At 62.5% G+C, this 57,671-nt stretch carries 54 protein-coding genes and 4 tRNA genes (2 of these 58 cut by a window edge); 13 read left to right on the top strand and 45 right to left on the bottom strand.

Annotation, left to right across the window (positions count from 1 at the left end; all coding sequences use genetic code 11):
• The 22 genes from nuoN to HNO79_RS05555 all read right to left on the bottom strand — a co-directional run.
• On the bottom strand, positions 1-1,123 hold the 5' portion of the coding sequence (nuoN, locus tag HNO79_RS05660; protein WP_010512949.1) for an NADH-quinone oxidoreductase subunit NuoN. 302 nt of this gene lie to the left of the window's left edge; the window shows 1,123 of its 1,425 coding nt (coding positions 1-1,123); its start codon is at positions 1,121-1,123; its stop codon lies beyond the left edge, outside the window.
• A 26-nt stretch (positions 1,124-1,149) separates the two neighbouring features.
• A complete protein-coding gene (gene nuoL, locus HNO79_RS05655) occupies positions 1,150-3,087 on the bottom strand; it encodes an NADH-quinone oxidoreductase subunit L (protein ID WP_010512948.1) in 1,938 nt (645 codons plus the stop codon).
• A gap of 5 nt (positions 3,088-3,092) precedes the next feature.
• Positions 3,093-3,416: an NADH-quinone oxidoreductase subunit NuoK gene (nuoK, locus tag HNO79_RS05650; protein WP_010506353.1), complete on the bottom strand. Its 324-nt coding sequence runs from the start codon at positions 3,414-3,416 to the stop codon at positions 3,093-3,095.
• Positions 3,409-4,182 (bottom strand): NADH-quinone oxidoreductase subunit J, encoded by a 774-nt coding sequence (locus HNO79_RS05645; protein ID WP_048856890.1) that lies wholly within the window; start codon positions 4,180-4,182, stop codon positions 3,409-3,411. The genes nuoK and HNO79_RS05645 overlap by 8 nt, the downstream gene beginning before the upstream one ends.
• Positions 4,183-4,260: 78 nt before the next feature.
• On the bottom strand, positions 4,261-4,749 hold the full coding sequence (gene nuoI / locus HNO79_RS05640; RefSeq protein ID WP_010512946.1) for an NADH-quinone oxidoreductase subunit NuoI: 489 nt from the start codon (positions 4,747-4,749) through the stop codon (positions 4,261-4,263).
• Positions 4,749-5,771 carry an NADH-quinone oxidoreductase subunit NuoH gene (nuoH, locus tag HNO79_RS05635; protein WP_010512945.1) on the bottom strand — a complete coding sequence of 341 codons (1,023 nt, stop codon included), beginning with the start codon at positions 5,769-5,771 and terminating at the stop codon, positions 4,749-4,751. Before nuoH ends, nuoI begins: the two co-directional genes overlap by 1 nt.
• 5 nt (positions 5,772-5,776) lie before the next feature.
• On the bottom strand, positions 5,777-7,843 hold the full coding sequence (gene nuoG / locus HNO79_RS05630; protein WP_214164981.1) for an NADH-quinone oxidoreductase subunit NuoG: 2,067 nt from the start codon (positions 7,841-7,843) through the stop codon (positions 5,777-5,779).
• Between the two features lie 5 nt (positions 7,844-7,848).
• On the bottom strand, positions 7,849-9,174 hold the full coding sequence (gene nuoF, locus HNO79_RS05625; protein ID WP_214164982.1) for an NADH-quinone oxidoreductase subunit NuoF: 1,326 nt from the start codon (positions 9,172-9,174) through the stop codon (positions 7,849-7,851).
• 5 nt (positions 9,175-9,179) lie between these two features.
• On the bottom strand, positions 9,180-9,830 hold the full coding sequence (locus HNO79_RS05620; RefSeq protein ID WP_029329215.1) for a complex I 24 kDa subunit family protein: 651 nt from the start codon (positions 9,828-9,830) through the stop codon (positions 9,180-9,182).
• A gap of 5 nt (positions 9,831-9,835) precedes the next feature.
• Positions 9,836-11,092, bottom strand: a complete 1,257-nt coding sequence (locus HNO79_RS05615; RefSeq protein WP_010512940.1) for an NADH-quinone oxidoreductase subunit D — start codon at positions 11,090-11,092, stop codon at positions 9,836-9,838.
• Between the two features lie 7 nt (positions 11,093-11,099).
• Positions 11,100-11,774, bottom strand: a complete 675-nt coding sequence (locus HNO79_RS05610) for an NADH-quinone oxidoreductase subunit C (RefSeq protein WP_010512939.1) — start codon at positions 11,772-11,774, stop codon at positions 11,100-11,102.
• Complete coding sequence (locus HNO79_RS05605) at positions 11,767-12,348, bottom strand: NuoB/complex I 20 kDa subunit family protein (RefSeq protein WP_010512938.1); 582 nt, start codon at positions 12,346-12,348, stop codon at positions 11,767-11,769. The genes HNO79_RS05610 and HNO79_RS05605 overlap by 8 nt, the downstream gene beginning before the upstream one ends.
• Before the next feature lie 23 nt (positions 12,349-12,371).
• Entirely contained in the window at positions 12,372-12,737 is a 366-nt protein-coding gene (locus tag HNO79_RS05600; protein ID WP_010506373.1) for an NADH-quinone oxidoreductase subunit A, read from the bottom strand.
• 286 nt (positions 12,738-13,023) lie between these two features.
• Positions 13,024-13,100, bottom strand: a tRNA-Asp gene (locus HNO79_RS05595).
• Positions 13,101-13,132: 32 nt separating this feature from the next.
• A tRNA-Val gene (locus HNO79_RS05590) sits at positions 13,133-13,207 on the bottom strand.
• A gap of 86 nt (positions 13,208-13,293) precedes the next feature.
• The gene (locus HNO79_RS05585) at positions 13,294-13,581 is read right to left on the bottom strand and encodes an HU family DNA-binding protein (RefSeq protein ID WP_007399823.1); all 288 of its coding nucleotides are present in this window, start codon (positions 13,579-13,581) and stop codon (positions 13,294-13,296) included.
• Between the two features lie 173 nt (positions 13,582-13,754).
• On the bottom strand, positions 13,755-16,244 hold the full coding sequence (gene lon, locus HNO79_RS05580; RefSeq protein ID WP_010512937.1) for an endopeptidase La: 2,490 nt from the start codon (positions 16,242-16,244) through the stop codon (positions 13,755-13,757).
• Positions 16,245-16,407: 163 nt separating this feature from the next.
• Positions 16,408-17,667 (bottom strand): ATP-dependent Clp protease ATP-binding subunit ClpX, encoded by a 1,260-nt coding sequence (gene clpX, locus HNO79_RS05575; RefSeq protein ID WP_010512935.1) that lies wholly within the window; start codon positions 17,665-17,667, stop codon positions 16,408-16,410.
• Between the two features lie 131 nt (positions 17,668-17,798).
• The gene (locus tag HNO79_RS05570) at positions 17,799-18,434 is read right to left on the bottom strand and encodes an ATP-dependent Clp protease proteolytic subunit (RefSeq protein ID WP_010512934.1); all 636 of its coding nucleotides are present in this window, start codon (positions 18,432-18,434) and stop codon (positions 17,799-17,801) included.
• 264 nt (positions 18,435-18,698) lie between these two features.
• Positions 18,699-20,036 carry a trigger factor gene (gene tig, locus HNO79_RS05565; RefSeq protein WP_010512933.1) on the bottom strand — a complete coding sequence of 446 codons (1,338 nt, stop codon included), beginning with the start codon at positions 20,034-20,036 and terminating at the stop codon, positions 18,699-18,701.
• Between the two features lie 95 nt (positions 20,037-20,131).
• Positions 20,132-20,216: transfer RNA gene (locus HNO79_RS05560), tRNA-Leu, on the bottom strand.
• 80 nt (positions 20,217-20,296) lie between these two features.
• Positions 20,297-21,757: an NAD(P)H-hydrate dehydratase gene (locus tag HNO79_RS05555; RefSeq protein WP_244987433.1), complete on the bottom strand. Its 1,461-nt coding sequence runs from the start codon at positions 21,755-21,757 to the stop codon at positions 20,297-20,299.
• A gap of 141 nt (positions 21,758-21,898) precedes the next feature.
• On the opposite strand from HNO79_RS05555, the gene HNO79_RS05550 reads away from it, so the two are divergent.
• The 3 genes from HNO79_RS05550 (at position 21,899) to HNO79_RS05540 (ending at position 25,444) form a co-directional block, all read left to right on the top strand.
• Positions 21,899-22,351 (top strand): CopD family protein, encoded by a 453-nt coding sequence (locus HNO79_RS05550; RefSeq protein WP_010512931.1) that lies wholly within the window; start codon positions 21,899-21,901, stop codon positions 22,349-22,351.
• Between the two features lie 211 nt (positions 22,352-22,562).
• Positions 22,563-24,140, top strand: a complete 1,578-nt coding sequence (locus HNO79_RS05545; RefSeq protein ID WP_010512930.1) for a DEAD/DEAH box helicase — start codon at positions 22,563-22,565, stop codon at positions 24,138-24,140.
• A 29-nt stretch (positions 24,141-24,169) separates the two neighbouring features.
• Positions 24,170-25,444, top strand: a complete 1,275-nt coding sequence (locus HNO79_RS05540) for a class I SAM-dependent RNA methyltransferase (RefSeq protein ID WP_214164983.1) — start codon at positions 24,170-24,172, stop codon at positions 25,442-25,444.
• A 99-nt stretch (positions 25,445-25,543) separates the two neighbouring features.
• On the opposite strand, the gene HNO79_RS05535 is transcribed toward HNO79_RS05540, so the two are convergent.
• The 9 genes from HNO79_RS05535 to HNO79_RS05495 form a co-directional block, all read right to left on the bottom strand.
• A complete protein-coding gene (locus tag HNO79_RS05535; RefSeq protein WP_010512928.1) occupies positions 25,544-25,921 on the bottom strand; it encodes a HesB/IscA family protein in 378 nt (125 codons plus the stop codon).
• Between the two features lie 21 nt (positions 25,922-25,942).
• Positions 25,943-26,404 (bottom strand): SUF system Fe-S cluster assembly protein, encoded by a 462-nt coding sequence (locus HNO79_RS05530; RefSeq protein ID WP_010512927.1) that lies wholly within the window; start codon positions 26,402-26,404, stop codon positions 25,943-25,945.
• A 7-nt stretch (positions 26,405-26,411) separates the two neighbouring features.
• Entirely contained in the window at positions 26,412-26,840 is a 429-nt protein-coding gene (gene sufU, locus HNO79_RS05525; protein ID WP_048855722.1) for a Fe-S cluster assembly sulfur transfer protein SufU, read from the bottom strand.
• A gap of 14 nt (positions 26,841-26,854) precedes the next feature.
• A complete protein-coding gene (locus HNO79_RS05520) occupies positions 26,855-28,105 on the bottom strand; it encodes an aminotransferase class V-fold PLP-dependent enzyme (protein ID WP_214164984.1) in 1,251 nt (416 codons plus the stop codon).
• Positions 28,105-29,379 (bottom strand): Fe-S cluster assembly protein SufD, encoded by a 1,275-nt coding sequence (sufD, locus tag HNO79_RS05515; RefSeq protein ID WP_214164985.1) that lies wholly within the window; start codon positions 29,377-29,379, stop codon positions 28,105-28,107. Before sufD ends, HNO79_RS05520 begins: the two co-directional genes overlap by 1 nt.
• The gene (sufC, locus tag HNO79_RS05510; protein WP_010512922.1) at positions 29,376-30,149 is read right to left on the bottom strand and encodes a Fe-S cluster assembly ATPase SufC; all 774 of its coding nucleotides are present in this window, start codon (positions 30,147-30,149) and stop codon (positions 29,376-29,378) included. The genes sufD and sufC overlap by 4 nt, the downstream gene beginning before the upstream one ends.
• Before the next feature lie 15 nt (positions 30,150-30,164).
• Positions 30,165-31,655 carry a Fe-S cluster assembly protein SufB gene (gene sufB / locus HNO79_RS05505; RefSeq protein WP_048855719.1) on the bottom strand — a complete coding sequence of 497 codons (1,491 nt, stop codon included), beginning with the start codon at positions 31,653-31,655 and terminating at the stop codon, positions 30,165-30,167.
• Between the two features lie 19 nt (positions 31,656-31,674).
• Positions 31,675-32,136 (bottom strand): SUF system Fe-S cluster assembly regulator, encoded by a 462-nt coding sequence (locus HNO79_RS05500; RefSeq protein WP_010512920.1) that lies wholly within the window; start codon positions 32,134-32,136, stop codon positions 31,675-31,677.
• A gap of 122 nt (positions 32,137-32,258) precedes the next feature.
• Entirely contained in the window at positions 32,259-33,554 is a 1,296-nt protein-coding gene (locus HNO79_RS05495; RefSeq protein ID WP_010512919.1) for a DUF445 domain-containing protein, read from the bottom strand.
• Between the two features lie 153 nt (positions 33,555-33,707).
• On the opposite strand from HNO79_RS05495, the gene HNO79_RS05490 reads away from it, so the two are divergent.
• Together HNO79_RS05490 and HNO79_RS05485 are read left to right on the top strand one after the other, a co-directional pair.
• On the top strand, positions 33,708-36,512 hold the full coding sequence (locus HNO79_RS05490) for a phosphoenolpyruvate carboxylase (RefSeq protein WP_010512918.1): 2,805 nt from the start codon (positions 33,708-33,710) through the stop codon (positions 36,510-36,512).
• The gene (locus HNO79_RS05485) at positions 36,493-37,365 is read left to right on the top strand and encodes an MBL fold metallo-hydrolase (protein ID WP_214164986.1); all 873 of its coding nucleotides are present in this window, start codon (positions 36,493-36,495) and stop codon (positions 37,363-37,365) included. The genes HNO79_RS05490 and HNO79_RS05485 overlap by 20 nt, the downstream gene beginning before the upstream one ends.
• Positions 37,366-37,837: 472 nt before the next feature.
• On the opposite strand, the gene fusA is transcribed toward HNO79_RS05485, so the two are convergent.
• The 4 genes from fusA to HNO79_RS05465 all read right to left on the bottom strand — a co-directional run bounded on the left by fusA (position 37,838) and on the right by HNO79_RS05465 (position 42,829).
• A complete protein-coding gene (gene fusA, locus HNO79_RS05480) occupies positions 37,838-39,925 on the bottom strand; it encodes an elongation factor G (protein ID WP_010512915.1) in 2,088 nt (695 codons plus the stop codon).
• 215 nt (positions 39,926-40,140) lie between these two features.
• A complete protein-coding gene (gene rpmB / locus HNO79_RS05475; protein WP_010512914.1) occupies positions 40,141-40,440 on the bottom strand; it encodes a 50S ribosomal protein L28 in 300 nt (99 codons plus the stop codon).
• 181 nt (positions 40,441-40,621) lie between these two features.
• Positions 40,622-40,888, bottom strand: a complete 267-nt coding sequence (locus HNO79_RS05470) for a hypothetical protein (RefSeq protein WP_010512913.1) — start codon at positions 40,886-40,888, stop codon at positions 40,622-40,624.
• Between the two features lie 99 nt (positions 40,889-40,987).
• On the bottom strand, positions 40,988-42,829 hold the full coding sequence (locus HNO79_RS05465; protein ID WP_275954645.1) for an ABCB family ABC transporter ATP-binding protein/permease: 1,842 nt from the start codon (positions 42,827-42,829) through the stop codon (positions 40,988-40,990).
• Between the two features lie 111 nt (positions 42,830-42,940).
• Between HNO79_RS05465 and HNO79_RS05460 the strand changes: the two genes are divergently transcribed.
• From HNO79_RS05460 to HNO79_RS05450, 3 genes are read left to right on the top strand one after another with little or no spacing between them, the layout of a single operon-like run.
• Complete coding sequence (locus HNO79_RS05460; RefSeq protein WP_029329211.1) at positions 42,941-43,792, top strand: NUDIX hydrolase; 852 nt, start codon at positions 42,941-42,943, stop codon at positions 43,790-43,792.
• Positions 43,793-43,818: 26 nt separating this feature from the next.
• Positions 43,819-45,900 (top strand): S9 family peptidase, encoded by a 2,082-nt coding sequence (locus HNO79_RS05455; RefSeq protein WP_214164988.1) that lies wholly within the window; start codon positions 43,819-43,821, stop codon positions 45,898-45,900.
• A 40-nt stretch (positions 45,901-45,940) separates the two neighbouring features.
• On the top strand, positions 45,941-47,095 hold the full coding sequence (locus HNO79_RS05450; protein ID WP_048855714.1) for an AI-2E family transporter: 1,155 nt from the start codon (positions 45,941-45,943) through the stop codon (positions 47,093-47,095).
• Positions 47,096-47,188: 93 nt separating this feature from the next.
• Here the strand turns inward: HNO79_RS05450 and HNO79_RS05445 are convergent.
• From HNO79_RS05445 to HNO79_RS05415, 7 genes are all read right to left on the bottom strand, one after another.
• Positions 47,189-47,262: transfer RNA gene (locus tag HNO79_RS05445), tRNA-Pro, on the bottom strand.
• An 85-nt stretch (positions 47,263-47,347) separates the two neighbouring features.
• Entirely contained in the window at positions 47,348-48,130 is a 783-nt protein-coding gene (locus HNO79_RS05440) for a MerR family transcriptional regulator (RefSeq protein ID WP_214164989.1), read from the bottom strand.
• Positions 48,127-48,450, bottom strand: a complete 324-nt coding sequence (locus tag HNO79_RS05435; RefSeq protein ID WP_010512906.1) for an integration host factor subunit alpha — start codon at positions 48,448-48,450, stop codon at positions 48,127-48,129. Before HNO79_RS05435 ends, HNO79_RS05440 begins: the two co-directional genes overlap by 4 nt.
• A gap of 99 nt (positions 48,451-48,549) precedes the next feature.
• Positions 48,550-49,521 (bottom strand): beta-ketoacyl-ACP synthase III, encoded by a 972-nt coding sequence (locus HNO79_RS05430; RefSeq protein WP_214164990.1) that lies wholly within the window; start codon positions 49,519-49,521, stop codon positions 48,550-48,552.
• An 81-nt stretch (positions 49,522-49,602) separates the two neighbouring features.
• A complete protein-coding gene (gene plsX / locus HNO79_RS05425) occupies positions 49,603-50,694 on the bottom strand; it encodes a phosphate acyltransferase PlsX (protein ID WP_214164991.1) in 1,092 nt (363 codons plus the stop codon).
• Positions 50,695-50,860: 166 nt separating this feature from the next.
• Complete coding sequence (gene rpmF, locus HNO79_RS05420; RefSeq protein WP_010506434.1) at positions 50,861-51,064, bottom strand: 50S ribosomal protein L32; 204 nt, start codon at positions 51,062-51,064, stop codon at positions 50,861-50,863.
• 173 nt (positions 51,065-51,237) lie between these two features.
• Complete coding sequence (locus HNO79_RS05415; protein WP_048855712.1) at positions 51,238-51,768, bottom strand: YceD family protein; 531 nt, start codon at positions 51,766-51,768, stop codon at positions 51,238-51,240.
• Between the two features lie 189 nt (positions 51,769-51,957).
• Here HNO79_RS05415 and HNO79_RS05410 point away from each other — a divergent pair, with 189 nt between their 5' ends.
• Positions 51,958-52,527 carry an outer membrane protein assembly factor BamE gene (locus HNO79_RS05410; protein ID WP_029329209.1) on the top strand — a complete coding sequence of 190 codons (570 nt, stop codon included), beginning with the start codon at positions 51,958-51,960 and terminating at the stop codon, positions 52,525-52,527.
• A gap of 26 nt (positions 52,528-52,553) precedes the next feature.
• Here the strand turns inward: HNO79_RS05410 and HNO79_RS05405 are convergent, their stop codons facing one another.
• Both HNO79_RS05405 and rpsU read right to left on the bottom strand, forming a co-directional pair.
• Entirely contained in the window at positions 52,554-53,951 is a 1,398-nt protein-coding gene (locus HNO79_RS05405) for a sensor histidine kinase (protein WP_010512901.1), read from the bottom strand.
• Between the two features lie 92 nt (positions 53,952-54,043).
• A complete protein-coding gene (gene rpsU / locus HNO79_RS05400; protein WP_010506446.1) occupies positions 54,044-54,247 on the bottom strand; it encodes a 30S ribosomal protein S21 in 204 nt (67 codons plus the stop codon).
• A 239-nt stretch (positions 54,248-54,486) separates the two neighbouring features.
• Here rpsU and def point away from each other — a divergent pair, with 239 nt between their 5' ends.
• Genes def through HNO79_RS05380 form a run of 4 tightly spaced genes read left to right on the top strand, consistent with a single transcriptional unit; the run spans position 54,487 to position 56,933 of the window.
• Positions 54,487-55,017: a peptide deformylase gene (gene def / locus HNO79_RS05395; protein ID WP_214164992.1), complete on the top strand. Its 531-nt coding sequence runs from the start codon at positions 54,487-54,489 to the stop codon at positions 55,015-55,017.
• Positions 55,014-55,637: a COQ9 family protein gene (locus tag HNO79_RS05390; RefSeq protein ID WP_214164993.1), complete on the top strand. Its 624-nt coding sequence runs from the start codon at positions 55,014-55,016 to the stop codon at positions 55,635-55,637. Before def ends, HNO79_RS05390 begins: the two co-directional genes overlap by 4 nt.
• Before the next feature lie 16 nt (positions 55,638-55,653).
• Positions 55,654-56,199 carry a MarR family winged helix-turn-helix transcriptional regulator gene (locus HNO79_RS05385; protein ID WP_244987432.1) on the top strand — a complete coding sequence of 182 codons (546 nt, stop codon included), beginning with the start codon at positions 55,654-55,656 and terminating at the stop codon, positions 56,197-56,199.
• Positions 56,196-56,933, top strand: a complete 738-nt coding sequence (locus HNO79_RS05380) for a response regulator (protein ID WP_010512896.1) — start codon at positions 56,196-56,198, stop codon at positions 56,931-56,933. Before HNO79_RS05385 ends, HNO79_RS05380 begins: the two co-directional genes overlap by 4 nt.
• Before the next feature lie 180 nt (positions 56,934-57,113).
• On the opposite strand, the gene leuB is transcribed toward HNO79_RS05380, so the two are convergent.
• On the bottom strand, positions 57,114-57,671 hold the 3' end of the coding sequence (gene leuB / locus HNO79_RS05375) for a 3-isopropylmalate dehydrogenase (protein ID WP_048855709.1). It continues 561 nt past the right edge of the window; the window shows 558 of its 1,119 coding nt (coding positions 562-1,119); its start codon lies beyond the right edge, outside the window; its stop codon occupies positions 57,114-57,116.

The raw sequence follows: 57,671 nt of genomic DNA, 5'->3' as shown, positions 1-57,671 counted from the left end.
TGGAGAACATGAACACCGCCATGGCCAGCGCCATGCCCGGGTCGGTACGGCCCAGGCCGGACAGGTCGCTGATCTGGCTGACCGCCCGCCCCCTGCGGCGCATGGCGACAATACCCGCGAACGCGCCAACATTCATGAACAGGTAGGTCACCAGATAGACCAGCGTGCCACGCGTGCCCTCCGCCGTGCCCGCCGCCATGCCGATCATGGCGTAGCCCATATGCCCGATGGAGGAATACGCCATCAGCCGCTTGATGTTTCCCTGCGGAATGGCCGCAAGCGAGCCGAACACCATGGAGGCGGCGGACACGACCTCGATCAGCAGCTGCCACTGGGGCGTCATGCTGCCAAAGGGCCCGGCCATGACACGCAGCAGCACGGCAAAGGCCGCGATCTTGGGCGCACCGGCCATATACGCGGTGACCGACGTGGGCGCGCCCTGGTACACATCGGGCGTCCACATATGGAACGGCACCATGGACAGCTTGAAACACAGCCCCACCAGCACGAACACGATCCCCACCATAAGCCCCGCCGGCAGCACCGCGCTGCCGCGCACCGCCTGTTGCAGGCCCGCATATTCCATCGTCCCGGCAAAACCGTACGCCAGCGAGATGCCATACAGCAGCAGCCCCGACGCCAGCGACCCTAGCACGAAATACTTCAGCCCTGCCTCTGCCGCCGTCACCCGGTCGCGTGCGAAGGCGCACAGGATATAGATGGACAGCGAGGACAGTTCCAGCCCGACAAACAGCGTCATGAGGTTGCCCGAGGACGCCATGATCATCGTGCCCAGCGTGGAAAACAGGATCAGGACCGGAAATTCGAACTTGTCGATTTCCATTTCCCGCGCATATCCCACGCTCAGCACAACCGACAGCGCAGCCCCCGTCAGGCTCAGTACCTTCATGAAACGGGCAAAGCCGTCATTGATGAAGATATGGCTGTAGCCGGTGCCATCGGGCGAAAACACGACAAGGATGCCGGTAACCACCAGGGCCAGCAGCGTCATCATCGCACAGGAGAAGAAGGCCTGCCCGCGCCGTTGCATCACCCCGGCAAGCAGGATGACCAGCCCCGACAGGGCCAGCACGATTTCAGGCAGCGCAAGTGTCCAGTTCATTGGTATTGGCCCTGACGTCCCTGGGGTTAGCGGAAGAACAGCATGGTGGTCAGCAGTACCACCAGCCCGATCAGCATGGAAAAGGCATAGACGGCCATGGACCCGGTCTGGATGCGCACGGCCTGCCCCGCGCTGCCTGCGGTCAGGCGGGCCAGCCCTTCGGGTATGCCCTCGACCACGTCCTCATCCACGCCCTTCCACAACAGGCGCGCAATCGCGCGATAGGGACGGATGATGGCCACGTCATACAGTTCGTCGAAATACCATTTGTTCAGCAGGAACAGGTAAAGCGGACGCAGGCTGCGTGCGAGGGCCGCTGGAATGCCGGGGCTTGCGATATAGCAGACATAGGCCACGACAATGCCGAATACGGCGGCGAATGTCGGCACCAGCGCGATGAAGCCGGGCGTCTGTTCAAGGCGTTCAATCACGTCATGGCCGGGAATGGCGGCAATCGCCCCATTCCAGAACGCGGCCTGATGGCTACCGATATAGAATGGCGCCAGCACCACGCCCGCAACCACCGCGCCAACCGACAGCAGCCCCACCGGCACCAGCATGGATGCCGGGCTTTCATGCGCGCCGTCATGCAGGTGCGCATCCCGTGGCGTGCCGTGGAACACAAGGAAGATCAGGCGCCAGCTATACAGCGCGGTCAGGAATGCGGTCACACACCCCATGACCCAGCCATAATGGGCCATGCCGCTGTCCGACATCCATGCGGCCTCAAGGATCGCATCCTTCGACCAGTACCCGGCGAACGGAAAGATACCCGCCAGCGCAAGGCTGCCAATCCACATGGCAGCATAGGTGAAGGGGATCTTCCGCCACAGCCCGCCCATGCGGAACATGTCCTGTTCATCATGCACGGCATGGATCACGCAGCCCGCACCAAGGAACAGAAGCGCCTTGAAGAACGCATGCGTGGTCAGGTGGAACATTGACGCCTGATACGCCCCCACGCCAACGGCCACGAACATGTAGCCAAGCTGCGAACAGGTGGAATAGGCAATGGTGCGCTTGATGTCAGGCTGGACCAGCCCCACGGTTGCGGCAAAGAAGCTTGTGGTGCCGCCCACCAGCACGATCAGGTCGCGCGTGACGGGTGCAAGGCTGACCAGCGGCGACATGCGCACCATAAGGAAGATGCCCGCCGTCACCATGGTCGCCGCGTGGATCAGGGCGGAGACCGGGGTCGGCCCCTCCATCGCATCGGGCAGCCATGTATGCAGGAACAGCTGCGCCGACTTGCCCATGGCCCCGATGAACAGCAGCGTCGCGATAACTTCAAACAGCGGATGCGTGCCAAACAGCACGAACGTATCATTCACATGGTAGGGGATGGCGGCGAAAATATCGTCATACGACACGCTGCCCAGCCGGATGAAGACCAGCGAGATACCGACAAGGAAGAACAGGTCCGCCACGCGGTTGACCACGAACGCCTTGATGGCGGCGGCACAGGCCGATGGCCGGTCATACCAGTAGCCAATCAGCAGGTAACTCGCCAGGCCCACCCCTTCCCAGCCGAAGAACAGCTGCAGCAGGTTGTCCGATGTCACCAGCATGAGCATGGCGAACGTGAACAGCGACAGGTATGAAAAGAAGCGGTACACCGGCCGCGCCTCATGTGCCATGTAGCCCACGCTGTACACATGCACCAGCAGGGACACCACCGTGACCATGGCCACCACGCTGACCGACAGCATGTCCATGCGCAGCTGCCAGTCGGCCCGGAAGCCGGCGGCATGGATCCAGTCGGCCACGGGCACGACAAACGTGCCCACGTCGCCCATCTCGAACCCCAGCACGCCAATGGCCGACAGTGCTGCGCAGGTCATGAGTGCAATGGTGGTGAACCGCGCCGCGTTATCACCCATGAGGTGCCCGAAACAGCCCGCCACCAGGAAGCCGATCAGGGGCGCAAACACCGCCACTTCAAAAAGGAAGGATGCCGTCTGCATTTCCCTTACCCCTTCATCATCGTGATATCATCGACTTCGATCGAGCCGCGATTACGGAAATAGACCGTGACAATGGCCAGCCCGATGGCGGATTCCGCCGCCGCGATGGTCAGTACGAACAGCGTCATCACCTGCCCCGACAGGTCACCGGTGGCAGCTGAAAACGCCACGAAATTGATGTTGGCCGACAGCAGGATCAGTTCGATCGACATCAGGATGATGATGACGTTCTTTCGGTTCACGAAAATACCGAACACGCCCAGCACCAGCAGGATCGCGCCAATGCTCAGGTATGGCGCAAGGCCAATGCCCTCAATCGCGCTATGCATCGTCCTGTCCTTTCGTACCTGCCGCGGGGGGAATGATCACCAGCGCGGTCTGTGTTTCTTCTTCCACTTCCTGTTCACGCCACGCTTCGGTGCCATAGCTGCCGGGCACCGACGCCACGTCATATGACGTGTGCGGGCGCAGGAAACCGCCCTGCGCCGCCACCCCCGCGCCCAGCGGAACCTGCAGCATTTCCAGACTGTCGGCCGGCGTGCGGTCGTGCTGTCGGTCGATGTCCTGCCGGCGTCCGGTGGGCCGGTCACGCAGCGTCAGCACGATCGCGCCGATCATGGCCACCAGCAGCACCAGCGCGCAGGACTGGAACAGGAAGATGTAATGAGTGTACAGCACGTCCCCCAGTGCCGCGGTATTGGTGCGCTCGGGCGAGGACGGAACAAGGTGTCTGATCTGGCCTATGTTGGAGGCCACCCGCCAGTGGGTGAACGCCATGATCAGTTCAACCAGCAGCACGCCGCCAACCACGCCGCCAATGGGCGCATAGCGCTGCACGCCCTCACGCATCTGCGCGAAATTGACATCCAGCATCATGACCACGAACAGGAACAGCACCGCGACGGCGCCGACATAGACAATCACCAGCGTCATGGCGAGGAATTCGGCCCCCGCGATCAGGAACAGCCCCGCCGCGTTGAAGAACGCAAGGATCAGGAACAGCACCGAATGCACGGGGTTGCGCGCGCACACCACCATGGTGGCGGACAGGACCAGCACCGCCGCAAAGACGTAAAAGACAATCTGGGTCATCATGGGTGAGCTTCCTGCCGCATGGATGTTTCCTCCTGCTGGCATGGCGGGGGCGACCTGCGCCGCATCCGCCGTGCGGTGTCAGCGGTACGGGGCATCAAGCTCAAGCCTGCGTGCGAGAACGCTTTCCCATCGGTCGCCATTGGCCAGGAGCTTGTCCTTGTTGTACATAAGTTCTTCGCGCGTTTCGGTCGCGAACTCATAATTCGGGCCTTCGACAATCGCATCGACCGGGCAGGCTTCCTCGCACAGGCCGCAATAGATGCACTTGGTCATGTCAATGTCGTAACGCGTGGTCCGGCGCGAGCCGTCATCACGCGGTTCGGCCTCGATGGTGATGGCTTCGGCGGGACATGTCGCCTCGCACAGCTTGCACGCAATGCAGCGCTCCTCCCCGTTGGGGTAACGGCGCAGTGCGTGTTCGCCACGGAAACGCGGTGACAGCACGCCCTTTTCATAAGGGTAATTGATCGTGGCCTTCGGCTTGAAAAACGCCTTCAGTGTCACGCTCATGCCCGTCACCAGTTCGGACAGAAGCATGGACCGGGCGGCTTTGCTTAAGGTACCCATCAGCCTGCTCCTCCGGGCAGAAGGCCCGTTACCATCAGGAATCCCGCGCTCAGCACCATCCACGCCAGCGAGAACGGCAGGAATACCTTCCACCCCAGCCGCATGAGCTGGTCATAGCGATAGCGGGGAAATGTCGCGCGCACCCAGATGAACACGAACAGGCAGAACAGGATCTTCGCGATCAGCCACAGCGGCCCCGGTATCCACGTAAAGGGCGCGATCCCCAGCGGCGGCAGCCATCCCCCCAGGAACAGGATGCTGACCATGCCCGACATAAGGAACATGTTCGCGTATTCCCCCAGGAAGAACAGGCCGAACGCCAGTGCGGAATATTCGACGAAGAAGCCTGCCACCAGTTCGCTTTCGCCTTCCGGCAGGTCAAATGGCGCGCGGTTGGTCTCGGCCAGGGCCGAGATGAAAAACACGATGAACATCGGGAACATGGGCAGGCAGAACCACACATTGCGCTGCGCCAGCACGATGTCATTGAGATTGAGGCTACCCACCGCCAGCAGGACCGACACGATCACCAGCCCGATGGACACTTCATACGACACCATCTGCGCGGCAGAGCGCAGGCCGCCAAGGAAGGCGTATTTTGAGTTGGACGCCCAACCCGCGATCAGGATGCCGTAAACACCCAGCGAGGAAATCGCGAGCAGGTACAGCACGCCCACATTGATGTTGGCGATGGCCAGCCCGTTACCCGTCGGGATTACCGCCCACGCCACCATGGCCAGCGAAAACGTCAGGAATGGCGCGAACAGGAACAGCATCCTGTTCGCACCCGACGGGATCACCGTTTCCTTCGTCAGCATCTTGATCGCGTCGGCAAAGGCCTGCAGCACGCCGAACGGACCGTTCACGTTCGGCCCCTTGCGCAACTGCATGGCGGCCATCACCTTGCGTTCGGCCAGTGTCAGGTACGCAACCCCCAGCAGCAGCGGCACCAGCACCGCCAGCGTTTCCAGCACGATCAGCAGAAGCTGGCCAGGCGTGGTGTGAAAGAAGAAATCTGCCATCTTGCCTACTCCGCCGCCTCGATTGCGGGATGCACGTAAATCCCCGAACAGGTTTCCATGGTGGGACTGGCGCGACACACGGCATGGGTCAGGTAATAATCGGCAATGACCGGGCGGAACGGGTCGCTGGACACGGACACCGGCCCCGCCTGTGGCGCGGTGGTGTCCGTCGTGCCGTGGCGCACCCACGCCGGTTGCCCGAATACGGGATTGGCCCGCGCCATGCGTGCACGCAGGGCCTCCAGCGTGTCATAGGGCAGCTTGCGTCCCGCCACTTCGGAAAACGCCCGCAGGATGCGCCAGTCTTCCCGCGCGTCACCGGGCGGCATGATGGCACGGAAGGCTTCCTGCACCCGCCCTTCGGTATTGGTGTAGGTCCCCGGCTTTTCGGCATACAGCGTACCGGGCAGGATCACATCCGCCCGCGCGGCCCCCGCATCGCCATGATGTCCCTGATAGATGACAAATGTTTCCGGGCCGATACGGTCGGTCGCGAATTCATCTGCGCCCAGCAGCCACAGCACATCCACCCCGCCATCCAGCATGCCGGCCACGTCACGCCCCCCGGTTCCGGGGACAAGGCCAAGGTCCAGTCCCGCAACCCGGCTGGCGGCCGTATGCAGGACATTGAAGCCGTGCCAGCCGGCGGTGATCGCCCCCACCTGCACCGCCAGGTCCCAGCATGCCTTTGCAATTGCCTGTCCATCGGGGCGGGTCAGTGCGCCGTGACCGACAATGACCATGGGGTTTTTCGCGTTTTTCAGCACATCGGCAAACGGCAGTTCACCTGCGGCCAGCTTCGCCAGCGTGTCCGGCCCCTCGCCCAGGACCGTGGCAGCATAGGTCGGGTCGGCATTGGGCGCGCCGATCATGGCGATGGGAAAGCCACCCCGTCCGGCGGCAAGGAAGCGCTTGCGGATGCGGGCATTCAGCACCGGGGCTTCCTGCCGCGGAATGGTGCCCACGATCAGCAGCGCATCCGCATCCTCAATGCCGGTAATGCCGCTGTTGAACGTATAGAAGTCACGGCGCGACGTATCGTATTTCGCCCCGTCCTGACGGCAGTCGATATTGCTGGACCCCAGTGTTTCCATAAGGTCCTTCAGCGCCATCATGCTTTCGGCATCGCACATGTCGCCCGCGATCGCGCCAATGCGCTCCCCCGGTACGTTTTTCAGCCGCGTGGCGATGGTGGAAAAGGCATCCTGCCAGCTTGCGGGCTGGAGCCTGCCGTCCACCCGCACCCATGGCCGGTCAAGGCGACGGCGGCGAAAGCCATCGACCACGAACCGGCCCTTGTCCGACAGCCATTCCTCGTTCACCTCGTCATTGATGCGCGGCACGATGCGCAGCACCGCCGCCCCACGGGCATGCATGACGATATTGGTTCCCACCGCGTCACAGACATCGATCGAGTCCGTGCGCCTGAGTTCCCATGCCCGGGCGGTAAAGGCGTAAGGCTGCGATGTCAGGGCGCCCACGGGGCATATGTCGATCAGGTTGCCCGAAAGTTCGGATGTCAGGGCCTTTTCAACATAATTGGTGATTTCCAGGTTTTCACCACGCGAAACCCCGCCCAGTTCGGGCACGCCCGCGATTTCGGTCGAAAACCGGATGCAGCGCGTGCACTGGATGCAGCGCGTCATGACCGTCTTGACCAGCGGGCCGAGATACTTGTCGGTCACCGCCCGCTTGTTTTCACGGTAGCGGGAATGGTCCGCGCCATAGCCGAAAGCCTGATCCTGCAGGTCGCATTCACCGCCCTGGTCACAGATGGGACAGTCCAGCGGATGATTGATCAGCAGGAATTCCATCACCGCGCGGCGGGCGCGGCGCACGACTTCGGTATCGGTGAAGATATGCATCCCCTCCCCGATGGGGAAGCCGCATGACGCTACCGGCTTGCGCCCGCCCGATACCTCGACCAGGCACATCCGGCAGTTCCCCGCCACCGACAGGCGTTCATGATAACAGAAACGCGGGATTTCCTTGCCCGCCGCCTCGCACGCCTGAAGGGCGGAGGAACCTGCGGGCACTTCGACCGGAAGACCGTCAACGGTTACTTTTACCACTGTTCCTACTCCGCAGCTTCAACCAGGCCCGCAGGCACCTGCACGGGCCGCGTGCCGCCATGGGCGGCCTTGTAGGCATGGATGCGTTCTTCCATGACCGGACGGAACCGGCGGATCAGCCCCTGTATCGGCCATGCCGCCGCATCACCCAGTGCGCAGATGGTGTGTCCCTCCACCTGCCGGGTGACCTGTTCGAGCATGTCGATTTCCTCGATCTCGGCGCGACCTTCGACCATGCGTTCCATGATGCGCATCATCCATCCCGTGCCCTCGCGGCACGGCGTGCACTGGCCACAGCTTTCATGTTTGAAGAATTTCGAGAACCGGGCGATCGCCGCGATGATGTCGGTGGATTTGTCCATCACGATCATGCAGCCGGTGCCAAGGCCGGAGCCTTCGGCGCGCAGGCTGTCGTAATCCATCAGAACGGTGTCGCACACATCGCGCGGCAGCATGGGCACCGAACAGCCACCGGGGATGACCGCCAGCAGGTTGTCCCACCCGCCCCGCACACCGCCGCCATGCTTTTCGATCAGATCCTTCATGGGGACGCCCAGCTCTTCTTCAAACACGCACGGCGTGTTGACGTGGCCCGATATGGCCATAAGCTTGGTGCCTGCGTTGTTGGGCCGCCCCAGCCCCGAAAACCATGCGGCCCCCCGCCGCAGGATGGTGGCGGAAACGGCAATGCTTTCGACATTGTTGACCGTGGTGGGGCAGCCATACAGACCCATCGCCGCCGGGAAAGGCGGCTTCATGCGCGGCTGGCCCTTCTTGCCCTCCAGGCTTTCCAGCAGGGCGGTTTCCTCGCCGCATATGTAGGCACCGGCACCGCGATGGATGTAGAAGTCGAAATCCCAGCCCGACCCGCAGGCGTTCTTTCCGATCAGACCGGCTTCATACGCCTCGTCAATGGCGTGCTGAAGGTGCATGGCCTCGTTATAGAACTCACCACGGATGTAGATGTAGGCCGCATGCGCGCCCATGGCGAAGGATGCGATCAGCGCGCTTTCCACCAGCTTGTGCGGGTCGTGACGCAGGATTTCGCGGTCCTTGCAGGTGCCCGGTTCCGACTCATCGCCATTGATGACGAGGTAATGCGGCCGGCCGTCATTCTTCTTGGGCATGAACGACCATTTGACCCCGGTGGGGAAACCGGCCCCCCCGCGCCCACGCAGGCCGGATGCCTTCATCTCGGCAATGATGGCGTCCGGCCCGCGCGCCAGTATGTCGGCCGTACCGTTCCAGTCGCCACGGGCACGGGCACCAGCCAGCCGCCAGTCATCCTGGCCATACAGGTTGGTGAAGATGCGGTCCTTGTCCTGCAGCATGATCCTTACCCCTGCCCCTGCGGCTTGTGCGTCGCGTCATCCACCAGCACCCTGCGCCCACCGGCGGGGGCGGAGTTCAGACGATCGATGGTGGGGCCGGGCGTGGGGCGTTCACCACGTTTCAGCGCCTCGATCAGTTCTTCGGTGCGCGGGCCATCCAGATCCTCGTAATAATCATCATCAACCTGCAGGATCGGGGCGTTGGCGCAGGCGCCAAGGCATTCGACCTCCGTCAGGGTGAACAGGCCGTCGGCGCTGGTCTCCCCAAACGCCCGGATGCCCGTTGCCGCCTTGCACGCCGCCGTCACGTCATCCGACCCGCGCAGCCAGCACGACGTGGTGGTGCAGACCTGCAGGTGGTACCGGCCGATCGGCTTCGTATTGAACATGAGGTAGAAGGTCGCGACCTCGTAAACACGGATCGGGGCCATTTCCAGCCGCGCGGCCACCACATCCATGGCCACGCGGGGGATCCATGCGCTGCCGGTCTGGCGGCCCATCTGCTTCTGCACGACATACAGCAGCGGCAGCACGCCGCTTGCCTTGCGTTCAGGCGGATACTTGGCAAGGATGGTCGCGATCTGCTGTTCGCTCTCGGAATCAAATTCGAACCGGGTCGGTTCCGCGCCTTCGGGCGCGCTGGGCTGGACGGACATGTCGGTCACCTGTCAATCTCACCAAATACCAGGTCGAGCGACCCGATAATGGCCACGGCATCCGCCAGCATGTGCCGGCGCGACATCTCGTCGATTGCCTGGAGATGGGAAAAACCCGTGGGCCGGATCTTGCAGCGATACGGCCGGTTGCTGCCATCGGCCACCAGATACACGCCGAACTCGCCCTTGGGGGTTTCGGTCACGGTGTAGGTGGCGCCCGGCGGGACGTGATAGCCTTCGGTAAACAGCTTGAAGTGATGGATCAGTGCTTCCATCGACCGCTTCATTTCGCGGCGCGGCGGCGGCGTGATCTTGTGGTCACGCACCTTCACCGGGCCGGGGCGGATCTGTTCAAGGCACTGGTTGATGATGCGCACGCTTTCGCGCATCTCCGCCACGCGGATCAGGTAACGGTCGTAACAGTCGCCCTGACGGCCCACGGGCACGTTGAACTCGACCTTGTCGTAATTGTCATAGGGTTGGCTGCGACGCAGGTCCCACGGCACGCCCGAGGCACGCAGGCACGGACCGCTGAAGCCCCAGGCCAGGGCCTGTTCGGTGGTGAAGACGCCAATGCCCACCGTGCGCTGTTTCCAGATGCGGTTGCTGGTCAGCAGCGATTCAAGGTCGTCAATCCATTTGGGGAAGGTACGCGCCCAGTCGGCAATGCGCTCCTCCAGCCCGGCAGGCAGGTCACGCGCCACGCCGCCGGGGCGGACGTAATTGGCATGGAACCGCGCGCCGGATGCGGCTTCATAAAACTCGATCAGCTTTTCGCGTTCCTCATATCCCCACAACGCGGGCGTCAGCGCGCCGCAGTCCAGCCCGAAGGAGGTCAGATTGAGGATATGATTCAGGATACGCGTGATCTCGGCAAACATGACCCGTATCCACTTGGCGCGTTCCGGGGCCTCGATATTCAGCAGCTTTTCTACTGCCAGCGCGAAGGCCTGCTCCTCGCACATCGGCGAGACGTAATCGAGGCGATCGAAATACGGCAGCGCCTTGGGATACGTCTTGTATTCGATCAGCTTTTCCGTGCCGCGATGCAGCAGGCCGACATGCGGAATGGCCCGGGCGACGACCTCGCCCTCCATTTCCAGCACCAGCCGCAGCACGCCGTGGGCGGACGGATGCTGTGGCCCGAAATTCAGCGCGTGGGAATCAATTTCCACCACATGGCGCTTCACCTCTCCATCCGTATCTTCGGGCAGAAGGCTGTCGGGGATATCCGTATCACTACGAAGGGTTACGTCGCTCATCTGTCGCCTATCCCTGTCGTTTCATGTCCTGGCGGTCGGCATGCGCCTTTTCGTCACCCGGCAGGGTCAGGATGCCTTCCCATGGGGATTCGAAATCGAAATTGCGGAAATCCTGCACCAGATCGACCGGCTCATAGACCACCTGCCGCCGGTCCTCGTCGTAGCGAAGCTCGACATAACCGGTCAGCGGGAAATCCTTGCGCAGCGGATGCCCTTCAAAACCGTAATCTGTCAGGATGCGTCGCAGGTCCGGCTGATCGGTAAACAGCACGCCGAACAGGTCGTAGCATTCGCGTTCCCACCATGTGGCCGCAGGCCACAGCTGGTGGACGGACGGCACGGGAGATGTTTCATCCGTCGTCACGATCACGCGGATGCGGTGGTTATGGGTAACGGACAGCAGGTTGTAGACCACGTCGAACCGTTCGGCCCGGTCGGGAAAGTCCACGCCGCAGATATCCATGACCTGCTGGCAGGCATAACGCGGATCATCACGCAGCATGGTCATGAGATCGAGCAGACGATGCCGCGTGGTGCGTACCACCAGTTCGCCCTTCTCGATCCCTGCCGAGATGATGCCCGGCACGGCCGTGGACAGGCGAAAGGCAATGGCGCCCAGCGGGCCCGACACGGCGCGCGGTCCGGCCACGGCAACGGGGGGAGTGTTTGCGGGATCAGCCACGGCGGATTGTCCCTGTCCTGCGAATTTTCTTCTGCAGTTGCAGAATGCCGTAAATCAGCGCCTCTGCCGTGGGGGGGCAGCCGGGGACATATACATCCACCGGCACGATGCGGTCGCACCCGCGCACCACTGAATAGGAATAATGGTAATACCCGCCACCATTGGCGCATGACCCCATGGAGATGACCCAGCGCGGCTCGGCCATTTGGTCGTATACCCGGCGCAGGGCGGGCGCCATCTTGTTGGTCAGCGTGCCGGCGACGATCATCACGTCCGACTGGCGCGGCGACCCACGCGGGATGATGCCCATGCGGTCCAGGTCGTAACGCGGCATATAGGCATGGATCATTTCCACGGCGCAGCATGCCAACCCGAAGGACATGGGCCACAGGCTGCCGGTGCGGCCCCAGTTCACCAGCTTGTCCAGGCTTGCGACCACAAAGCCCTTTTCGGTGATTTCACCGGTAATGCCCTTGATCACCGCATCCTGCTGCGGTCCCGGCGGCAGCATTTCGCGGTTCCATGCAATGCTGTCCGCGGGCCGGTCCGGCCCGGATGTATCGTTGGTGCCCATTGGCGCGCCTCCCCTTGTCATGTTCAATCCCAGTCCAGCGCGCCCTTGCTCCATTCATAGATGAAGCCAACCACCAGAACGCCCAGGAAGCCCATCATGGACGCGAACCCGAACCACCCGATCCGTGACAGGCTGACAGCCCACGGGAAGAGGAATGCGACCTCCAGGTCGAAAATGATGAACAGGATCGCGACCAGGTAGAACCGCACGTCAAAACGATGACGTGCATTGTCGAATGCCTCGAAACCACATTCATATGCGGACGTTTTCTCGGCGTAGGGTTTCTGGTGCCCAAACAGCAGCGAACTGCCCAGCATCGCCCCTGCGATCACCACTGCAATGCAACCGAATATAAGTACGGGCAAATAATCAGCGATAACGGAATGCATCTTCCGTGTTCCCAACCTGTTAATACGCCACCGGGTGTCTTTATCGACTTATCTCTGGCTTTCAGGATGCTAGACCCAACATGGTGCAGGGAACAGTTACTTAACCGTGTTCTTGGGTGAACATTAATGTGAGGACATGTTTCGGGATATTTACGTCAACATCACGTGATCATTACTTTGATGGCACGAATTGTTGTTGTCATTTTTCCGTGTAGGAAACAGGCACAAAAAAAACGCCAGCGCGGCTGCGTCTGGCGTGGTGGGGATATGATAAATTGTGCCGTAATGGCGCGAGTGACGGGGCTCGAACCCGCGACCTCCGGCGTGACAGGCCGGCGCTCTAACCAACTGAGCTACACCCGCGTGGTGCATGTTCCCACAAGCATGGAAACATATGGTGGGCGATGACGGGATCGAACCGCCGACCCTCTCGGTGTAAACGAGATGCTCTACCGCTAAGCTAATCGCCCGCGACCCTACTAAGCGATTGCAAAAAAAGGGGCAACCCAAAAAATGGATTGCCCCTTCTTTTTTTGTCCGGAAAAAACAGCCAGCCTTACTTGCTGACGGCTTCCTTCAGGTTCTTGCCCGGCTTGAAACGCACGGACGTGGAAGCCGGAATGTCCAGCGGCTCACCCGTGCGGGGGTTGCGCCCCTTGGCCGCCTTGCGGGTGGCGGTCACGAACGTACCAAAACCAACCAGACGGACTTCCTGCTTGCTTGCCAGCGCCTTTTCGATCGCACCGAAAACCGCATCAACCACTTCGCCAGCCTTTGCCTTGGCCAGATCGGCTTCCTCGGCTACCGCAGCGACGAGTTCCTGCTTGTTAAGTGGCTTCTCCATTTTACGCCTTTCTTTGTACTGTGCGCCTACGCAATCATTCAAAAGTCGCGCCGCATTTCTGCACGCACTATGCCGCTGTTTTTTCTCACGTCAACCGACAGAATTCGGGGAATGACAGAGAAATTCCGTCATTCCCCCCCATCATGACATTTTTGCGACCCTGCGCGCCCTGACTAATGCGTCAGCGCGGGGGCTGCCGTGCCTTCCGTGGCGCCGGAAGTCACCGGTTCCGTCCACTCGATCGGTTCGGGCTTGCGGACCAGCGCCTGCCCGATCACCTCATCCACATGCGAGACCGGAAGGATGGTCAGTGCCCTGGTCACGACTTCGGGAATGTCCACCAGATCCTTCTCGTTATCCTTGGGGATGAAGATGGTGGTCAGTCCCGCCCGGTGGGCCGCCAGCAGCTTCTCCTTCAGGCCACCGATTGGCAGCACACGCCCGCGCAGGGTGATTTCCCCCGTCATGCCCACGTCACGGCGCACGGGAATGCCCGTCATGACGCTGACGATGGATGTCGCCATGGCGATACCGGCCGAAGGGCCATCCTTGGGCGTGGCCCCTTCGGGCACATGCACGTGGAGGTCACGCTTTTCAAACAGGTCGGGGCTGATGCCAAAGGTCACGGCGCGGCTGCGGACATAGGACAGCGCCGCCGCGACGCTTTCCTTCATCACATCGCCCAGCTTGCCGGTCAGCTTGATGTTCCCCTTGCCGGGCACCATCACACTTTCGATGGTCAGGATCTCTCCTCCCACCTCGGTCCATGCCAGCCCGGTCACGACTCCGACCATGTCTTCCGACTCGGTCTCGCCATGGCGGAAACGCTTCACGCCTGCATATTTTTCAAGGTTCTCAGCCGTGATTTCCACGGTCTTGGCCTTGCCCGTCACGATTTCCGTCACGGCCTTACGCGCCAGGGTCGCGATCTCGCGCTCCAGGTTACGCACGCCCGCTTCACGGGTGTAGCTGCGAATCAGTTCCCGCAGCGCATCATCGGTCACCGACCATTCGCCCGGCTTCAGATTATTCGCCGCCGTCTGCTTGGACAGCAGGTGACGCTTGGCGATCTCGACCTTTTCATCTTCCGTGTAACCGGACAGACGGATGATCTCCATGCGGTCCAGCAGGGGCTGGGGCATGTTCAGGCTGTTGGCCGTGGTGATGAACATCACATCCGACAGGTCGTAATCGACCTCCAGATAATGATCACCAAAAGTTGAATTCTGTTCCGGATCCAGCACTTCCAGCAGCGCGGAAGACGGATCACCACGCCAGTCGGCACCGAGCTTGTCGATTTCATCAAGCAGGAACAGCGGATTCGAGGTCTTGGCCTTCTTCATCCCCTGAATGATCTTGCCGGGCATGGAACCGATATAGGTTCGACGGTGGCCGCGGATTTCGGCTTCGTCGCGCATGCCGCCCAGCGACATGCGGACATACTGACGCCCCGTCGCCTTGGCAATGGACTTGGCCAGCGAGGTCTTACCTACGCCGGGCGGTCCCACCAGACACAGGATCGGCCCCTTCAGCTTCTGCGCGCGACTCTGCACCGCCAGATATTCGATGATGCGTTCCTTAACCTTCTCCAGACCATAATGATCGGTATCCAGCACCTTCTGGGCTTCGGACAGATCATGGCGCACCTTGGAGCGCTTTTTCCACGGGATGCCCAGAATCCAGTCAAGGTAGTTGCGCACCACCGTCGATTCCGCGGACATCGGGCTCATGCTCCGCAGCTTCTTCAGCTCGGCCACAGCCTTCTCGCGCGCTTCCTTGCTCAGCTTGGTCTTGGCGATCTTTTCCTCAAGCTCGGCGGTCTCGTCCTTGCCGTCCTCGCCTTCGCCCAGTTCCTTCTGGATCGCCTTGAGCTGCTCGTTCAGGTAGTACTCGCGCTGCGTCTTTTCCATCTGCCGCTTCACGCGGTTACGGATACGCTTTTCCACCTGCAATACGCCGATTTCGGCTTCCATATGCGCGAAAACCCGCTCCAGACGCGCATTCACGTCCTGAATCTCGAGGATTTCCTGCTTTTCGGGAATCTTCAGGTTCAGATGGCTGGCAATGGTATCCGCCAGCTTCGACAGGTCATCAATCTGGTTAAGAGAGACCAGCACCTCTGGTGCGATCTTCTTGTTCAGCTTGATATACTGCTCGAACTGACCGATCAGCGTGCGGCCGATGGCCTCGGCTTCCTTGCCATCGGTTTCCTGCTCCGGCACGTCCTCGATCTCGGCCTCGAAATGGCCGTCAACCTCATGCAGGGCGGTAATGTGGGCGCGGCGGCCACCTTCGACCAGCACCTTGACCGTGCCATCGGGCAGCTTGAGCAACTGCAGGATGGTGGACACGGTGCCATAGCGATAGATGTCGTCGGGCGCGGGGTCATCCTGCGCCGCATTCTTCTGCGCGACCAGCAGGATCTGCTTGTCGCTGCGGGTCACGGCTTCCAGCGCACGCACGGATTTTTCACGTCCCACGAACAGCGGCACGATCATATGCGGGAAAACAACGATATCGCGCAGCGGCAGCACGGCGATCGTGTCGTGTGCGCTGGTTGTTTCTTCCGTTTCGTGCTTGGCCACGGGCGGATTGGCTACCATGTTATTATCCGTCGTTTCCGTCCCCTCGGGCACGGGGTTCAGCCTGTCAATTTCAGACATGTTGTTTTTTTGACCTCCTGTATGGACGATCCCGGATGGGCACCCGAACATTGCGGCCTGCCCATCCGTCGCGCCGCATATGCGACAACTTCACTTCATGTTGTCACGACGCGCCATCATCACAAGTCCGGTGATGGCATTTCGGCGAAAACCGGCCCTGCCGTCAGGCAGACTGTTCGGCGGGCTCGTTTTTCCCATACACATAGACAGGCTGCGCCTTGCCTTCGGCCACTTCCTTGTTGACCACGATTTCCTCGACATTTTTCAGGCCGGGAAGCTCGAACATGGTCGACAGCAGGATGCTTTCCAGAATGGCGCGCAGGCCACGTGCCCCCGTCCTCCGCGCAATGGCGCGCTGGGCCACCTGGCGCAGGGCGTCCTCGGTAAAGGTCAGCTGCACGTCTTCCATCTGGAACAGACGGGCATACTGCTTGACCAGCGCGTTCTTGGGCTTGGTCAGGATCTCGATCAGGGCTGCCTCATCCAGATCCTCCAGCGTCGCGACAACGGGCAAACGGCCGATGAATTCCGGTATCAGGCCGAATTTCAGCAGGTCCTCGGGCTCCACATCGCGCAGCACGGCACCCATGCGGCGTTCGTCCGGCGACTGCACATCCGCGCCGAAGCCGATGCCCGACCCCTTGCCACGCGCGCTGATGATCTTGTCCAGCCCGGCAAACGCACCACCGCAGATGAACAGCATGTTGGTGGTATCGACCTGCAAAAATTCCTGCTGCGGATGCTTGCGCCCGCCCTGCGGCGGCACGGATGCAACGGTGCCTTCCATGATCTTCAGCAGCGCCTGCTGCACGCCTTCACCACTGACGTCGCGGGTGATGGAGGGATTGTCCGACTTGCGCGAAATCTTGTCGATCTCATCAATATAGACAATGCCGCGCTGCGCCTTTTCCACGTTGTAATCCGCAGCCTGCAGCAGCTTGAGGATGATGTTTTCCACATCCTCGCCCACGTAGCCGGCTTCGGTCAGGGTTGTTGCGTCAGCCATGGTAAAGGGCACGTCAAGAATACGGGCCAGCGTCTGCGCCAGCAGCGTCTTGCCCGAACCGGTCGGCCCGATCAGCATGATGTTGGATTTTGCGATCTCGACATCATTGTTCTTCTGGGCGTGAGCCAGGCGCTTGTAGTGGTTATGCACCGCGACCGACAGCACCTTCTTCGCATGGGCCTGGCCAATGACATAGTCATCCAGGATCTTGCAGATTTCCCGCGGTGTCGGCACGCCATCGCGCGATTTGACCAGATGCGTCTTGTGTTCCTCACGGATGATATCCATGCACAATTCGACGCATTCATCGCAAATGAACACGGTGGGACCGGCGATCAGTTTGCGGACCTCGTGCTGCGACTTGCCGCAGAACGAGCAGTAAAGCGTATTTTTGGAATCGCCGGATTTGTTATTCATAACCGCTCCTATTCCCACGCGGGGGAACTTCTCCATACCTTGCGGCCGGGTGGTACCACCCCGGCACGCCGCAGGTGATTTTCACCCACAGTGGCAGGAAGCGCGCCTGTATGCGCGCTTCCTTATGCAGATTACTCCGCAGGTTTTGATGCAACGTTACGACGGACCACTTCATCCACAATCCCGAATGCCTGCGCTTCTTCCGCCGACATGTAGCTGTCGCGTTCCAGCTTCTGCTCGATTTCCTCAAGCGTGCGGCCGGTATGCTCCTTGTAGATCTCGTTCAGGCGCTTGCGGATGGTCAGGATTTCCTGCGCCTGAATTTCGATGTCGCTGGCCTGTCCCTGCGCACCGCCAGAGGGCTGATGCACCATGACGCGGGAATTCGGGAGCGCGAATCGCCGTCCCTTTTCCCCACCAGCCAGCAGCAGCGACCCCATGGACGCGGCCTGCCCGATGCACACGGTGCTGACGGGGCAGCGGATGTACTGCATGGTGTCATAAATCGCCAGCCCCGCCGACACCACGCCACCCGGACTGTTGATGTAGAACGAGATTTCCTTGGTCGGGTTCACGCTTTCCAGATAAAGCAGCTGCGCCGACACAAGGGCTGAAACCTGATCATAGACAGGCCCGGTCAGAAAGATGATCCGTTCCTGCAGAAGGCGGGAATAGATGTCGAATGCCCGTTCCCCGCGGGAGGTCTGCTCCACCACCATGGGCACCAGAGCGTTATTGAAGATCTCTACGGGATCCCGATCCCTCATAGCCATATTCCCGATCCTGAAAAGCAAGGGCCCACCCCGCGCACGGCTGGCGGCAAATGATGCGCGGACAGCACGGACGCAGCCGGACCCTTCCCGGTTACTTATGACAAAATAGAGACAAACACGCCAGATACCACCCCACCCGCGTCATTTTGCCATGAACGGGGGTGACAAACTGTGCGTACTCACCTGTCCGCAAACACATACGGCGCACGGAAGTCCCCTTCCGCGCGCCGTATGCGCCATCTATGCCGCGAAAGCGGATCAGACGTCAGCTTCCGGCATTTCGGCCAGTTCTTCCGGCGTCACGTCCTTGTCCTCGACCTTCGCCAGCTCGACAATGTAGTCGATGACCTTGTTTTCGAAGATCGGGCCACGCAGGCCATCAACAGCCTGCGGGTTCTTGGAGAAGTACTCGAACACGGCCTGTTCCTGACCGGGATAGCGCGAGGCTTCGGCGCGAACCGCGTGCACGATTTCTTCCTGCGTCACGGTGATGTTGTTCACGCGACCGATTTCCGCCAGCAGAAGGCCCAGCTTCACGCGGCGTTCGGCAATCTTGCGATAGTCGGCGCGCAGCGTGTCCTCGTCCTTGTCCTTGTCTTCCTCATCCAGGCGACCGGCCTTGCGGTCTTCCTCGATGCGGTTCCATATCTGGGAGAACTCGGCATCGACCATGCCCGGAGGGGCTTCGAAATCGGTCTTTTCAGCCAGCTTGTCCAGCAGTTCGCGCTTCAGGCGCAGGCGGGACAGCTGTTCGTATTCCTGACCAACCTGCTTGCTGATCAGTTCACGCACCTGTTCCAGCCCGTCGAAGCCGAGCTTCTTGGCCAGTTCATCGTCAATCTTGGCCTCGACCGGACGGCGGAGTTCCTTGAGCTTGATGTCGAAGGTGGCTTCCTTGCCCGCAAGGTGTTCCGCGCCGTAATCGGCGGGGAAGGTCACGGTGATCACCTTTTCGTCACCAACCTTCATGCCTTCGATCTGCTCGGCGAAACCGGGAATGAAGCCCGCGCCGCCCAGTTCGACACTCACGTCATCGGCGGAACCGCCTTCGAACGCCGTACCGTCGACCTTGCCCACGAAGTCGACCACGGCCACGTCGCCGGTGGCGGCGGGACGGTCTTCCTCAACCTTCTCGAACTCACGCTGGCGGCTTGCGATTTCATTCAGCGCCTTGTCCACGGTCTCGGCGTTCACCTCGGACTTGAGGCGCACGAGCGACAGATCGGACAGGTCGGGGATGGTGATTTCGGGCAGGACCTCGAATTCGACCGTGAACTTCAGGTCTTCCTTGCTGCCCGGCTCGCTGCCGGAAACCAGGTCAACCTTGGGCTGCATGGCCGGGCGCAGGCCGCGCTCATCCAGCAGGGTGCGGGTTGCTTCGCTGACAACCTGCTCCAGGACCTCGCCCTGAACAGATTCGCCAAAACGCTGCTGAAGGATGCTCATCGGCACCTTCCCGGGGCGGAAGCCCGGCAGCTTCATGGACTGTCCAACTTCTTTCAGGCGCGCGGTGCGCTTGCTCTCGATTTCCGCAGCAGGCACCGTAACGGTGAACCCGCGCTTCAGGCCATCGGAAAGCGTTTCAGTAACCTGCATCTGCCAGGCCATCCTCTCGGTCAGAACGTGTCAAAGAACGCAATAGGCCGGTCTGGCCACCACGTCTGCTCGCATAACGCGACTTGCCGGCATCTTGGTACGGGCGGAGGGACTTGAACCCCCACGACTTGCGTCACCAGAACCTAAATCTGGCGTGTCTGCCAATTCCACCACGCCCGCACTGTGCCCAGGCTGTAAGCGCGGGGCTTTAGCGCACCATTGGCCATGGGGCAATATCCCACGCGGCCCGAATGGCGTTTTCAGCCGAAAACTTTTTGCGCGGCAGCCTCCGCCCGTGCCCGTGCCGCGCCCAGGTGGCGGTCAAAATCCTCGGCGATCGGCCATTCCCCGGCATGCAGGGCGGCATCGCCATGCATCCACACCCCTGCGCAGGCCGCATCCCAGCGTGGCATGCCCGCCGCCAGCAGGGCCGCGATGATTCCCGTCAGCGTATCGCCCGACCCTGCCGTGCCCAGCATGGCGGTGGCGTGGCTGTTGATCGCCACACGCCCGTCGGGACTGGCGATGATGGTGTCCGGCCCCTTCATGACGGTAACGGCCCCCGTGCGCACCGCTGCCTGCCGTGCCGCCGCCACACGGTCCGCGCCGGGCTTGCCGAACACGCGGGAGAACTCACCGATATGCGGGGTGATGATGGCCGCCCCCTTCAGCCGGTCGGGCTGGCCCGCCGCCATGGTGAACGCCCCGGCGTCGGCGATCACGTCGCGGCCCGCACGCACCAGCGCGGGGAAGGTCGCCGCCACCTCATCCACCGACAGGCCGGGACCGCAGACCCATACATGCCTGCGCGAATCCTGCAGCAGCGCGTCCAGCGCGCCGGAATCCACGATCAGCCCCGGTGGCGCGGTCATGCGGTAGACCTCCGCACTGTCACCCACGGCCAGCCGCACCAGCCCCGCGCCCGCCGCCCGCGCACCCGCCGCCGACAGCCGGGCCGCACCGGGCATTTCGCGCCCGCCACATATACTGACAACGCCGCGGCTGTATTTGTAGCTGGTCGGCCCGCAGGCGGGCGTGCGCCACAGGCCCGGCGCGTTATGCCAGGTGCGAATCGGCACTGACACCACCGCGTCCTCCCCGATGCCGATATCCGCCAGCACGGTCCGGCCACACAGCGTATGGCCGGGCAGCAGCAGGTGCCCCGGCTTGAGCCTGCAGAACGTGACCGTCATCTCCACCTGGGGCGCGTATCCCCGGACCGCGCCGGTCGCGCCGTCCACGCCCGTTGGCATGTCGATCGCCACCACACGGGGGGCAGCCTTCAGCACGCAGGCCACGTCCGGGCCGATATCCCGGCTCAGCCCCGCGCCGAAAACCGCATCGACCACCAGATCGAAGCGGGCGGCATTCTCAGGCGTGAACGCCACGACCGGCCCACGCCACAACGCGGCTGCGGCAGCTGCGTCCCCGCCGGGATGCGGAGGCGCCATGGCCGCGACCGAGACCGGCCACCCTTCCTCCGCCAGCCTGCGCGCGGTCACATACCCGTCACCACCGTTGTTGCCCGGACCACACAGCACCAGCACGCGGCACGGGCGCATGTGACGGCGGATGGCGCGGGCCACGGCCCGGCCCGCGTTTTCCATAAGCGTCGCGACCGGCACATGGCGCGCGGCGGCGGCATCGATGTGCCCCATTTCATCGGGCGTGGGCAGCAGCAGGTGGCGTGCGGCCATATGTGCTGTTTCATCCATGGTCATGATGTCCTTACCCCTTTCGGCAACTTTGGCTGCGTGAGTGGCCTTGCGCATGATACAGGAATGAGGAAACAAGCATTCCGGATCCTGTCCCGTGGCACGGATTGTTCTTTCTTTATCCATCTACCCCCGCAAGGAGGCGTCATGTCCTATTCCATAGTCTGGAGCCTTGTGCTCGCACTCCACATAACCGGCATGGCGGCCTGGGTCGGCGGCATGATCTATGCGGCCTTCGTGCTCAAGCCCAGCCTCGGCCTGCTGGACGGAACGCAGCGCGCCTCCGTCCACCTGCAGACGCTCGGCCGCTTCTTCCGTATCGTATGGCATACCATGCCGACGGTGCTGATTACGGGGTGGCTCCTGATTTATCACGATGGCGGGTTTGCGGTGGTGCCATGGCCGATCAACCTCATGCAGCTGTTCGGGCTGATCATGGCGGGCATATTCGCCCGTATCTATTTCGGCCCCTACCAGAAGGCGCGCCGGGCACTGCGCCCGCAGCAGGGCACGTTCGACTCGATCCGCTCGCTGGTCATGCTCAACACCGGCATCGGCGTGCTGACCATCATCTGTGGCTGCCTGGCCCATCCATTCTGAAATCAGGGAGAAACCCCTCACGTCCCCTTGATTTCCGTTGCAAATATGGGTAGGCACGGGGAATGTGGCACATCAGGGTTTCGAACCCCGACATGCCGCACTCCCCTTCCCTGCATTGCTGCAGGTACATCAGGGACGGCAGCCTGATACAGCGCGACACGGTGGCAATCGGACGGGGCCATATTCATCTGCTGATACGTTCGAGAGTAATTTGAGCGCCAAAAAAACGTCCTCCGCCCCGGCCCGCTCCGCAAAGAAGGCGGCAGCCCCAGCCCCCGCCGCCAGCACGGACGGGGTCGCCCCTACTGACACCCCCGCACCTGCAGATACCGCGGAACAGGAAGCACAGCCCCTGTTTTCGGAACTCGGCCTGTCCGAGCCCATCCAGCAGGCCATTGATGAGATGGGATACCGTCATCCCACCCCCATCCAGGCGCAGGCCATTCCGTATGTGCTGATGGGGCGCGACGTCCTTGGCGTTGCGCAGACCGGGACCGGCAAGACCGCGTCCTTTACCCTGCCCATGCTGGAGATTCTGTCGGGGTCGCGGGCACGCGCACGGATGCCGCGTTCGCTCATCCTTGAGCCGACGCGTGAACTGGCACTGCAGGTCGCGGAAAATTTCGTCAATTACGGCAAGCACCTCAAGCTGACCCATGCGCTGCTGATCGGCGGCGAGAGCATGGCGGAACAGAAGGAAGTGCTGAACCGTGGCGTTGACGTGCTGATCGCCACCCCGGGGCGGCTGATCGACCTGTTTGAACGCGGCGGCCTGCTGCTGACCCAGACCCGGCTGCTGGTGATCGATGAAGCGGACCGCATGCTGGACATGGGCTTCATCCCCGATATCGAGAAGATCGTGGCCATGCTGTCGCCGCTGCGCCAGACCATGTTCTTTTCCGCCACCATGGCGCCGGAAATCCGCAGGCTTGCGGACATGTTCCTGCGCAACCCCAAGGAAATCACGGTCAGCCGCCCCTCCTCCGTCGCCTCGACGATCGAGACGGGGCTGGCCATTGTCGACGCCAAGGAAAAGCGCCGCGCACTGCGCAAGCTGCTGCGTGCGTCGGACATGCAGAACGCCATCGTGTTCTGCAACCGCAAGCGCGATGTCGATGTACTGTGCAAATCCTTGGTCAAGCATGGATTTTCGGCAGGCCCACTGCATGGCGACCTCGCCCAGTCGCTGCGATTTTCGACACTTGAGGCGTTCAAGAGTGGCGAACTGAAGATCCTGGTCTGTTCCGATATCGCAGCGCGCGGAATCGACATTGGCGGCCTGTCGCATGTGTTCAATTTCGACGTGCCGTTCCATGCCGAGGATTACGTCCACCGAATCGGCCGCACCGGTCGCGCGGGCCGCACCGGCCATGCCTACACGCTGGCCACGCCAGATGAGGAGGCACTTGTCATGGCAATCGAGAAACTGACGGGCAAGCCCATTCCCCGAATCGAAATCCCCGGCGTGGAAACGCTGGACTGGTCGGAAGAGCCTCGCACGGGCAATGGCCGCCGCAAGTCCACCCGCAAACCCGCCGCCGCAACTGAGCCGCCTGCGGCAACCCCGGCTGCCCCCACGGCCACGACCGGGGACGCGCCCGCACCGCGCAAATCGCGCCGGTCGCAGGGAGGCACGGCAGGGTCGTCTGCCACCCAGCCTTCCACGCGTCGCGAGTCCGGGCTGCTGCCGTCGGCCCCCGACCAGCCGGTTACCGGTTTTGGCAATGATGTCCCGGCCTTCATGCAGTTGCCGCGCCGGGAAAAGTCCGTCATCCCAGCGGACGAATAGACACGCAGCCAGCAGGCGATAAACAGGGAATGGAGAACGCGGTGACGAATGCCATCCGGGTGGTGGCACTCGGCAATGATGGGGATGGCATGGCCCAGACCCCACAGGGACGGATATTCGTGCCCGGCACGGTACCGGGTGATGAAATCCTGCTGGCGGCCCAAAATGGCACGCACGGCACGCTTGATCGCATTGTGGTGCCCGGTGCCGACCGCGTGGATGCCCCCTGCCATCTGTTCGGTGCCTGTGGTGGGTGCCGGCTTCAGGACATGGCGCTCCCTGCCCTGCTGGAATGGAAAACCGGTCGCGTGACCGAAACCCTGCAACGGGCGGGGTTTGATCCCATTCCCGCCCCGCAGGCCCATCAGGTCAGCCCGCATGGCAGGCGCCGGGTCGATCTGGCCTTCCGCCGGGTCGAAAAGCAGATCGTGCTGGGGCTGCATCGCCGCCATGGCGATGTGGTCGACATGAGCGAATGCACATTGCTCGACCCCACGCTGTTTGCCCTGCTGCCCCCCCTGCGCGCCATGCTGCATTCGCTTCCGGCCGTGCGTGCAGGCGGTGACATCCAGATCAACCTGCTGGATAGCGGCCCCGACCTGCTGATTACGATGGACGGCACGCCAGACGCCAATGACCGGCGCATTCTGGCGCAGTTTGGCAAAAAGCATGGCATCCCCCGCATTTCCCTGCAGGGACGGCCACCGGAAACGCTGGCGCTGACCGGCCCGGTCTTCCATCATTTTGATGACGTGCGTGTCGTTCCACCACCGGGTGCGTTCCTGCAGCCCGCACGGGCGGGTGAGGCCTTTATCAAGTCAGCCGTTCTGGCGGGTCTGCCACGCAAGGGGCTGAAGGCGGGCATAATCGAATTATATGCAGGTTGTGGCACGCTTTCCTTCTCACTGGCTGAACACGCGAAGGTCCATGCCTATGAAGGTGATCGTGCGGCCCTTGCCTGCCTGAAGCAGGCCAGCGGCGGCACGCGCGTCCTGCCCGCGCTGCGTGACCTGAACCGGCAGCCGGTCATGGCGACCGACCTGGCCAAGGCTGCGGCAGTGGTACTGGACCCACCCCATGCCGGGGCCGGTGCGCAGATTGCCCAGATCGCAGCGGGCAGGCCGCCATGCATCATTTATGTCAGCTGCAACCCTGCCGCCATGCTGCGGGATCTGACGCCATTACGTGACGCAGGCTACCGTCTGGACAGTGTCACGGTCATTGACCAGTTCCTGTGGTCAGCAGAGGTCGAATCCGTGTGCGTGCTGACCCTGCCGGGGGCAAGCCGCCGTAACCGGCGGTAAACCTGCAAAAGGTTTTGGTGAAGCTGTTTTCAGAAAGCTTCAGGGAACGCCACCTTCAAAAAAGCGGCACCCAGAAACTTCTGTCTGTTCATCGATACGTCAGACGTGGAAGCTTTCCCCGCACCCGCAGCGTCCCTTTTCATTGGGATTGCTGAAGGTGAAACCGGACTCAAGCTGCTTGACTTCATAGTCCATGACCGACCCGATCAGGAACAGTGTTGCCTTGCGGTCCACCAGCAGGGTCACCCCCTTGTCCACCACCACTTCGTCACCCGGCCCGGCCTGCTCGACAAAGCTCATGTCATAGGCATGACCCGAGCAGCCTTTGGTCGAGACGGCAATACGCAGCAGGTGTCCGGCGTGGTTGGTCTGGTACAGTTTTTCCAGCCGCTGCGCCGCCCGGTCCGTCAGGGTCATGAGTGGCGGCAGGGCACGGCGCGGCGCCGCAGTTGTGGTCGTGGCGTTTTGTTCAGTCATGGCACGTTCCCCTTGCTGGGTTCAGAACATGTTCAGGGCAAGACGCGCATCTTCGCTCATGCGCGACATGTCCCATGGCGGCTCCCACACGATTTCAACCGTGGCGGTGGTAACCGTATCGATCTTTTCCACTGCTTCCTTGACCTGCGCGGGCAGTTCCTGCGCACTGGGGCAGTTGGGGGCTGTCAGCGTCATCTCGACCTTGACCGATCCATCATCATGCAGGTCGATGGCGTAAATCAGGCCGAGTTCGTAGATATTAACCGGAATTTCCGGGTCATACACCGTAGCGATTGCGGCGATGACCGTCTCCTCATCGGGTACGCTGGCATCCTTCGGGGGATCAGCGGGCTTTTCCCCGTCCGGCGTCCATGTCGATACGGGTTCCGCGTGCGGGGTGGGCGTTCCCTCGACCTCAAGGGAGAAATGCCCGGCTCCCTCTGCCATGCCGATGGCAGGCTCTACCTGATTTTTCTCGTCCATGAGACCTTCACCTGTCTTTATCATCATTGAGCATCTCGATCAGTGCCGACCACGGCAGCATCGCGCAGCGGATACGTGAGCGATGCCGGTGCAATGGCGCAAAAACCGAAAGGTCGCCCAAACCCTCCGGGGCGATACCTGTTTCAACGGTCGTCACAAGTTCGGCATGCAACTGATTGACATGCGCGGGCTTCTGCCCCGTTACCCGTTCGGCCATGAGGTCGGCAGAGGCGGCACAGATCGCACATCCCCGCGTTTCATGCCGTACTGCTGCAATCCGTCCCTGCGCATCGACACTGGCCTGCAGCTTCACCCGGTCACCGCACAGGGGGTTTGATCCTTCCCCATGCCTGTCCGCGCCTGTCAGTGGACCAGCGTAACGCGGCGTCCTGGCCCGTTCCAGCACTACGGTGCGATACAGATCATCCTGCGCCATGCCCACTTACGCCATCAGACAAAAAAGCCGCGGATCTGTTCCAGCGTGGCGGCCAGGAAGTCGATTTCCTCCGGCGTGGTGTAAATACCGAAGCTGGCACGCGCCGTGGCCGTAACCCCCAACCTGTGCATCAGCGGCTCGGCACAATGGTGGCCAGCCCGCACCGCGATCCCGTTGCGATCCAGAAGAGTGGCGATATCATGCGGATGGACATCGTCCATTGTGAATGAAATCACCCCGCCCCGGTCTGGCGCGGTCCCGATCACCTTCAGTCCGCTGACATTGCCCAGAGCCTTCAGCGCATGGGCCGTCAGGGCTTCCTCGTGCGCACCAATCGCATCGAAGCCGATGGATTCGATATAGGCAAGGGCTGCACCCAATCCAATGGTCTCGATAATGGCGGGGGTGCCTGCCTCGAACTTGTGCGGGACACTGGCCCATGTCGAGCGTTCGAACGATACGGTGGAAATCATGTCACCGCCGCCAAGAAAAGGCGGCATGGCATCAAGGATCTCGCGTCGTGCCCACAGCACACCAATGCCGGTCGGACCATACAGCTTGTGGCCGGTCACGACATAGAAATCGGCATCCAGTGCACGTACGTCCACCCGGCGATGGACGGCAAGCTGGCTGCCATCGAACAGCACCTTCGCCCCGGCCGCATGCGCCATGTCGGCAATGGCGCGGGCATCGGTGATCGTGCCCAGTACATTGGACATATGGGTGATCGCCACCAGCGCCACCCGTCCGTCGGACAGGTTGCGCTCCAGCGCGTCCATATCCAGCGCGCCGTCATCGGTAATGGGCGTCACGCGCAGTTCGACACCCGTGCGGTCCCGCAGCATCTGCCACGGCACGAGGTTGGCATGGTGTTCCATTTCGGACACCAGCACCACCTGCCCCGGCTTCAGCAGCGAACCGAAGGAATGGGCGACAAGGTTTATCGCCTCGGTGCTGTTGCGGGTGAAAATGATTTCCTCCCGCGCACCGGCGCCAAGAAAGGCCGCTACCTGATCGCGAACGGCCTCGTACGCTTCCGTCGTGCGTTCGCTCATCCAGTACAGGCCACGGTGGATATTGGCATACTGGGTGCGCATGGTGTCCGCCATGGCATCAATGACCTGCCGTGGCTTCTGCGCCGAAGCCGCACTGTCCAGAAACACAAGGTCCTTGCCATGCACCTTCTGCGACAGGATCGGGAAATCGGCCCGGATCCGGCGCAGGCTGCCCGCGATATCCGTAGGGCTGGTGACAGTCTGGTCCATTATGCGACCTCCCGCGTCCACCATGCCTCTACGGCAAGGTTCAGGCTGTCCTTCAGCCGCTGATCATCAATCTGATCCACGACATCATGCAGGAAGGCGCGGATCAGGATGGACCGCGCGGTCGCATCCGGGATGCCACGGCTACGCAGATAGAACAGCTGGTCATCATCCAGCGCGCCAACGGTGGCGCCATGGCTGCACTTCACGTCATCGGCGTAGATTTCCAGTTCCGGCTTCGCGTCGATTTCCGCGCCGTCGGACAGCAGAAGCGCCTGATTCATCTGGTAGCCATCGGTCTTCTGGGCAATCCGCTCGACAAGGATCTTGCCCTGAAATACCCCGCGCGCCTGATCGGACAGGACGTTCTTGATCGTCTGGCGTGATACGCAGTCCGGGGCGGCATGGGTAATCACGCTGGTCAGGTCGCCATGCTGGTGGCCGGACAGAAGCTGCGCGCCGTTGACATGCACGCTGGCCCCCGCCTGCGTCAGCCCGGCATGGACTTCATGCCGTGACAGGCTGGCCCCCAGCGTGAGCGTGAAGCTGTCATACACGCCCCCCGCGGCAACGCGGGCATGGCTGACCGCCAGATGCACCGCCTGTTTGCCTTCCGCCTGGATGCGGGCATGCGACAGGTAACCCTTTTGCGCAACGGCAATGTCATAAAGCGGATTATGCAGATACTGCCCACGACCGACCGACGCATCCAGCAGCGCCAGCCTGCCCCCCGTTTCCACCACAATGCGGTGGCGCGGGTGAAAGGACACCGGCGCGGCCTCCTGCGTCATACCGATGCTGACCAGCAGCAGGCAGCCCGCATCCACGCCTTCCGGCACGACCAGCTCCAGCCCGTCGCGCGCAAGGACGGTATTCAGCGCGGTGGTGACATCCCCCGCCGGGTCGATCCCGTCATCAGGCAGCGTGCCTGCGGCCAGCGTCGAAATCTTGACGCCCGTAGGCAGTCGCGACCGGCCGACATCGAAATATCCGTTCACGAACACGACACGGCTGGCAGCCGCGCCAAGGCCGGAAATGGTCTCGACTTCCGCCAGCAGGGTATCGACGGCGCTGCCATCCACCGCCTGCGGCGCGGCTGCGAACGGCACATCGGCCAGCGCGCGCAGGGATGTGTATTTCCACGCTTCCACCCCCGCGCGCGGCAGGCCGGCATGGCGCAGGAAATCAGCGGCTTTCTGCCGCTGTGCATTGGCCTTTACGTCACCCCGGTCGAGAAAGGCGGCAGCGTTGACCCCGACCGGTGCAATGGCGTTCACGCCGCCTCCGACAGGAACTGGGCGTAACCCTGCGCCTCAAGCTGCTTGGCCAGTTCGGGACCACCACTGTGGATGATCCGGCCCTTCGCCATGACATGGATGCGGTCGGGCACGATATAATCCAGCAGCCGCTGGTGATGGGTGATGACCAGCGCCGAGAAATCGGGGGAGCGCAGGGAGTTCACCCCTTCGGCCACGATGCGCAGGGCATCGATGTCCAGCCCGCTGTCCGTTTCGTCCAGAATGGCGAAGGACGGCTGGAGCATGCGCATCTGCAGTACTTCGTTGCGCTTCTTCTCCCCGCCCGAAAAGCCGACATTGACGTTGCGCTTGAGCATCTCGTCCGACATGGACAGATGCTTCGTCTCCTTGCGCACGGCCTTGAGGAAGGCCACGGCGTCCAGTTCCTCCTGCCCGCGCGCGCGGCGCACGGCGTTGACGGCGGTGCGCAGGAAGTTGGCATTGTTCACACCCGGCAGTTCAACCGGTGTCTGGAACGCAAGGAACAGGCCAAGGGCCGCGCGCTCTTCGGGTTCCAGCGCCAGCAGGTCCTGCCCCCTGAAGGTGGCGGAACCGGCGGTCACTTCATAATCCTCACGCCCCGCCAGCACGTAGGACAGGGTGGACTTGCCCGAACCGTTCGGCCCCATGATGGCGTGCACCTCGCCCGCGGGAATTTCCAGATCAACGCCACGCAGGATGTCCTTGTGGGTCTCCCCGTCCGAAATACGGGCGCACAGGCCATTGATGCTTACGAATTGCTTGCTCACGTCTTTCAATCCCTGTTAGCCCACGCTGCCTTCTAGGCTGATCTGCAGAAGCTTCTGTGCTTCCACCGCGAATTCCATCGGCAGTTCCTTCAGAACGTCCTTGCAGAACCCGTTCACGATCAGGCCCACCGCATCTTCTTCCGACAGGCCGCGCTGGCGGCAGTAGAACAGCTGGTCTTCTGATATCTTGGATGTCGTTGCCTCATGCTCCACGCGCGCGGACATGTTGCGGCTTTCGATATAGGGCACGGTATGCGCCCCGCACCGATCCCCGATCAGCAGGCTGTCGCACTGGGTGAAGTTACGGCTGCCCGATGCCTTGGGCATCATGCGCACCAGCCCGCGATAGGTGCTGTCGGACTGACCCGCGCTGATGGTCTTGGCGATGATGGTCGAACGCGTATTGCGCCCGATATGGATCATCTTGGTGCCGGTATCGGCCTGCTGATGGTTGTTGGTCACGGCGACGGAATAGAATTCGCCCACCGATCCCTCACCCTGCAGGATGCATGACGGGTATTTCCACGTAATGGCCGAGCCGGTTTCCACCTGCGTCCATGAAATTTTGGACCGCGCGCCACGGCACGCGCCGCGCTTGGTCACGAAGTTGTAGATGCCGCCCTTCCCGTTTTCATCGCCGGGGTACCAGTTCTGCACGGTGGAATACTTGATCGAGGCATCTTCCATCGCCACCAGTTCCACCACGGCGGCATGAAGCTGGTTTTCATCGCGCATGGGCGCGGTGCAGCCTTCAAGGTAGGAAACCGAAGCCCCGTCCTCCACCACGATCAGGGTCCGCTCGAACTGCCCCGTATTACGGGCATTGATGCGGAAATAGGTGGACAGTTCCATCGGGCAGCGCACGCCCCTGGGCACGAACACGAAAGAACCATCGGTGAACACGGCAGCATTCAGCGCAGCATAGAAATTGTCCGTCACCGGCACCACGCTGCCCAGGTATTTGCGCACCAGTTCGGGATGTTCCTGCACCGCTTCGGAAATGGGGCAGAAGATCACGCCCGCTTCCTGCAGCGTCTTGCGGAAAGTGGTGGCGACGGACACGCTGTCGAACACGGCGTCAACCGCGACCGGTGCGCGTGCTTCCTGTCCCTCGGGCACTTCCACGCCTGCCAGCATCGCCTGCTCATGCAGCGGGATGCCCAGCTTCTCATACGTGCGCAGCAGTTCGGGGTCGACTTCCTCCAGCGACTTGGGGCCGGGCTTCTTGCGCGGGGCGGCGTAGTAATGCACGTCCTGATAGTCGATGGGCGGATGATGGACCTTGGCCCATGTGGGCTCACGCATTTCCAGCCATGACCGGTACGCCTTCAGCCGCCATTCCAGCAGCCATTCCGGTTCGTTCTTGCGCGTGGAGATCAGCCGGATCGTATCTTCATTCAGGCCCTTGGGCGCGATATCCATTTCGATATCGGTCTCGAACCCCCATTTATAGGTGTTCTGGCCCAGGGTTTCGACCGTCTTGCGGGTTTCGGCTACTGCCGGCATGTGTCTTTCCTCCCCTGTTTCAGGCCGTGGCCGCGGGCCCGCCGGGCATGGACGGCGCCTGCAGGCCGCCCAGTCTGTCAATGACTGTATGGTTTTTCATGTCCGCCAGCGTAATGGCGGACAGGGCGTTGCGGATGGCAGCGTTGACCATGTCCCACTGGCCACCCAGGCCACAGGTGGAACGGGCGTCACAATCCCCGCCATCCACGCATGTCGTCAGCGATATGGGGCCGTCGATCGCCTGGATCACGGATGCGATCGAGATTTCCTCCAGCGGGTGGGCAAGCCTGTAGCCGCCACGCGCCCCGCGCTGCGAGGTCACGATGCCCTGCGTCGCCAGAATCTTGAGCACCTTGGCAACGGTGGGTTCGGGGATGCCCGTCGAACGCGACAGGACAGGCGAGGTCGTGACCTCGTTCTTCTGCCCCAGCCGGACCAGAGCCACGACGGCATAATCGGTCAGTTTCGACAGTTTCAGCATTCCGCTCTCCCGTCCGTTCCGGTGGTCATGGCTAATTGGACCGGAACAGTACTGTTTCCTGAAGTTTCAGATGGGCTACCAGCCGCGCGTCGTCAAGTCCAATCGTACCCTGCGGTCATGCCTTATCCGATCCCGGTTCCGAATATCAGCTGTAATAGCACGGACAGCCCGCACCCGGCCAGAAACCCGACCAGCGTGCCATTCAGCCTGATATACTGCAGATCCTTGCCAACCCGCAGTTCCAGGCGGTCACTCAGACTTTCTGCATCCCAGCCATTCACGACCGAGTAAATAAAACGCGACATGCGGTCCCGCAGGAAGGGCAGGCTGCCCATGATCATGCCGCGCGCGCCATCCTCAACCCGTTTGCGCATGCTGGCGTCATGATACATCTGGTCCGCCAGACGCTGCAGCGCATCACGCACGAGCGAGGACAGCCACCCGGTGTCCCCCTTGCTCATGTCCTCCTCGATCAGGCGACGCAGGCGGCGCCAGACGTCGCTGCTCCATCCGCGCACGCTATCGTGCGTCAGCACGCCCATCACGGCGTCCGTAATTTCGCGCCGGCGCACGGGATCCTGCTCGATGCGGTCGATCTCGGTGCGGACCCACGTGGTGAATCCCTCACGCAATTCTGAATTCTGCGGGTCGATCCGGTCCAGTTCCTGTCCCGCCGCCAGAAGCACCTTGGTCGCGATCGACCCGCCAATGGCCCAGCCCAGCACGCGACCACCCTGTTCGCGCACGCGTTCCTCGATCATCATGCGCAGGGCGGGTTCCTTGGCCTTGATCCCCTCCTTCAGCCGCGACAGCAGGAATGACAGCACTTCCTGATGGCAGTCCCCTTCCACCATCGCACGCAGGCTGCGGGTCACGACGGGGGCGATTTCCTCACCGCCCAGCAGGGTCGGCAGCAGACGGGCGATGGCGGAACTGGCCCGCCCGTCCTCCAGCCGGTCCAGCACGTGCGGCACGGACCCCAGCACGGCGCGGTTGACCATGTCCAGCGTCTCCGGCTCCTGCAGTATGTTGCCGATGATGGAGGGCAGGTCGATGCGGCTGAACGCGGCCGCGACTTCCTGTTCCGTGAACACGTTGGTCGAGACGAACCGCCCCAGCGCCTGCGCCAGGCGCTCCTTCTGCGCGGGCAGGATGGCGGTATGCGGAATCGGCAGGCCCATGGGCCTGCGGAACAGCGCGGTCACGGCAAACCAGTCGGCAAGGCCGCCCACGACCCCGGCCTTGGTGCCCGAACGCAGGATTTCCAGCCACGGACGTTCCGCAAGCCAGCCCATCTGCGGCAGGGCGTACCCCGCGACCGTAAGTCCCGCCATGACTGCTAGCAGGCCGGTCGCAGACCGCTTGTGACGTTGCAGCGTACGCCGCGCGTCCTGATCCGTTTGTGGAATACCGTTCATGAAGTCCTTGATACCATTGTCTCCCCTCCAGCCCAAGCAACACTCGGTGTAACGCGCCAAATAGGCGTGAATATGCCATGGTGGACATTGCGGCCCGCCGCCGAACATGGGATTTGGGGAAACCATGACGTTTTTTCATGACAGGACAACACGATGACCGAAGCCGCCGCGCGGACTGTCTCTGACCTGCTGCACCAGGCGGAGCGACTGATTACCAGCCATGACGAGACCGCAACCGGCAGCCCGGTCATGGCGCTGGCGCGTCAGATCGGCCGGCAGATGGCCGGTGGCACCCTGTCGATGGACACGGTGGAGGAAATCGTGCGCCTGCTGCGCGACCGGGCCTTTGCCGGGCGCGCGCACCATATCGCCGCCTATCTGGACGGCCCCGAGGACGGGGCGGTGGCCACGCGCATGCGTGACGTCGCCCGTCGCATCGTACAGCCGGACCCCGATGACAGCCCCGTGCCCATCGCCCGCTTCCGCGCCGCGATCGAACGCAGCCGCTTCGCCGCCGTGTTTACCGCGCACCCCACATTCGCGCTGGCCAACCCGGTATACGAGGCGCTGGCGGACCTTGCCTCCGCCAATCCCGCCACGGCCCCGGCGCACGTGCCCGCCTTCCTGACCCACCGCCGCGTGGGACCGCCCACGCTGGATGAGGAGTTCACGCTGGCGACGCAGGCCATCCTGCGCGGGCGCAACGCGCTGGACCGGCTGAACACCATCCTGCTGTCCGAAGCGCGGACCCACTGGCCGCAGCTGTGGGCCACGCTGGCGCCGCGCCCGATCATCATGACCAGCTGGGTCGGCTACGATACCGACGGGCGCACCGATATCGGGTGGTGGGACACGCTGCGCCTGCGGCTGCGCATGAAGCAGATGCAGCTTGCCCGCCTGCATGACCAGATCGAACCCGTGACGAGCTGCGCCAACGACCTGCTGCCCCGCATCCAGACCGCGCTGGACACCGTGGCCGCCCAGATCGCCGCATGCCCCACCGGGCCGGAACCCGAGGCGGTGTCCCGCTTTGCCGATGTGCTGATCACCCGCAGCGCCGACGCGCTGACCAGCACCAACGACCTGAACGCCGCCTTCAGCGAAGCGATCGACGCCGCCGCCCCTGATGACAAGATGGCGCTGGTCGTGGCGCGCGCGGGCTTCATGGCGCATGGCCTGTCGGCGGCGCATACGCATACGCGCCTGAATGCCACACAGCTGCATAACATCGCCCGCCAGCGTCTGGGCATTACCGACAACCCCGACATCCCGGCCCAGCGCCGCGCGCTGATCAGCCGCATGAACGAAGCGCTGGAGACCGTGACCCCGATCGAGATCGACTTCGGATCGCTGCTGATGGAACAGGCCAGCGCGGGACGGCTGATGATGACGGTGCGCCAGATCCTGCGCCACATCGACCGCACCAGCCCCATCCGCTTCCTGATTGCCGAGACCGAGACCGGCTACACCCTGCTGACCGCGCTATGGCTGGCGCGGCTGTACGGGGTGGAGGACATGATCGAGATCTCGCCCCTGTTCGAGACGCAGGAAGCACTCGAAAACGGCGAGCAGATCATGGAGGAGGCCCTGCGCTCCCCCCACTGGCGCGCCTACCTGCAGCGCACGCGCAAGCTCAGCCTGCAGTTCGGCTTTTCCGACTCCGGGCGGTATGTGGGCCAGCTGGCCGCGACCTACCTAATCGAACGGCTGCGCATCAAGGTATGCGACCTGCTGCGCAAGTGGGACCTGGCGTTTGTGGAGGTCATCCTGTTCGACACCCACGGCGAAAGCATTGGCCGTGGCGCGCACCCCTACCGGCTGGCGGACCGTTTCGACTACCTTTCCCCGCCGCATGCCCGCGCGCGCTTCACCCGTGCAGGGATCCAGATGCGCGAGGAAACGGCCTTTCAGGGCGGGGACGGCTACCTTCTGTTCGGCACGCAGACACTGGCGGATGCCACCGTCAGCATCATTGCCGAACACGCCTTCGCCACCACCACGCTGGACCGCGACCCAGTTTATGACGAACCCGATTTTTCGGCCGATTTCTTCGCCACCATCGCCAACGGCATGACCGGGCTGGTGGAAGACCCCGGCTACGCTGCCCTTCTGGGCGCGTTCGGGCCATCGCTGATCGACAAGACCGGATCGCGCCCGTCCGCGCGGCAGAGCGACGCGGCATCGACCGTGACCCGCATCAAGCACCCCAGCCAGCTTCGCGCCATTCCCAACAACGCCATCCTGCAGCAGCTTGCATGGTGCGCGAACACATTGCAGGGGCTGGGCACGGCGGCGGCGCGCCATCCCGAAACGTTCGAGAAATATCTGGCGGAAAGCCCCCGTTTCCGTCGCGCCATGGACTTTGCCGCCCACGGGCTGGCCCATTCCGATCACGGCGTGCTGCGTGGTGTCATCCGGCTGCTGGACCCCGATATGTGGCTGGAACGCGCCACCACGCAGAAGGACCCGGCCCGGCAGGAAGCCTGCCTGTCGCTTATGCACGGGCTGGAAAACCTTGATTTCTGGGCCAGCACGCAGGCCATGTTCCGGCGTATCCAGTCCGATCACCTCGCACTGCGCCGCGCATGGCCGGATGCCCCGCGCATGCAGCCCGATGAACTGCTGCTGCATGCCATCCGCATCGCGATCATCGAGCAGATCTGGATGCTGTCCACGCGCGTGCCCTATTTCTCGCCCCGGCATGCGTTTTCGCGTGATGTGCTGACGCTGAAGGTGCTGTGCCTGGAAATCCCCGGTGTGCTGGCGGAACTGGAACAGATCTTCCCCTACCGTTCGGACGGCAGCTTCGACCTTGATTTCCATGAACCGCACGGCCCCCGGCAGGAAGGCACCTATCACCGCGAATATACCGAAATTTTCGAGCCGATGCAGCGCCTGTTCCAGATGGTGCGCGAAATCAGCACCGGGGTGATGCACCATGTCGGCGCCTTTGGCTAATCCCCCCAGGGCGTCGCGCAACGGGTGGCGGATCAGTGAACCGCCCCCGCCCTATGGCGTGGCGTTAGCCCAGACCCCCGCCATACGGCGGGTCGTGGCGAATAATCCCGGCCCCATGACCGGTAATGGCACCAACAGCTGGCTGGTGGACCATGCCGGGGGATGCGTGGTCATTGACCCCGGCAGCGCGGACCCGGCCCATCTTGACGCACTGGTGGCGGCTGCGGGGGATCGTCCCGTGACCCACATCATCCTGACCCATACCCATCGTGACCACCTTGAGGGGGCGCGACCGCTGGGGGCACGGCTGGGCATTCCGGTCTGCGGCTTTCATGCCAGCGCGGAACCGGACTTCACCCCCGATACCGGACTACGGGACAAAGATGAAATTGCGGGACTGAGGGTGCTGTACACGCCGGGGCACGCCAGCGATCACATCTGCCTGGAGACGGCAGATGGCATCATCTTCACCGGGGACCATGTCATGGGATGGTCCACCACCATGGTGCCCCCTGCCCCGCATGGGTCGGTCCAGCAGTTCCTGGACAGCATGGACTACCTGTTGCAACGCGACGCCCGCCTGCTGCTGCCAGCGCACGGCCCGGCGATACCGCATGTGAAAGCCTGTATCGAGGGACTGGTCGCCCACCGCCGTGCACGCGAAGAAAGCATCCTGACGCTGCTGCCGGTGGAACCGCGCACGCTGGATGACATCGTGGACAGCATGTACCACAACCTGCGTCCCGGCCTGCGCCGGGCAGCGCGACTGAACCTGCATGCCCATCTGGAAAAGCTGGAGCATGATGGCCGCGTCCACCATCAGGCGGACAGGTGGATGAAGATCATCGCCTGATCGTCTTTCCCGGCGCCACATCACCCGAACAGGCCGGATCCCATCCGTCACCTGAACGACGAACCCATCTGGCAGAATACTGCTGTCAGGCAGCGGAAACCGTTCCCCTGCCCGTTCACGCCATCTACGTATCGTCCGTCATCGCTGTGGGAGCGCGCGGCCATCGTATAACTGCGGGAAACGTCAGCACCGTTCATGACACGCCGCAATGCCCGAAACCGTTCGGCTGTCCATGAACGTTCGATCAGATTGAGTCGTCTACAGCCCCGCAGGGCAGTTACCGGCTTCCGGTCCGACACAAAAAAACCGTGCTGAACGACACGCGCGCATGCCATGGAGCCACCGACTTTCCTTACATACATCTGACGACACCATCCAACCGCATATTTTCTGCTTCCTGCGGGCAGGCACAAAAAAAACCGGCCCCCTTTCGGAAGGCCGGTTTCCTTTTGATGCTCTCTTTCGAGAAAGATCAGGCGGACTTCGCCATGATCTCTTCCGCAACGTTGCGGGGCACCGGATCGTAGTGGTGGAACTGCATCGTGAAGGATGCACGGCCCTTGGTCATCGAACGCAGGTGCGAGATGTAGCCGAACATTTCCTTCAGCGGCACCATTGCACGGACCATGACGGTCGAACCGGAGGTTTCCTGGCTCTGGATCATGCCACGACGACGGTTGAGGTCACCCACCACGTCACCAACGTGATCGTTCGGGGTGGTCACTTCCACATCCATGATCGGCTCGAGAATGACCGGACCGGCCTTCTTCATGCCTTCACGGAAGCAGGCCTTCGCCGCGATTTCGAACGCCAGCGCCGAGGAGTCGACATCATGGTACTTGCCGTCCAGCAGCGTGAACTTGAAGTCCACCGTGGGGAAGCCAGCCAGCACGCCGGTCGAAGCCTGCGCCTGAATACCCTTGTCCACCGCCGGAATGTATTCCTTCGGCACCGAACCACCGACGACCTTGTTCTCGAAGGAGATGCCTTCGTTACGCTCGACCGGCGCGAACTCGATCTTCACTTCGGCGAACTGGCCCGAACCACCCGACTGCTTCTTGTGGGTATAGGTTTCGGTGTGCGCCTGGGTGATGGTTTCGCGATACGCAACCTGCGGCGCGCCGATGTTCGCATCCACGCCATATTCACGACGCAGACGGTCGATGATGATGTCGAGGTGCAGTTCGCCCATGCCGGACAGGATGGTCTGGCCGGTTTCCTGATCGGTCTTCAGACGCAGCGAGGGATCTTCACCGGACAGCTTCTGCAGCGCCAGCGTCATCTTCTCGACCGCATCCTTCGTCTTCGGCTCGACGGAGATGTCGATGACCGGGATCGGGAAGCTCATGCGTTCCAGCACGACCGGATCAGACGAATCGGCCAGCGTATCACCCGTCTGCGTGTCCTTCAGGCCCACGAAGGCGGCAATGTCACCAGCGTGCACTTCCTTCAGTTCCTCACGCTTGTCAGCGTGCATCTGGAAGATACGACCGATACGTTCCTTGTGGCCCTTCGTGGTATTCAGCACGGTGTCACCGGTGCGCAGGACGCCACGATAGACGCGCACGAAGGTCAGTGTGCCATACTTGTCGTTGATGATCTTGAAGGCCAGGCCGGCAAACTTGCCATCCGGGTCAACCGGGATGATCGGCAGCTTGTTTTCGTCAACTTCCTCATCTTCCGGCGGGGCGATGCGGATGCCTTCCACGTCGTCCGGCGCGGGCAGGAAGTCGATGACGGCGTCAAGCAGGGGCTGCACGCCCTTGTTCTTGAACGCGGTGCCGCACAGCACGGGACGGAAGTCACCCTTGATGGTGCCCTTCTTGATGCAGCGCTTCAGCGTCGCAACGTCCACGTCGCCCTTGTCGAAGTATTCTTCCATCGCCGCGTCATCAACGGACAGCGCGGTGTCCAGAAGGTTCTGGCGCGCTTCGGCGGCCTTTTCCTTCAGGTCGTCGGGGATTTCCTCGTAATGGAACTTCGCACCCAGCTCACCACCTTCCCAGACGATGGCGCGCATCTCGATCAGGTCGACCACACCGACGAAGTTTTCTTCGGCGCCGATGGGCAGCTGCAGCGGGATCGCGACGATGTCCAGCTTCTCCTTCAGGGTGCTGAAGGCGTAGTAGAAGTCGGCGCCGGTACGGTCCAGCTTGTTGATGAAGATGATGCGGGGCACGTTGTAGCGGTCAGCCAGACGCCAGTTGGTCTCGGACTGCGGCTGCACGCCGGCCACGCCTTCGATGATGAAGATCGCACCATCAAGCACACGCAGCGAACGATTGACTTCGATGTTGAAGTCAATGTGGCCCGGGGTGTCGATGATGTTGATGCGGTGGCCTTCCCACTCACACGTCACGGCAGCCGAGGTGATCGTGATGCCGCGCTCACGCTCCTGCGCCATGTAGTCGGTGGTGGTGTTGCCCTCGTGCACCTCACCGATCTTATGGGACACACCGGTGTAGTAGAGGATACGCTCGGTGGTGGTGGTCTTGCCGGCATCGATGTGCGCGGTAATACCGATATTGCGAATCAGGGACAGATCAGACTTGGCGGACACGGGGGAACCTCCACAAGACAACACGGGCGCGAACGGGAACCTTTCCCTTTCGCGCCTGCCGGAACCGTAAGCTGCTTCCGCCCTCAGTCTCTTTCAACATGGACGACGCAGACCGGCACAGCGGAACAATGCACCAGACCTCAGTCAGGCTTTATCTACGACAGACGGGCCGCCACCACCCTGCAGCGCGGGGCGGCGGACGGCCCGGTCGCGTATCAGGCGACTGCGGCCTTCTTTTCCTGAACGCGCAGGATGCGGCGCTTCACCGTCAGGGCTTCCGGCGTCAGCTTGCGGTTCGGGGTGGACAGCAGGAACGAGTCCAGACCGCCATTGTGCTCGACCGTGCGGATGCCGTTGGTGGTCATGCGCATGGGAACCGCCGTGCCGAGGATATCGGACAGCAGGGAGGTTTCCTGCAGGTTGGGCAGGAAGCGGCGACGGGACTTGTTGTTGGCGTGGCTGACGTTGTTGCCCGTCAGCACGCCCTTGCCTGTGATCTGGCAGCGGCGAGACATTTTATCATCCTCGGATATAGCTGTGGCCGAGGCATAAATGCCCGGCAAGGATCGTCTAGATTAGGCGCGGCTTATCGCCAAACCACCGCCAACAGTCAAGATGCATAAGCATGATTCGGCGTTTTTTGTCCGGCATGGGGGGCAAAGCGTGACTTTTCGCCCCCACTTTCCCCCTGCTGGCTCAGCCTGCCTTCTGGTCGTGGTCGGGGTGTAGTTCGCCCGCCTGCACGCTGTGCAGCGCGTTTTCCAGCATGGCCTGCATGGTCTCGCGCCCCATGGTGCGCGACAGCAGCCCCAGTGACCCGCCCAGCAGCGCGGAGGCAATGGCCACCGGCGGCAGGTTTTCACCCAGCATGTATTCGATGGCCTTGTCCACCACCGCGCCGCAATGGCTCAGTTCGGGGGGGATCGCGTCCCCTTCGGGGGGCTGGTTGTTCGTGTCCGTCATGTCACGGCTCCTTCTAGCGTTCTTCCTGATATGTACTTCCTTGCCGCCGCTGACCAGTGCGGGACGGGCATGCACACACCATTATTGCGTGGGGGCGGATCAGGCCCCGGCGGCGTCTTCCTCGGCCTGTATCGCCCACATTTCGGCATACAGGCCGCCGCGTTCCAGCAGGGCGCGGTGGGTACCGCGCTCCAGTATCCGCCCCTGCCCCATCACAAGGATTTCATCCACATCGACAATGGTGGACAGCCGGTGGGCGATGATGATGGTCGTGCGGTTGGCGGCCACCGTATGCAGGGCGGTCTGGATGTCCTGCTCGGTGCGGGTATCGAGCGCGCTCGTCGCCTCATCCAGCAGCAGGACACGAGGATTCTTCAGGATGGTGCGCGCGATCGCCACGCGCTGCTTTTCACCCCCCGACAGCTTCAGCCCGCGTTCGCCCACCCGGGTGGCGTAGCCTTCGGGCAGGATCATGATGAAATCATGGATGCAGGCCAGTTTCGCCGCCTGCTCCACCTCCGCCTGCGTGGCGCCCAGGCGGCCATAGGCGATGTTGTAGCCGATCGTGTCATTGAACAGGATGGTGTCCTGCGGCACGACGCCCACGGCCCCGCGCAGGGCCGCCTGCGAATAATCACGTATGTCATGCCCGTCGATCAGGATCCGGCCCGATGTCACATCATAGAACCGGAACAGCAGGCGGCTGATCGTGGACTTGCCCGCCCCCGTCGGCCCGACAATGGCCACCCTGTGGCCCGCAGGGACATGGAAGCTGATCCCGCGCAGGATCTCGCGGTCGGGGCGGTAGCTGAAATGCACGTCCTCGAAACGGATGTCGGCCGCGGGTGCTTCATCCAGCCGCGCGGGCAGGTCCAGCGCGTCCCTGGCATCGGTAATGTCGGCCTGTTCATCCATCAGGGCGAACATGTGTTCAAGGTCCACCAGCGAATTGCGTAGCGAGGAATACACGCTGCCCAGGAAGTTCAGCGGCAGGTAAAGCTGCATGAGATAGGTGTTGACCAGCACGAAATGCCCCACCGTCATGCGCCCTGCCTCCACATCTCGTCCGGCCATGAGCATGACGATGATCAGGGCCGTGGCGATGATCGCGGCCTGTCCGAAATTGAGCCCGTTGAGCGAGATCTGGGTACGGACGGCAGCGGTCTCGTAGCGTCGCTGGGCGTCCTCGTAGCGCCTGCGTTCGTGTTCCTCATTGCCGAAATACTTGACCGTCTCGTAATTCAGCAGGCTGTCCAGCGCCTTCCAGCTTGCTTCGCTGTTGATGTCGTTCATCTGGCGACGCAGCCCGATCCGCCACGACGTGAACTTGATGGTGAACAGCACGTACGCCGCCACCGCCACCAGCATCACCACCGCGTACCGCCAGTCGAACAGCCGCCAGATCACGACAATGACCATCAACGCCTCGATCAGGGTCGGCGCCACGTTGAACATCCCCACACGCAGCAGGGTCTCGATCGCTTCCGTCCCGCGTGCGATCGCCCGCGTCACTCCGCCCGACTGGCGGTTGAGGTGAAAACGCAGCGAAAGCTGGTGCATGTGCGTGAAGCTGCGCATGGCCGCGATCCGGCTTATGCGGTAGCGCAGCGGGGCAAACAGCGCATCACGCAGTTCCCCCAGCCCCGCTGCCGCCATGCGCAGCAGGCCGTACCCCACGATCAGCACCAGCGGCATCATGGCTGCCCGCCCCGCCGCAGGCTGCAGGGCGTCGATCACCCGACTGTAGGCATAGGGCACGCCAATGGTGGCGACCTTGGCCGCGATCAGCAGGATGCATACGCCCACCACCCGCAGGCGCGTGCGCGGGTCATGCCGGGGCCACAGATAGGGCAGAAGGCCGCGCAGGGTCGCGGCGGCGGAACGTTCCGGCAGGTCATGCCGGGTCTTGTCGGAAACAGCCATATGAACGCCATGTGGCATACGTTACGGGTTTTGCAACCCATATCTCCCGCCATTGCGGGACATCCGGAGGATTGTCAGCCCATGGGGCAGCCGGTATGCCAGCCATGGCCCGAAGGACAGGGATGGATCATGTCACGTAACCTCGATGGTTTTTTTCGTCATATCGCCGCCTGCAACACGGCGGTACTGCCCGGCGGGCGGCTGGAATTCCGGCTGGGCACGCAGCCCGCCGGATGGGTGCAGCCCGACCTGCTGCCGGTCCTGCTGCGCCATGGCATGACGCATGCGGGACACGTCGTCACGCTGCCCGACCCCGCCCGGCTGGAACAGGTGGGCGAGGCCATGGCCCGCGAAGGTGCCTACCGCTCCCACCACGAACTGTTTGACGTCTGGACCGACATGGCCCTGCCGCCCGTGGCACGCATTGACCGCGGGGCTCTGCCGCTGTTTGGCCTTATGGCGGCGGGCGTGCACCTTAACGGACTTGTACGGCGGCCTGATGGGCTGCACCTGTGGATCGCGCGGCGGTCAATGACCAAACGCCTCGACCCCGGCAAGCTGGACCATCTGGTGGCCGGCGGCATCCCGGCGGGCCACACGGCGGCACAGGCCCTGATCAAGGAAGCGGCGGAGGAAGCCAGCCTGCCGCCCGAACTGGTGGCCCATGCCCGCGCCACGGCGGACATCCGCTACGCGCTGGACCGGCCCGAGGGGCTGCGCCGTGACGTGCTGCACTGTTTCGAACTGGAACTGCCAGCCAATTTCGTCCCCACCCCCGCCGATGGGGAGGTGGAGGAATTCCGCCTGATCCCGCTGGAGGAGGCCTATGCGCTGGTCCGCGATACCGATGAGTTCAAGTTCAACGTGAACCTTGTGCTGATCGACCTGTTCCTGCGCACGGGCATGATCGATCCTGCCACCCCCGAAGGCCAGCGCCTGCGCCGCGGCCTGACGGGCTGGCACGCCCCGAAACCCGACTGAGCCACCGCCCGCGCAAGGACCATGCGATGACCCTTCCCCCCGTTGCCCGCAAGATACCCCGCACCATCACGCAGCTTGGCCGCACGCGTCAGGATGAATATGCGTGGATGAAGGACGACAACTGGCAGAACGTGCTGCGCGATCCCTCCTTGCTGCGTCCTGACATTGCCGAACACCTGCGTGCGGAAAACGCCTATACGCAGTCCGTCCTGTCGGGCACGGACACGCTGCAGGAACAGCTTGTGGCGGAAATGAAGGGCCGGATACAGCCTGACGATACCTATCCCGCCGTCCCCCACGGGCCATTCTTCTACCAGACCGGCTATGCCCCTGGCGCGCAGTATCCCGTCTACACACGCTACCCCGTGGGCCAGCCACAGGCGGAAGAGGTACTGCTGGATGTCAACGCGGCGGCCAGCGGTCATGACTATTACGCCGTCGCCACCACCAGCCACAGCCCCGACCATGCCCTGTTCGCCTATGCCGAGGACACGCAGGGGTCCGAAATCTATCGCATCCACATCCGCCGCCTCGCCAGTACGGACGCGCCCGCCCTGCCCTCCGTGGACAACTGCAGCGGGGCCTTTGTCTTTTCTCCCGACAGCCGCTTCCTGTTCTGGGTCTGGCGGGATGAACATGGCCGCCCGGCCCGCGTCTATCGCCGCCGCATCGGGGAGGATACGGATACGCTGGTATACGAAGAACCTGACCCAGGTTTCTTCGTGGGCGTGGACGCGACGCGTTCGGGTGGCTGGATCATCATTTCCACTGGCAACCACGACACATCCGAATCCTGGCTGGTTCCCGGCCACGACCCGAAGGCCGCGCCCGCCTGCGCTGCCCCGCGCCAGACCGGGCTGATGTACGGGCTGTACCATCAGGGCGACCACTTCATCATCCTGACCAATGCCGATGGCGCATATGACTTCAAGATCATGACCACGCCCGACAGCGCGCCGGGGCGCGAGAACTGGCGTGACCTGATCGGGCATGAACCGGGTCGCTACATTACTGACTGCATGGTCTGGTCGGGTCACATTGCATGGCGGGAACGACGGGATGCGAACACGCGCATCGTCATTCGCGACCTTGACGGCCACACCCATGCGCTGGAGCCGGATGAGGCCGCCTATGACCTGACATTCGCAGGCGGCTATGAATACGACACGACCGAACTGCGCTATATTTACCAGTCCCCCACCACGCCACGGCAGTGGCATGCACAGGACATGATGACGTGCGCGGACCGCCTGCTCAAGCAGCAGTCCGTTCCCTCGGGCCATGATCCGGCGCAGTACCGCTGCTGGCGCCTGAGCGCGCAGGCGCCGGATGGCGAGCAGGTGCCCGTCACCGTGCTGGGGCGCCATGATACCCCCATAGACGGCTCCGCCCCGCTGCTGCTGTATGGTTACGGATCATATGGTCACGCGATTGACCCTGTCTTCTCCACCCGCGTGCTCAGCCTTGTGGACCGGGGATGGTTCTATGCCATTGCCCATGTGCGCGGCGGGTCGGAAAAGGGGTGGAACTGGTTCCTGGGCGGTCGGGGACGCAACAAGCCCAATACCTTCAGCGATTTCATCGCCTGTGCTACATCCCTGACCGATGCGGGCTTCGGCGCGCCGGGCCGGATCGTGGCGGACGGCCGGTCGGCTGGCGGCATGGTAATGGGCGCAATCGCCAACATGCGGCCCGACCTGTTCGCAGGCATCGTCGCGGTAGTACCGTTCGTGGATGAACTGAATACCATGTCCGACGACACCCTGCCCCTGACACCGCCGGAATGGCCCGAATGGGGCAACCCGCTGGAAGACGCGGATGCCTATGACCTGATCGCCAGCTATGCCGCGTATGAACAGGTGGCCCCCCGCGCCTATCCCGCCATCCTGGCCATGGGCGGCCTGACCGATCCGCGTGTCACCTACTGGGAACCGGCGAAATGGGTTGCCCGCCTGCGGGATAACAACCGGTCGGACCGGCCCATCATGCTGCGCACGAACATGGAAGCAGGACACCGCGGGGCGACAGGCCGGTTCGATTCCCTGAAAGAAGCCGCCCTGATTCACGCTTTTGCCCTATGGGCCGTTGAAACGACGACGCCGACATAGGATTAATGTCTTTGCTGACACGAGCCCGTTTTCCAGAGGAATGACCATGACGGATCCCTACAACGCGGATCAGGATCAGGCAGGCACCCCCATGCCGGGCCGCCGCGTGGATCCTGCATCCACGATGCAAACCTTCCGGTCATTCAGCGCAACCCAGCGCACGCAGCGCATGGCGCGCGCGGGGCTGGCACTGTTTTTCGTGCTGCTGGCGCTGTACACCGTACGCGGGTTCCTGCCATCGCTGATCTGGGGCTGCATATTCGCCATCGCGTCATGGCCGCTTTATGTGCGTGCCCGCACGCGGTGGCATTCGCGTGCCCACCGCACGCTGCTGCCTGTCGTGTTCACGCTGGCGATCGCCCTTATTTTCCTGGGGCCACTGGCCCTGTTCGGACTTGAGGCGGGACGCGAGGCGGAAAGCGTGCTCAGGTTGCTTAATGATGCGCGGCATTCGGGCATTCCCCTTCCGCCATGGGTCAGTCACCTGCCCTATGGGCGGCAGACAGTCGAGGCATGGTGGAACGATCACCTGAAAAACCCTGCCGATGTGTCCGCCCTTCTCGGGTCGATGAATATCGGGCAGAGCATGAAGGTCACCCAGCAGCTTGGATCACAGGTGCTGCATCGGGTGCTGCTGTTCACCTTTGCCATCCTGACACTGTTTTTCCTGCTCAAGGACGGGGATTCGGTCATCCGCCAGTCCCTGAACGTCTCCCGTCGCGCTTTTGGCAAAAGGGGCGAACGGATTGCATTACAGATTATCGCATCCGTCCATGGTTCGGTATCGGGGCTGGTACTGGTGGGAATTGGCGAAGGCATGCTGATGGGCCTTGCCTATCTGGTCGCAGGTGCGCCCCACCCCTTCCTGTTTGGTGTGATAACCGCCATTGCGGCCATGATCCCCTTCTGCGCCCTGATCGCCATCAGCGCCGTCGCCCTGATGCTGGTGATCAATACCGGGGCGGTGCTGACGGCCATTGCCATCATTCTGTTCGGGATTGCCGTGATCCTGCTGGCGGACCACCTGGTGCGCCCTGCCCTGATTGGCGGATCAACCCAGCTTCCCTTCCTGTGGGTGCTGACCGGCATTCTGGGCGGCGCGGAAAGCTGGAACCTGCTGGGACTATTTGTCGGGCCTGCCATCATGGCGGTGCTGCACATGCTGTGGCTGAACTGGAGCCGTGCGCGGTACTGACGCACAGGCGAACGGAAGATACAAAAAAAGCACCCGGTTTCAGGTGCTTCAATCGTGGCGATCGCCCATAATTTTTTATCGCAGACAGGGATATCGGGCAGGCGGGATTCGAACCCACGACCCCCAGTCCCCCAGACTGATGCGCTACCAGGCTGCGCTACTGCCCGCCTGTCTGCGATGCGCAGGGTGTAGCAGGCCAGTTAGGGGACGGCAAGCCACGATATGCGCAAAAATGAAAAAAAACCGGATAAATCAGACAGGCACCATCTCACGCAGGGCCTGCAGTTCCACCAGCACGCCACGCAGGCTTTCACGCAGCATGGCGTTTTCCCCCTGCAGGCGTTCCAGTTCGATCATGACGATCTGCTCAAGCGGCATTTCGTCTTCATCCGTCGCATCGTCATCCGACATCGCAGCATCTTCGGACGCAGCAGCGATCGGGGGCGCGTCATCCACCGGTGCCGTATCCTGCGAGACTTCATGAACCGGGGCAGCGGCGTCCGGCACCTGTATGGTCCCGACAGTTTCTTCGATAATCATGACCTGTTCGACAGTCATGGTCGCCGGAGGCGCGTGCTCCGGCTGCGCCGGGGTGTCTCCGGCGACAGGTTCTTCCCCCTGTGCCTGCTCTACCGGCGGAACCGGCGTGACCGGTATCTCTGCCGCGACATGCGCAGGGGCGACTTCCGGCGCGACCGGGGCCGCGGGTGCGGCATCGATCACGGGTGAAGGTTCCGCAGCCAGGGCCGCGTCCTGCCCCAGTTCCGCCTGCGCCTGCGCAACAGACAGCTTACGGACATACAGCAGGTCGGCAATCCGCCGCAGCACCGCGATATCATGCGGGCGATAGTACCGCCGTCCACCCTGCCCCCGCAGCGGATGCAACTGCGGGAAACGGGATTCCCACATGCGCATGACATGCTGGGCCAGCCCGAGTTCACGCGCGACCTCGTAAATGGGCAGGCTGTCCGTATCCGGCTGCGTCATGGCCTGCGTTGACACGGTTTCGGCTGGCGCTTCGTGCTGCGTGCTCATTCATCGTCTCCTTCCGGCGGGCCTTCCCCACCGGACTGTCCATTGACATGGGCACGAAGCAGCTGGCTGGGGCGAAACACCAGAACAGAACGCGGAAGAATCGGCACTTCCACCCCTGTTTTCGGGTTACGGCCCGTGCGCTGCCCCTTCTGCCGGACAGAGAACGTGCCAAACCCGCTTATTTTCAAGGTATCGCCGGTTTCAAGTGTCCGTGCCATCCGTTCCAGAATATCTTCCAGAATATCGGCGGATTCATGGCGGGACAGCCCGACCTGATCATATATCTGTTCTGCCAGAGTGGCGCGTGTCACGGTGCTCATGCGTAAACGTTATGCATGAGCGCCATCATCGTCAATTGAATGTATTCAGTGCGCAGGCGGTTTATTGCGCATCCATTTCAATGTGGTACCGAAACGACATTACAGCCGCGCCAGTGCCGAACCCCATGTCAGTCCGCCACCCAGCGCTTCCATCAGCACAAGGTCACCCTTACGTATGCGCCCGTCCCGCACGGCTTCGTTCAGCGCCAGGGGAATGGATGCGGCCGATGTATTGGCATGCCGGTCCACCGTCACCACCACCCGTTCCGCCGGCAGCGCAAGCTTGCGCGCCACGCCGTCAATGATGCGCAGGTTGGCCTGATGCGGCACAAGCCAGTTCACATCCGCATGGCTCAGGTTATTCGCCGCCAGCGCCTCATCAACCGAAGCGGATAGCTTGCCCACCGCATGACGGAACACATCGCGCCCCTGCATGCGCAAATGGGCGGGCCTGTCATGCTGCCCCGTGGCGCCATCGACATACAGCAGGTCGCCATACTGCCCGTCCGAATGCAGGTGGGTGGACAGGATGCCCGCATCCCCGTCATCCGGTCCGGCGGCGGTCAGGAAGGCAGCCCCGGCACCGTCACCAAACAGCACGCATGTTCCACGGTCCGACCAGTCGAGGATACGCGAATAGACTTCGCTGCCGATCACCAGCACTGAACGAGCCTGGCCGCTGCGAATCAGCGAATCGGCCATGGACAGCGCATAGATGAAGCCCGAGCATGCTGCTGCAAGGTCAAAGCCGAATCCGGACGTCATGCCCAGTTCGGCCTGCACGCGCACGGCGGTCGAGGGGAATGCCTGATCAGGCGTGCTGGTCGCGACAATGATGGCGTCAACATCGTCTGGTGCTGCACCAGCGTAATCCAGCGCCCGGCGCGCGGCCTGCGCCGCCATGGAAACGGCGGTATCGTTTTCACCGGCGATATGGCGTTGGCCGATGCCGGTACGCCCCCGGATCCATTCATCGGATGTATCGAGCCGGGACGCCAGTTCATCATTGGTCACGATCCGCTCGGGCAGGTAACCACCGAATCCGGACAGAAGCGAGCGTTTCGCCGTCATGCCTGTTTTTCCACCAATATCATCTCACATGCACGGGTGGGATCAGCCATGGCAGCCTGCCCCATACCGGATGTTACAGGGTCAGGATGCAGCCACCGCCTGCTGCGGGTCCGGAGTCACCTTGACGGATGTCAGGTTTTCCATATGCGCAAGGCGGTCACGTATGCCATCCGTAAAGCGGTGCGTGACCATGTCCATTGCCACATCGACCGCAGCGGCGAACCCTTCGGCATCCGTGCCGCCATGTGACTTGACCACAACACCATTCAGGCCGACGAACACCGCGCCATTGTACCGGCGCGGGTCCAGCCATTCCTTCATCCGTTCCAGTCCCGGACGAACCAGCAGATAACCGATCCGGCCCAGCAGGCTGGACGTAAAGACCTGCCGCAGGAGGGTGAACGCCATCTTCAGCGCGCCTTCTCCGGTTTTCAGGGCCACGTTGCCGGTAAAGCCGTCGGTCACCACCACGTCGGTCGTACCCGCCGTAATGTCATGACCTTCGACAAAGCCGTGGAACTGTCCGGCCAGCGCGCTACCCCGCAGCACTTCGGCCGCCTGGCGCAGGCGTTCATCGCCCTTCAGTTCTTCCGACCCGACATTCAGCAGTCCGATCGTCGGTGCGGGCAGGCCCAACACCGCCTTGGCGAAGGCTTCGCCCATGACGGCGAATTCCACAAGGTTGCGCCAGTCGCACGATACGTTCGCGCCGAGGTCAAGCATGACCACGTCGCCGCGTGTCGTGGGGCTGAGTGCCGCCATGGCCGGGCGGCTTATGCCGGGGAGTGTCTTGACCACGATCTTGGCCAGCGCCAGCATCGCCCCGCTGTTCCCGGCGGATACGACACCCTGCGCGGCCCCTTTGGCCACCGCATCCATGGCCAGCCGCATGGAGGAATCGCGCACGCGCAACGCCGCCGTGGGCTTCATGTCCATGGGAATTGCCGAACCGGCCGGAAGGATTGTGCAGATGGCGGCCGCGCGTGGATGGCGGCTCAGAAGGCCGGACAACTTTGCCTCATCCCCCACCAGAAGAATCCTGGCCGAAGGATGTCGGTCTGCCGCAATCGCCAGTCCGGCCACCACAACTTCCGGACCACCATCCCCACCCATGCCATCTATGGCCAGGGTATAGGACCCAGTCTCGGAAAAGGAGAAACCTGTCTCGCTCATGCTCGTCTTGTGCCGGGTAAGGAAGGAACGCGCAAGATCGGGGACGTACACTTTGGCATGTCCCCGCCCCAGCGCGACCCGGACAGGACGGCCTCAGGCACGCCCATCGGCGCAGTCCATGCGAACTGCGCCTTTGCCGGGTAATGACGCCAGCAGCGTCCTGTTATCAGGCGCGGACCGCCGTCTTCAGTGCCTTGCCGGCAGATGCGACTTCACGGCCGTCATAATGTCCGCAGTGGCTGCAGACGTGATGCGGGCGCTTCAGTTCGCCACAGTTGGAGCATTCCGCATGTGCCGGAACGCTGAGTGCCGCGTGGCTGCGGCGCATGCCACGACGGGACGGCGAGGTTTTTCTCTTGGGTACAGCCATGGGCCTGGGCCCCTCCGATCTGGATCACAACCGGCAGGCACACCATCGTGGCGATACACCGGTCAGTTATCAATAATTGAGGGGGGCGCTCTAACAGATCATTTGCACTTGCGCAAGTGATGATGCGCAAGACGCAAAAACCCGCGCCCCCCGTTCCTGCCCCTTCCTTTGCGTCAGTTCTGCTTTTTTTTCAACTCGGCCAGAGCGGAAAAAGGCTGCCTGCGCACGGTTTCTTCGGGTTCGGCGTCTTCACTGCCCGCAAATTCGGCCGGAATCTCGCATCCCGGCTTGTGCGGGTACGGATCCAGCGCCAGCGAAAGCTCTTCCGCCGCAAGTTCGCCAAGGTCGATGCTGTCGCGGTCATAGGGGACTTCATCGATGGAAAAGGGATCGATTTCATCATCCTCGCGGAAACGCTCCGCGGGGATGCAGCGCACGGTGAACGATTCCGCCAGCACGTCCTCGAACGCCTCCAGGCTTACGACACATTCCTGTGTCACATGCGCGGTCAGCCAGCCTTCGGCCAGTACCTCCCCATCCTGTCCCGGCGCCAGCCGGTACCGGCAGGACAGGTCGCGCAGGCCGGGTATCCCGAACCGGCGGGCCAGCCTGCGGCATTCCTCATCCGATGCCTCGACCACCGTTTCCATGCCACGGGCCGGGATGCGGCCCACGGCAAGCGGGCGGGAAAATTCTGCATCCATTCATACTACTCCTGCGCGTCTGTTCACGGGGCCTGCACCCTGGTGCCCGCCTGTGTGGAAATATGGCCCTGTCTTTCGTGTTTTTCCACCGCCGGGACGATCTGTGATTGACTTCATTTTCCCAATCGGGCACCGGAAAGACGAACCGCTTTTTACGCCATGCCCTTATTTCAGGATATTTTCCGGACCATGAGGTCACCACAGGACACTCCGCCCCGTTCGCGTTCATTACGCCTGTTTTCATGCGCTGTCATCGGGGCAGGAATTGCGCTGTCGGGGTGTTCGGTCTTCAAGCCCAGCACCATCCAGCGTGGCTCCCTGGTGGAAGCGGATGATTACAACAAACTGAAAATTGGCGAGACCACGCGTTCCGACGTGATGGATGCGATGGGTTCCCCCACCGGGCGTGCCACATTCGATGACAATACATGGCTGTATGTCTCCATGAAGCAGGTCATCGTCCCGATCAGCTTCCCCCGCGTGCGCAGGCAGGAAGTGGTGGTGCTGACGTTTGACCAGGACGGCATCCTGCGCAACCTGCGTACCCTGCACAAGGATGACGCCCGCTACGTCTCCATGGCGCCGGGCAAGACCCCCACGCCGGGCACCAAGATCAACATCATGCAGCAGATCCTGGGCAATGTGGGCCGTTACAACCCCCTCAGCCAGATGAGCAGCACATACGGCGGCAGCACCGGCCCGATGAACAGCATGAACGGCGGCCCCGGCCATGGCGGGTCGGGCAACACCCTGCCCTGATCATCTGGCCTGACCTGCCGCCCCCTTCAGGTCGGCAGGACAATCCTGACCCGTGCGCCGCCCAGCGGCCCGGCCTCCAGACCGATATGGCCGCCATGGGCGTGAATTATGTCGCGCGCGATCGCAAGTCCAAGCCCGGTCCCACCTTCATTGCCGCTTTCGAACGGACGGAACACGCTTTCGCGCCGCGATTCCTCCACGCCACATCCGTTGTCATCGATATACAGGAAGACTTCCCTGCGCCCGCGCTCGGCTGACAGTTCGATATAGGTCGCATGCCTGCGGGCATTTTCCACCACATTGTTCAGGACACGACGCAACGCGTTGCCCCGCCCGGTTACGGTCAGATCCGGGGGCGTGATGGCACCGGTCCCGGCCCGCGCGCCCATCCGGCGCAGAGCGATTACGATTTCATCGAACAGGTCCTCCACGCGGATCGTGGCAGGCTTCTCCGCCCCTTCCCCACGCGCGAAGGACAGATATCCCTCGATCATATGCTCCATTTCCACGATATCCCCGATCATGTCGGCAATATCGGGCTGCAGGTCGGCAGCGTTGACCATGCCTGTACGCGGCAGCATGGCCAGTGACAGGCGCAGCCGTGTCAGTGGCGTGCGCAGGTCATGCGATACACCGGCCAGAACGGTCGTGCGCTGTTCCACAAAACGGTTGATACGGTCACGCATGCGGTTGAAGGCAATCGCCGCCTTGCGGATTTCCTGCGCACCCTCGGGCACGATGGGCACGGTGTCGCGCCCCAGTCCGAACAGTTGCGCCGCCCGTGCCAGCCTGCGGATGGCCCGCACCTGGTTGCGCATGAACAGTGCCGCAATCAGAAACAGCACCAGCGCACTGCCCGACGCCCACGCCACGAACAGCCATACAGGCGCCACGTCCAGCCGTTTGCGCGGGGCTACAACCTGCAGCACTCCGATGGGTGTCTGCACACCAATCACCACGCGATGGCGTGCCTGCTTCCAGTCCACGAAAGTGGGCCAGCGCACGGTCGCCCGCAGGTCACGCACCAGGTCGTCATCAATGGGGCCAAGCACATGGTTGGACCCGCTGCGGTTCAGGCTTGCGCCTTCGTGCAATGTCATCACCAGGCCGGAACGGCGGCCGGCATCTTCCAGTATCCATCGCCGGTCGGCGGGGGATGGGTAGCGTTCCAGCAGGTCCAGCGTCAGGGAAATGGTGGTGGCCATGTCACCCGACAGGCGACGGGAGACGATCTGCAGGTAATTCCCGTAAAACAGTTCCAGCGAAATGGCCTGCGTGGCCAGCATGGGAATGAACCCGATCAGCAGCATACGCCCCAGCAGGGACCGCGGCAGGATCCGGCGGATCAAACGCTCACGCAGCCTGCGCCATCCCTGTGCCGGGGGCGGCATGTTTTCGGTAAGGGGCGACGACTCCATATCCATGGCTTTACCCTGACTGCGGACACAAAAAAACCGGCTCCCCTGCAGGTGCCGGCTTTTTTGCGGGTCAGACCCGAATTCCGATAACGGAGGGCTTAGAAGCCTTCACGCTCCAGACGCTTGCGCTCCATCTTGCGGGCACGACGCACGGCTTCGGCAGCCTCACGCGCCTTGCGCTCTGACGGCTTTTCATAATGACGACGCAGCTTCATTTCACGGAAGATGCCTTCGCGCTGCATTTTCTTCTTGAGGGCCTTGAGGGCCTGATCAACATTGTTGTCACGAACGAGAACCTGCACTGGGTCGTCAACTCCTGATCTGCCATCCGGTATGGATGATCCATGAAACTGAAACTTGGGGAACGTCCGCCCGAGGCCATTCCCTTCGTGCGATTCCCAAACGGGCCGCACCTATATCACACTCGCGCCCGGCAACACAAATCATTCCCGCTTCCGGGAACAAATGATTTTCGTGCTCCGCTTTGCGCGCCTGTGCTGTCATATACATGTTCCCCAAAACAGGAAGGGTGTTTGTGTCCATGACGCTGCTCAAGATCGCCCGCATGGGCCATCCGGTGCTTCTTCAGCCCGCACAGCCGGTTGCCGACCCGCAGGCCCCCGCCATCCGCACGCTGGTGGCCGACATGATCGAAACCATGCTGGACGCGGGTGGCGTGGGACTGGCCGCCCCGCAGGTGTACCAGGGGCTGCGGCTGTTCGTCTATCGCGTGCCCGCCACCCGCAGCAGCGGCGAGGACGATCCACCCCGCCTGCCCGCCGCCCTGATCAACCCTGTGCTGGAACCGGTGGATGATGAAATGGTTGACCGGATGGAAGGCTGCCTGTCCATTCCCGGCCTGCGCGGGTGGGTGCCGCGGTACCGCCGCATCGCCTGGCGCGGCACGAATGCGGACGGGCAGGAAACCCATGGCATTGCATCAGGCTTTTTGGCCAATGTATTCCAGCATGAATACGATCACCTGAACGGAATCCTCTACCCCATGCGTATGACCGACCTTGGCCGCATGGGATTTGATAGCGAAATGGCACGTTACGGAGAGCGCCCATGAATCTTTCAGCACTGGTTGCCGCCGCGACATCCGCGCTGGAACCGCCCGCGCTCCAGAACTCACCACAGGGTGACGCGCTACTGCGCCGCTTTCTGGCGGACCCGCGCGCGGGCAGCCAGCCATGGACGACCGCCCTGCTGCGCCAGTGCGCGGGAGAAGACGCGGACCTGCTGTTCCCCGACGGCATGGCGCAGGTGGCCGAATCGTGTTTTGACCTCATGGACCGGGACATGATGGCGGCGACCAACAGCTTCCGCAGCCGCAAGATCAGCCGCCGCGTCCGCGCCGCCGTAATGTTCCGGCTGGACCACGCCGCCCCGCACCGCGCCGCCATACGGCAGGCGCTGGCGGTGCTGATGGTGCCGACCCATGCCCGCGTCCTCGCCCGCACGCTGGGCCGCAGCGTGAACGCAATCTGGCAGGCAGCGGGGGATACCTCCACCGGGTTCACCTATGTCACCAAGCGCATGACACTCAGCGGTGTCTATGTATCCACCCTGCTGTTCTGGCTGACACGTGGGGGCAATCCTGCCTCGGTCGAGGAATTCCTTGACCGTCGCCTGTCGGAAATCGGGCGCATCACCCGGCTGCGCAACCGACTGACCGGGCGTATCGCCTGATCCGGACCAGCCTGACGTGACACCCCCTGTCCGCTCCCCATCCGCCCGTCACGCGTCTGCTGGCGCGGGGGTGGAACTGCTGTTCCTGCGCGACGAGGACATGCGCCAGGCGCAGGACCTGCTCATGCTTGCCTGCCGGTCGTTTACGGCCATCATAGACGATGCGCTGCATGCGCATGGGCTGGGGCATGCGCATTACCGCATCATGCAGGCCATAGCACTCCAGCCCGGCATGACGGTGGGGGCGCTGCTGGATACGCTGAGCATTACCAAGCAGAGCATGAGCCGCGCACTGGGCGAACTGCTGTCCATGGACCTTGTGCGGCAGGAAACGGCGGCACAGGACAGGCGGCGGCGGCAGCTGTACCTGACCACGCGGGGAAGCGAGATTGAAAACCATCTGTTTTCCCTGCAACGTGAGGTTCTGTTGCGTGTGTACCGCAACGCGGGCGGCAAGGCTGTGGACGGCTTTCGCCGCGTCATGCACGGGCTGATAGACGAATCGGATGCCCCCGGCGTATCCACCGATGCCCTTCACCACCCCGACCGGAGTTCCCCATGATCCAGACGGCCTGCGACTCCTCCCTGCCCCACGACAGCATGATCGTGGATGCACATGTGGTGGTCGTGGATGATGATCCCCGCCTGCGCCGCCTGCTGCAGCGTTACCTGAGCGAGCAGGGATTCCGTGTCAGCGCGGCGTCCTCCGCGCAGGAGGCGCGGCAGGTCCTGGGCTTCATGCAGCCTGATGCGCTGGTGCTGGACATTACCATGCCGGGGGAAAACGGGCTGGAACTGACCCGCGAACTGCGGCGGGAGAAGCTGCATTTCCCCATCCTGCTGCTGACCGCACGCGGTGAGCCGGAAGACCGGATCATCGGGCTGGAGGCCGGGGCCGATGACTATCTGGCCAAACCATTTGAACCGCGCGAACTGCTGCTGCGGCTCAAGGCGCACCTGCGCCGTTTCGTCCCGCCTGCCCCCAGCAGCAACCTGCGGATCGTGCGGCTGGGGGAACTGGAATTCGACCCGGTGCGGGGCCTGCTGTCCAACGCGCAGGGAATCGTGCACCTGACGGGCGGCGAATCGGCATTGCTGTCGGTTCTTGCCCGCCACCCCAACGAAATCCTGTCACGCACCGACATCGCAACCACGCTGGATATGGAAGAAATCGGGGAACGCGCGGTGGATGTGCAGGTCACCCGCCTGCGCCGCCGGATCGAACCCGACCCGCGTGAGCCACGATTCCTGCAGACGGTGCGCGGCAAGGGCTATGTGCTGAAGCCCGGCCTGTAAGCGAAAGTGCATGGATGCCACCTTTTTTCAGAAAGGTGGCGCCTTCCGAAGCTTTTTGAAAAAAGCTTCACCAAAAACTTCTGTCTGTTTTGCGGAGCATTAACAGCCCCGGAATCAAAAACGGGCTGGCATGAATATCATGTCAGCCCGTTTCGACAGTCATGCAATAATCTGGACAGGTCAGGCCGTCTTGTTCAGCTTGTCCAGTTCGGCCACTACGGCTTCGCCCATTCCAGCAGTGTTCACTTCCGTCCTGCCCGCGCTCATGATGTCCGGCGTGCGCAGTCCCCTGTCCAGCACATTGGACACCGCTGCCTCGATCATTGCGGCATCTTCCTGCATATCGAACGAATACCGCAGCAGCATGGCAAACGAGAGGATCTGCGCCAGCGGGTTCGCCTTGCCCTGCCCCGCGATATCGGGCGCGCTGCCATGGATCGGTTCATACAGCGCGGGCGTGCGGCCATCTTCGCCCTTTGCGCCCAGTGTGGCCGAAGGCAGCATGCCAAGGCTGCCGGTCAGCATGGAAGCAAGGTCGGACAGCAGGTCACCAAACAGGTTACCCGTCACGATCACATCAAACTGCCGCGGGTTGCGCACCATCTGCATGGCGCAGTTATCAGCCAGCATGTGGCTTAGTTCGACATCACTGTATTCCCGGTCATGCAGTGCGGTCACCACCTCTTTCCACAGCAGGCCGCTTTCCATCACGTTGCACTTTTCGACCGAGCACACGCG

This window comes from Komagataeibacter oboediens, from assembly GCF_018491655.1.
In the GTDB taxonomy this organism is placed as follows: Bacteria; Pseudomonadota; Alphaproteobacteria; order Acetobacterales; family Acetobacteraceae; genus Komagataeibacter; species Komagataeibacter oboediens.
Note: the sequence above shows the minus strand (reverse complement) of the source record. Positions and strands in the feature narration are given on the sequence as shown.

Excerpts from the sequence above, each read along its gene's own strand:
- nuoL (WP_010512948.1), bottom strand. The coding sequence starts at position 3,087 with ATGCAGACGGCATCCTTCCTTTTTGAAGTGGCGGTGTTTGCGCCCCTG.
- nuoK (WP_010506353.1), bottom strand. The coding sequence starts at position 3,416 with ATGCATAGCGCGATTGAGGGCATTGGCCTTGCGCCATACCTGAGCATT.
- HNO79_RS05645 (WP_048856890.1), bottom strand. The coding sequence starts at position 4,182 with ATGATGACCCAGATTGTCTTTTACGTCTTTGCGGCGGTGCTGGTCCTG.
- nuoI (WP_010512946.1), bottom strand. The coding sequence starts at position 4,749 with ATGGGTACCTTAAGCAAAGCCGCCCGGTCCATGCTTCTGTCCGAACTG.
- nuoH (WP_010512945.1), bottom strand. The coding sequence starts at position 5,771 with ATGGCAGATTTCTTCTTTCACACCACGCCTGGCCAGCTTCTGCTGATC.
- nuoF (WP_214164982.1), bottom strand. The coding sequence starts at position 9,174 with ATGCTGCAGGACAAGGACCGCATCTTCACCAACCTGTATGGCCAGGAT.
- HNO79_RS05620 (WP_029329215.1), bottom strand. The coding sequence starts at position 9,830 with ATGTCCGTCCAGCCCAGCGCGCCCGAAGGCGCGGAACCGACCCGGTTC.
- HNO79_RS05615 (WP_010512940.1), bottom strand. The coding sequence starts at position 11,092 with ATGAGCGACGTAACCCTTCGTAGTGATACGGATATCCCCGACAGCCTT.
- HNO79_RS05605 (WP_010512938.1), bottom strand. The coding sequence starts at position 12,348 with ATGGGCACCAACGATACATCCGGGCCGGACCGGCCCGCGGACAGCATT.
- HNO79_RS05600 (WP_010506373.1), bottom strand. The coding sequence starts at position 12,737 with ATGCATTCCGTTATCGCTGATTATTTGCCCGTACTTATATTCGGTTGC.
- HNO79_RS05585 (WP_007399823.1), bottom strand. The coding sequence starts at position 13,581 with ATGGAGAAGCCACTTAACAAGCAGGAACTCGTCGCTGCGGTAGCCGAG.
- lon (WP_010512937.1), bottom strand. The coding sequence starts at position 16,244 with ATGTCTGAAATTGACAGGCTGAACCCCGTGCCCGAGGGGACGGAAACG.
- clpX (WP_010512935.1), bottom strand. The coding sequence starts at position 17,667 with ATGAATAACAAATCCGGCGATTCCAAAAATACGCTTTACTGCTCGTTC.
- HNO79_RS05570 (WP_010512934.1), bottom strand. The coding sequence starts at position 18,434 with ATGAGGGATCGGGATCCCGTAGAGATCTTCAATAACGCTCTGGTGCCC.
- tig (WP_010512933.1), bottom strand. The coding sequence starts at position 20,036 with ATGCAGGTTACTGAAACGCTTTCCGATGGCCTGAAGCGCGGGTTCACC.
- HNO79_RS05555 (WP_244987433.1), bottom strand. The coding sequence starts at position 21,757 with ATGACCATGGATGAAACAGCACATATGGCCGCACGCCACCTGCTGCTG.
- HNO79_RS05550 (WP_010512931.1), top strand. The coding sequence starts at position 21,899 with ATGTCCTATTCCATAGTCTGGAGCCTTGTGCTCGCACTCCACATAACC.
- HNO79_RS05540 (WP_214164983.1), top strand. The coding sequence starts at position 24,170 with ATGGAGAACGCGGTGACGAATGCCATCCGGGTGGTGGCACTCGGCAAT.
- HNO79_RS05535 (WP_010512928.1), bottom strand. The coding sequence starts at position 25,921 with ATGACTGAACAAAACGCCACGACCACAACTGCGGCGCCGCGCCGTGCC.
- HNO79_RS05530 (WP_010512927.1), bottom strand. The coding sequence starts at position 26,404 with ATGGACGAGAAAAATCAGGTAGAGCCTGCCATCGGCATGGCAGAGGGA.
- sufU (WP_048855722.1), bottom strand. The coding sequence starts at position 26,840 with ATGGCGCAGGATGATCTGTATCGCACCGTAGTGCTGGAACGGGCCAGG.
- HNO79_RS05520 (WP_214164984.1), bottom strand. The coding sequence starts at position 28,105 with ATGGACCAGACTGTCACCAGCCCTACGGATATCGCGGGCAGCCTGCGC.
- sufB (WP_048855719.1), bottom strand. The coding sequence starts at position 31,655 with ATGCCGGCAGTAGCCGAAACCCGCAAGACGGTCGAAACCCTGGGCCAG.
- HNO79_RS05500 (WP_010512920.1), bottom strand. The coding sequence starts at position 32,136 with ATGCTGAAACTGTCGAAACTGACCGATTATGCCGTCGTGGCTCTGGTC.
- HNO79_RS05495 (WP_010512919.1), bottom strand. The coding sequence starts at position 33,554 with ATGAACGGTATTCCACAAACGGATCAGGACGCGCGGCGTACGCTGCAA.
- HNO79_RS05490 (WP_010512918.1), top strand. The coding sequence starts at position 33,708 with ATGACCGAAGCCGCCGCGCGGACTGTCTCTGACCTGCTGCACCAGGCG.
- HNO79_RS05485 (WP_214164986.1), top strand. The coding sequence starts at position 36,493 with ATGTCGGCGCCTTTGGCTAATCCCCCCAGGGCGTCGCGCAACGGGTGG.
- rpmB (WP_010512914.1), bottom strand. The coding sequence starts at position 40,440 with ATGTCTCGCCGCTGCCAGATCACAGGCAAGGGCGTGCTGACGGGCAAC.
- HNO79_RS05470 (WP_010512913.1), bottom strand. The coding sequence starts at position 40,888 with ATGACGGACACGAACAACCAGCCCCCCGAAGGGGACGCGATCCCCCCC.
- HNO79_RS05465 (WP_275954645.1), bottom strand. The coding sequence starts at position 42,829 with ATGCCACATGGCGTTCATATGGCTGTTTCCGACAAGACCCGGCATGAC.
- HNO79_RS05460 (WP_029329211.1), top strand. The coding sequence starts at position 42,941 with ATGTCACGTAACCTCGATGGTTTTTTTCGTCATATCGCCGCCTGCAAC.
- HNO79_RS05455 (WP_214164988.1), top strand. The coding sequence starts at position 43,819 with ATGACCCTTCCCCCCGTTGCCCGCAAGATACCCCGCACCATCACGCAG.
- HNO79_RS05450 (WP_048855714.1), top strand. The coding sequence starts at position 45,941 with ATGACCATGACGGATCCCTACAACGCGGATCAGGATCAGGCAGGCACC.
- HNO79_RS05440 (WP_214164989.1), bottom strand. The coding sequence starts at position 48,130 with ATGAGCACGCAGCACGAAGCGCCAGCCGAAACCGTGTCAACGCAGGCC.
- HNO79_RS05435 (WP_010512906.1), bottom strand. The coding sequence starts at position 48,450 with ATGAGCACCGTGACACGCGCCACTCTGGCAGAACAGATATATGATCAG.
- HNO79_RS05430 (WP_214164990.1), bottom strand. The coding sequence starts at position 49,521 with ATGACGGCGAAACGCTCGCTTCTGTCCGGATTCGGTGGTTACCTGCCC.
- plsX (WP_214164991.1), bottom strand. The coding sequence starts at position 50,694 with ATGAGCGAGACAGGTTTCTCCTTTTCCGAGACTGGGTCCTATACCCTG.
- rpmF (WP_010506434.1), bottom strand. The coding sequence starts at position 51,064 with ATGGCTGTACCCAAGAGAAAAACCTCGCCGTCCCGTCGTGGCATGCGC.
- HNO79_RS05415 (WP_048855712.1), bottom strand. The coding sequence starts at position 51,768 with ATGGATGCAGAATTTTCCCGCCCGCTTGCCGTGGGCCGCATCCCGGCC.
- HNO79_RS05410 (WP_029329209.1), top strand. The coding sequence starts at position 51,958 with ATGAGGTCACCACAGGACACTCCGCCCCGTTCGCGTTCATTACGCCTG.
- HNO79_RS05405 (WP_010512901.1), bottom strand. The coding sequence starts at position 53,951 with ATGGATATGGAGTCGTCGCCCCTTACCGAAAACATGCCGCCCCCGGCA.
- def (WP_214164992.1), top strand. The coding sequence starts at position 54,487 with ATGACGCTGCTCAAGATCGCCCGCATGGGCCATCCGGTGCTTCTTCAG.
- HNO79_RS05390 (WP_214164993.1), top strand. The coding sequence starts at position 55,014 with ATGAATCTTTCAGCACTGGTTGCCGCCGCGACATCCGCGCTGGAACCG.
- HNO79_RS05380 (WP_010512896.1), top strand. The coding sequence starts at position 56,196 with ATGATCCAGACGGCCTGCGACTCCTCCCTGCCCCACGACAGCATGATC.